The organism is Agarivorans sp. 1_MG-2023, assembly GCF_030548385.1.
GTDB lineage: Bacteria > Pseudomonadota > Gammaproteobacteria > Enterobacterales > Celerinatantimonadaceae > Agarivorans.
In genome coordinates this window covers 57,672-115,342 of sequence record NZ_JAUOSJ010000007.1, presented here as the reverse complement: position 1 = coordinate 115,342, position 57,671 = coordinate 57,672, and the positions used below count along the sequence as shown (strand labels likewise).

The window sequence follows — 57,671 nt, the reverse complement described above, 5'->3', positions numbered from 1 at the left end:
GTATTGGTCGCCACGGCCTAGGAACAAGGTATGCTCTTTATCGGCAAAGTCTTCTGCTAATTTCTCAATAATTTCTGAGGTCGCTAATACTTGCTCAACTTTAGCAGGCAATAACTTAAGCTCGGCAATCACTTCGGCTTCGCGCTCGGCAGTCACTCGACCTTGCAAACGGCCAATGCCCAAAGTGAGTAGCAATAACGCCACCAACTGGGTAGTGAAGGCTTTTGAAGAGGCTACGCCAATTTCTACGCCGGCTTTAGTCATAAAGGCTAAGTCTGACTCACGCACTAGCGATGAACCTGGTACGTTACAAATGGCCAAGCTAGACATGTAACCAAGCTCTTTAGCAATACGCAGCGCGGCAAGTGTATCAGCCGTTTCACCTGATTGAGACAAGGTAACAAACAAGCTATTTGGACGAACTACCGATTGGCGGTAACGGAACTCTGAAGCGATTTCTACGTTACAGGTTACGCCAGCCACCGCTTCTAACCAGTAGCGAGCAACCATGCCTGAGTTGTACGAAGTACCACAGGCAATAATTTGCACATGTTCTACTTTAGATAGCAGTTCAGCGCCATTGGCACCAAACTCTTCAATGTTTACGCCATTAGCAGACACACGTTGGTCTAAGGTTTGGCGAAGCGCACTTGGCTGTTCAAAAATCTCTTTTTCCATAAAGTGACGGAAACCGGCTTTGCCGCCTGCATCGTGCTCTACCGTAGACTCGGTAATTTCACGCTCTACTGGCTCACCGTTTAAGTCAAAGATTTCTGCGCCAGCGCGCGTCACTTCGGCTACGTCGCCTTCTTCTAAATAACTAAAGCGGCGAGTAACAGGCAACAAGGCCAGTTGGTCTGATGCAATAAAGGTTTCGCCAATACCGTGGCCAATCACTAGTGGGCTACCAGAACGAGCAACAACAATACGCTCAGGGTCGTTTTGATCTAGCACTACTGTACCGTAAGCACCTTCCAGTTGAGGTACTGCGCGTTGTACTGCTTCACGCAGTGAGCTAGCGGTTTTTAGTTCGTGGTGAACCAAGTGAACAATCACTTCGGTATCGGTTTGCGAGGTAAAGGTGTAACCCAAGCCACGTAGTTTTTCACGCAACTGGTCGTGGTTTTCAATAATACCGTTATGTACTACCGACAAAGTATCACTAGAGATGTGTGGGTGAGCATTTACTTCACTTGGCTCGCCGTGAGTCGCCCAACGGGTATGTGCAATACCAATGGCACCATTTACTTGAGATTCGCTTACTGCGTCAGATAACTCTTTCACTTTACCTAAACGACGCACACGTTGCAGTTCACCCGCAGCGTTAATTACCGCAACACCGGCAGAGTCATAGCCGCGGTATTCTAAACGGCGTAAGCCTTCTACTAAAATTTCAGCAATGTCACGTTGAGCTACTGCTCCTACAATTCCACACATAGTTCTTCTTTCCTTGTCGGTAAATTTATTTCGCTATAACCAGATTAACGCCTTGAGCACGAATTTGCTCGGCGATGGCTGGGTCTAACTGATTGTCTGTGACTAAAGTTGAAATTTTGGACCATGCCAACTCTAGATTATGAATTCTGCGGCCAATTTTATTGGATTCGGCCAATACCACGACTTCTCTTGCAACTTCTGCCATTACTTGGCTTAAACCCACCAGCTCATTAAAGGTAGTGGAACCACGCGCTACATCAATACCATCGGCACCAATAAACAATTGGTCGAAGTCGTAAGCGCGCAATACTTGCTCGGCCACTTGGCCTTGAAACGCCTCTGAATGGGTATCCCACGTGCCACCGGTCATCAAAAGGGTGGGCTCGTTTTCCAGCTCACGTAAGGCACCAGCGATGCTTAAAGAGTTAGTCATTACCACTAAACCTTCTTTGCCAGAGAGCTCCGGCAGTAAGGCGGCGGTAGTGCTGCCGCTGTCGATAATAATGCGATTATGGTCGCGTATTAAACCGGCAGCCGATTGCGCAATCGCTTGTTTTTGCTCTGAAACTTGTTCTTCATCGGGTTCGTTGATCAACTCTTTAGGAATAGGCACAGCCCCGCCATAACGCCTTAGCAACAAGCCATTTGCTTCTAAACTCGCTAAGTCCTTTCGAACCGTAACTTCTGATGTTTCAAAAGCATGAGCGAGCTCGTCAACCTTTACCTCACCGAGTTCGGCAAGCTTTTCTAAGATTAAGCGACGACGCTGTTGGGTGTTTCGTTTGATCATATTGCCAATGGTTAAGTTTCGAATCGAAACTTATTATAGTGAAGCGAAACTTAAGATCAAGGTCGAAATGTTAATGTTTTGATTTTTCTGCTTGCTTGGTCGGCGGGGCAAATAAAACACGCCAGCGTTGTTTAAATGACAAACCCGCTACGTTCACTTCTCTAAGCATTGTTCGCCACTCTTTAAAGGTGACGACCAGAGGATTGAAGCTATTGATTGGCTGAGTGATGCCGTATTCAACCGCTTGCTGTTCCTTCTCAAAACTGCCAAACAATTTGTCCCAAATAATAAAAACGCCGGCATAATTTTTATCAATATATTGCGGGTTGCGCCCATGATGCACCCGATGGTGTGACGGAGTATTAAATAGCCACTCCAACGGCCCTAAGCTTTTAATGGCTTGGGTATGCACAAAAAACTGTAAACCTAAATTAAGCAGCACCACAAAAATCACCCATTTGGGATCAAAGCCAATAATGACCAAAGGCAGCCAAAACAGCCACATACCGGCTAAGGGGTACATTAGGCTTTGCCTAAACGCGGTACTAAAATTCATATTCTCAGAACTGTGGTGCACCACGTGCGCAGCCCACATCCAACGTACTCTATGGCTAGCGCGATGAAACCAGTAGTAGCAAAAGTCTTGAGCCAGTACCAAAGCAACAAAACTCATTACGTTCATTTCTATTTCAAAGAGTCGCCAAGCAAATAGCATTAAATACAGTTGGCTAATCAACAAACCGGTAAGTAAATCGCTGAGCTGATGCATACCGGCTAACACAAAGTTGCACAGCACTTCTGTAGGTTTGTAACGGGCAGACTCCGCCAAGTGCTGGCGTTTATCCCCCCAATACCACTCTGCCACCATGCATAGAACAAACAGTGGCGCGAGCACCAACAACAAATATTCTGGGTGGCTAATAAGTGTATTAATGTCCATGGGTAACTCCTTATTTAGCTACCAGCGGGCAAAATGGTCTTCACTTAAACCCAGCACTTTATCTAGGTAAATTTGCTGACCCACTTGGTCAACAATCACGCCGCTAAAGTGCCCGATGTATTGGCGAAAGTTACTCTTGAGCAACCACAGGTTGAGCCGCTCTTGGCGGCAATTGAGCGGGCTGAAATGTAAATCAATGCGGCCATCTGCTGAGTAGATATGCCAATCTGTAGGTACTTGCTCGCTGCCACTGGCAGGCACTCTGGTGAACTCAAAATGAACCGGGCCTAGCAGCTGCTTTTGTCCGTCTATCCACAGTACATTTTCGTTAAAGCCGGTTTCGTTTACGCCTGCTGCGAGGTTCACCCCCAAACACACATCTTCCAATTGAGCCGATATGCTTGCCCAGCGCCAGCTAGTTTCACGGCGCATATACCCAGCCGAGAAATCGTAACCGGCCAGTGCATCACTTAAGTCTTGAGCTTCTCCATTGATGGTTAAATTGCCGCTAACGCGCAAGGCATTATGTTTTTGGGTGTATGTCCAACCGTTGTAAGCAGTGGGGCTACACATAGCCATAACTTGATCGGGGTGCTGACACACTAGGGCTAATTCAGCACTTAAAAATGGCGTTTCTACCGCCAACTGCCATTGGCCATTTTTGATAGTAATACTGAGAGTGTTTTTGCCATTAATGTAAGCGCGGCTGTTCATGCTACTGGGCTCGGTGCCATAAGCCAGTCCGCAGGGCTTTAACCAAGTCACTTCTTGCAAGGTTTGCGTAGCTATGTTGTACACATAACAAAAGCCACTGCCTAAATAGCGAATGTCGGCAATCGCAAAACCCAAAATGTAGTGGGCAGTTTTTACGCTAACAAATTGAAATTGCTTATAGTGAAAATGCTTCGCCCAGGCTGAAGCAGGTTTATCCATGCTGCTTAAGTATTGGAACTCTGCCAAACCAAGTTGCGCTACCGGCTGATTAAATTGACCAAATTGCACCTTACCCGAATCACTAATTAAGCAATGAGGCGCAGCTTTCGTTTCAATCTCTCTCAAGTTTTCTTTCAACACCGCACGCTCACCATTACAAATCATTAACATTTACTTAGCTAAGCAGATATTGAGTAAACATTCTAAAGTTGTTATTCAAGTCTGTGAGCGAGCTAGCAGCATCGGCGATGTTGTTCTGTTGCTTGCCCTAATTAATCTGCCAACAGTCAAAAATACAGAGCATTTATTCGCCAAACCCTCACAAGGCAGCCCAAAACACCAATAAATGTGACAATGAAAACACTTTCAACCTTTATTGTGATCTAGATCGTGTAAATTTTGTGGATCAAGTCACCTTTTGTATTCACAATCCAGCCAGATTTTTTAGCATCTAGTTTTACTAGGTAAACACCCTCCCAGCAGTAAGTCAGTTTATGAACACAAACAAACCTAAATTACGCTTTTGGCAAATCTGGAACATGAGTTTTGGATTTCTTGGTATTCAATTTGGTTTTGGTTTACAAAATGCCAACGTAAGCCGAATCTTTGAAACGCTTGGCGCTAGCATCGACCAAATCCCTATTCTTTGGTTAGCCGCTCCTGTTACCGGTTTACTCATTCAGCCAATTATTGGCTACATGAGTGACCGCACCTGGAATGGCTTAGGCCGCCGCCGTCCGTATTTCTTAGCGGGCGCGATTATGTCGTCGCTGGCCTTAATCATTATGCCTAACTCACCTTACCTGTGGATTGCCGCCGGTATGCTGTGGATTTTAGATGCGTCGATCAACATCTCTATGGAACCGTTTCGCGCATTAGTGGCTGATAACCTACCTAGCGAACAACGCACCCAAGGTTTTGCCGTTCAAACCTTCTTTATTGGTGTAGGTTCGGTTATCGCTTCGGCCATGCCTTACGTACTAGCCAACTGGTTTGGCATTGCAAATACAGCGCCAGAAGGAGTTATTCCGCCGTCGGTTAAAATCTCGTTCTACGCTGGTGCCGTAGTGTTTTTTGGTGCTGTTTTGTGGACAGTGCTAAAAACCAAGGAATACAGCCCAGAAGAAATGGAGCGTTTCGAATCAGCCGAGCCTGAGCAAGAAAGCGGAGATGGTTTTGCCGCGGTATGGGCCGATGTGAAAAAAATGCCTGCCACCATGCGCCAATTGGCCGTGGTACAGTTTTTCTCATGGTTTGCGTTGTTTGCTATGTGGATTTACACCACCTCTGCAGTAACCAGCAGTGTTTATGGCGCAACCGATACTTCTTCAGCCTTATACAATGAAGGTGCAGACTGGGTAGGTTTATGTTTTGCAATGTATAACGGTGTTAGCGCTTTAGCCGCCTTTGCCTTACCTTGGCTAGCTGCCCGTACTAGCCGCAAAGCAGTTCACGCTTTATGTTTAACTCTGGGCGGTGTAAGCCTTGCAGGCATGTACTTCATTAACGATCCTAAAATGCTAATGATTAACATGGTTGGGATTGGTTTTGCTTGGGCGAGTATTTTATGTATGCCATACGCTATTTTAGCCGGTTCGTTACCGAGCAAAAAAATGGGCTTTTTCATGGGTGTATTTAACTTCTTCATTGTTATCCCACAAATTCTAGCGGCCGGTATCTTAGGTTACTTTACCCGTGAATTCTTTGGTGGCGACTCAATGATGGCCTTAGTACTAGGTGGCGCATCTATGGTAGTAGCCGCGGTTGTTACCTTAAGTGTTACCGACCAAGATGACCCACAACTTGCCAACGACGACAGTAACGTAAATCAAGCGCAAACCGCTTAATTGACGCAACGGGCGAGGGTTATCTCTCGCCTGTTTTACTCTCTACGACTCCGCTTTAAGATCTAAACCCTGCCAGTAAACGTAACTATTGTTGAACCTTTACCATGAGGAATCAGCACATGAGTGACCATACCTTTAAAGTTGGAATGAACTGCATCTACGAGAATGGCGAAGCTGTTATCGATAAGTTAGATGAAGTTAATCGGGTAGCCCTAATTCGCGACCAACACACTGGCAACCTGCATACTCGACACACCTACGAGCTTTATCCAGACGATGCTCAGTTTCATAGTGACAGCGATACTTACTACTAAATTTAGCCGGTTCAAAAACTGAAAAGCCGAGCATTGCTCGGCTTTTTAATCTGAATAACGGGAAACTTATTCTGCATCCCACTCAAAGTCTGGGGCTTCATCTGGGTTGGCGCGATACTTTAGTTGCATGCCATGTAGGAAGTTACGCATAACTTGGTCTTTACACAAACGGTAATGTTTGTGGTCAGATTTGCGGAAAAATGCACTTAGCTCATGCTTGCTAAGTTGGAAACCGGTTAAGCCTAATACATCCAACATATCTTCTGCTTTTAGGTTTAAAGCAATTTTCAGCTTCATTAGCATAATGTTGTTGGTTAAGCGTTTTTCAGGCTCTGGTTGAGCACCTTCGCGCTTACCACGCTTGTCGTTGATTAAACCGTTTAAGAAAATGGCTAAGGTTTTATCGCTTAAATTTTTATAAGCCGAATCATCTTCTTTTTTTAACCAATCACTTACTTCTGCGCGGCTCACTTTCAAATCAGCTTGGGCGAAAATGGCAATCATCTTGTTATCGTTGAAGTTAAAGCAATAGCGAAGACGGCGAAGAATATCGTTATTAGTCATGCAAAAGTCCTGAGTCAAATAAAAGGGCAGTCATGCTGCCTTAAAAACCAGCAGGAGTTTACGCGATAGTGAATCAAGTAGATAGGCTAATTCCTGCTTATTTATTGAGCGTAGTCAAAGGCTAACACTTAAGCGAGTTAGTCTATAAATATGGCTTTACTATTAATGTTATCCGGTAGCGTTATATTATAACGCTCTAACTGACTACGACTGAATAAATAACGGCCTTTTTCTCCGGTTTTAGGCCCAAGACTATGCGGCACCACATCAGTGGTTAAAATGGTATGTGCTAGCTCTGCGGCTAGCCGCCCCTGCTCAAAACCAAATAGCACTAAACCACCTATGGCTTTATCTTTTCCTATGGAAAAATCCCAAAAACCAAAGGGTGGAACAGAGGTGTTTTTTGCCGACCACGTTATCACTTGCTCGGCAGGAACATGCTTATTCTTATCGTCTCTTAGTGTGTGATATAGGCCAAATACAACCGCATCAAAACCCTCTTCCTCTAGATTATTAATACTATATTGCCACTCACTCCAAGAGCTCATTAAGCGTAATTCAAGCTTTATCCCAGACACATTTACTTGGGTACTTCCGCTAAATGTTTCTCTTAATACCGTTTTGGAAGTGGTGCTATCGTCGAACAGTATTAACATCCGCTTAGGCGGCTCATTCATTAACGTACTCACCGTGGCCACGGTGCGCTTTATTAATGGCCGCTCTAACACTCCAGTAATGTTTTTCCGCTGGTGAACATGATAACTACGGGGATTATTGTTAATGCCTAAATACACCACTGGTAACTTGGTTTTTGCAAACCTTGGGCCTAGGTATTTAAGTGCGTTATCGTCACCGAGTATCACTAGATCAGGTTTTAGGTCTAGGTAATGCTGCCACGCCATTTCTCCGCGGCTGCGATGACGTGAACTGGGGATCCGTTTGGTATCCATTTGAAAGTAACTGAGTTGGTAGTCGTCGGCCAATACCGACTCTAAGCCTTGAATGTAGCTTTGGTCCCATGCGTATTCCTGATGATAGCTTTCAATCACCAAAATATGGGGCTTAGCCATTGTTACCAGCGGCAGTAGCAACAATAAACTAATAGTGAATAAACGGCTCAACTTTGTCACTAAGCATCTCATTAATAAGCACTAAGCCTAAGTATAGTCAATGCCAATCACTGCCACTGACTATTCATTTTCCAGTTTACAAGTGATCTCGCTGGTGGGCTTTATCTAAGTATAAAATAGGCCCTACAGGTACCACCCTAGTAGGGTTAACCATACCATGGCTTTGATAGTAATGGCGTTTGATATGTTCAAAATTGATGGTTTCAGCAATCCCTTCTATCTGGTAAAGCTCACGCATGTAAGCATCAATATTGGGGTAATCAACAATACGTTTTAAATTACATTTAAAATGCCCAACATAGACCGCATCAAAACGTATCAAGGTGGTGAATAAACGCCAATCAGCTTCGGTGAGTTGCTTGCCGGTTAAGTAACGCTGTTTAGCTAAGATCTGCTCAATAAAATCTAAGCTTTCGAATAAAGGATACAAGGCCTCTTCGTAAGCGTCTTGAGTAGTCGCAAAGCCTGCTCTGTATACACCATTGTTTACGCTGTGATAAATACGCTGGTTAAGCTCCTCAATCTCTGCACGCAGGGCTTGTGGGTAATAATCACCGGCTTTAGCGCCAACGTCATCAAAGGCTGAATTAAACATGCGAATAATGTCGGCAGACTCATTCGATACAATAGTTTGCAGCTGTTTGTCCCACAATACTGGAACCGTTACTCTACCGCTATAGTTGGCATCTGCTGCGGTATACACTTGGTGCATAAACTCCGCCTGATTAATCGGGTCACTCACCACTCCTTCGCCAGGGGCAAAAGTCCAGCCGTTCTCACCCATAAACCAATGCACCACCGAGTAATCAATCATCTGCTCAAGGCCTTTGAGTTTGCGAAAGATCATAGTGCGATTAGCCCATGGGCAAGCATGAGATACATACAAATGATAACGACCCGCTTCAGCCTTAAAACCCTCTTTACCACTAGGGCCAGCGCTACCATCGGCCGTTACCCAATTGCGAAATTGCGCTTCACTGCGTACAAAGCGCCCTTTGTTTTCTTTGGTTTCGTACCACTTATCTTGCCACTTGCCATCAACTAACAGACCCATTACTTACTCCTAAAATTGTTCGCGACTAAAATTTGTTGTTTTGAAAATCATCAAAGGCCTGCAGCACTTCTTCACGCGTATTCATTACAAATGGCCCGCCCCAAGCGATCGGTTGATTAATTGGCTCTCCGGTTACCATTAACACTCGGCTAGCCTGCTGGCTCTGCAAACTTAGCTCATCCCCTTCGCTAAGCACTCCAAGCTGGTAAGCCTTAATCGCTTGTTTGCTTTGGCCAATGGTCACCTCGCCTTCAATCACATAAACAAAACCATGGTGATGCGCTGGCAATACTAGGCTTAGGTCGGCACTTGCCACCAAGCTTATGTCTAAATAACTGGCCGCTGTTTGCTGGGTTTGCACCGCTCCCTTAATGCCGTTTGCCAACTCGCCTGCTACTACCCTTATTACGTTGCCTTGTTCGTCTTGGCTCACAGGAATTTGCTCAGCACTTAACTCTTGGTAACCCGGCGCCGACATTTTGTGCTCGGCAGCCAAGTTAACCCAAAGCTGAAAGCCCTTAAGTAAACCATTTTCTTGCTCTGGCATTTCTGAATGAATCACCCCACGCCCAGCATTCATCCATTGCACGCCACCCGCTTCAATCACACTCTCGTGGCCAGCATTGTCTTTGTGGCGCATTCGGCCATTAAGAATATAGGTTACCGTTTGAAAACCCCGGTGAGGGTGCTCGGGAAATCCCGCTAAATAGTCGTCAGGCTTATCCGATTCAAAACAATCCAGCATTAAAAAAGGATCTAAGTGCTGAAGCTGAGCGTTACCTAACATTCGCGTCAGTTTTACCCCTGCGCCGTCGCTAGTGGCTTGGCCAGCCACCACTTTCTCTAGCTGTCTCGAGTTCTGCATGTATCCTCCTAAGCGCTGCGGTTATCCAGTGAATATGCACCCGCGCCATGAGCGACGAGCAATAAAAAACCACCAGCGATAGCGACATTTTTCATCAACATAATCATTTGAATTTGGTCGTCAGGATTAAAGTGGAATAGCAATCCACTTACCACGCTAAAACCGGCTAACAAAAAAGCAATCGCACGGGTTTTCCAGCCCACTAAAATGGCTAACCCTCCCACTAACTCAAGCGCAATCACCAATGGTAATAACACCCCTGGTACTCCCATTGCCTCCATGTAAGCTTGGGTGCCGGCGTAGCCAGCAATTTTCCCGTAACCCGACACAATGAAAATTAAGGCCAGTAATAAACGGGCGGTTGGTTGGCTAAGTTGTTGTAGTGCGTTCATAAATTTATTCTCCAGATAATTTGGGCTTAAACCCAATGCTTGAGAACAGATTAGTGTTGTTTTAATAAGCAATAAACCGTGCAATTGGCAATTCATTGTTCCTATAATGGCAACAATACTTTGATACAAAATAAAAGAAGCGAGCCGTGGGCCAATTAGAAGAGATGCAAGTCTTTGTGAGGGTGGTTGAAGCGGGCAGTATTAGCCGTGCTGCAGAGCAATTAGGCGTGGCCAAGTCGGTGGTGAGTCGTCGATTAAGTGCCTTAGAGCAGCGGGTAGGCAGCAATTTAATGCAACGAACTACGCGCAGTTTAAGCCTAAGTGACAGCGGCCAGCAATTTTATCAACGTAGCTTAGTCATCCTTGATGAAGTTGCTCAACTTAACCAAGAGGCCAGCTGCCAAGAACACACTCTAAGTGGCAGTTTACATATTGCGGTGCCTTTATCCTTTGGTTTGGCTCACTTAAACAGCGCGTTTGATATCTTTATGCAGTTGCACCCGGGGGTGAAACTAAAAATTAGCTTAGCCGATAGCCAGCACGATTTAGTGGCAGAGGGCATTGATATCGCCTTGCGGATTGCTGAACTAAAAGACTCCAGCCTTAAAGCGCGCAAAATTACCCCGATCAACTTTGTATTAGTCGCTGCCCCGCATTACCTAAACAAACATGGCCGCCCTAAACATGCCCAAGATTTAGCTCAACATCAAATACTGCACTATAACCATCGTCCAGCCCCTAGTTGGCAACTAATAGACCAACAAGGCAAGCAACATAATGTTCATTATCAACCGCATATTAGTGCCAACAACGGTGATTTTTTAGGGGACTTAGCCATTGCTGGCCACGGTATTGCGCTTGCACCTAATTTTATTGCATGGAAAGCAATTGCCAAGGGAGAATTGGAGGTAGTGTTACCGCACTATAGTTTGCCCTCGCTGTTTGCATGGGCAGTCTATCCCAATACTCGCCATTTGCCGCAACGCAGCCGAGTAATGATAGATTTTCTCAGTGAACGCTTTGGTTTAAACCCTTATTGGGATCAGGCCTTAAACCAGCATTTAGCGTCGTTAAATGACGCCAAACAGTAAAGCCAATCTATTTACCCTTGGCTTTACAACCGCAATCACTTATCTATCAAAAAGCGCTGTATTCTATGTAGTTTTTATGATTACCTTGCAGCTCAATAATAAATGTCCCTGGTGAGCATTCAGCGTCATCAGCGGTCCATATAAATGCCGTAGTGTAACGACCTATTCGCGATACAAATTAGTTTTTTAACTGGTAAGGAAAGTGTTATGCCAATTGTTTTTGATTACTTCTTCACGGTGCAAGTTGCGCTACTGATTTTTGCATTATTCGTGCTTAAATCCTCGATTAAATTTGTACCTCAAAATGAAGCGTGGGTGATTGAGCGTTTCGGTAAATATCAGTCAAGCAAAGAAGCCGGATTAAACTTCCTCATTCCAATGATTGACCAAGTATCAGCTCGTCGCTCGCTAAAAGAGCAAGCTTACGATGTGCCTAGCCAAGCGGCGATTACTAAAGACAATATTTCATTGTCGGTAGACGGTGTATTGTACTTTCGCGTACTTGACCCATACAAAGCTACTTACGGCGTAGAAGACTACGTATTTGCGGTAACTCAACTAGCACAAACCACCATGCGTTCAGAAATTGGTAAAATTGAGCTAGATAAAACCTTTGAAGAGCGTGATGCGCTTAACGCCAAAATTGTTACCCAAATTAACGAAGCATCGGCTTCTTGGGGTGTAGCAGTATTACGTTACGAAATTAAAGATATTACGCCACCGGCTTCAATTATGGATTCAATGGAATCGCAAATGCGCGCCGAGCGTGAACGTCGTGCTAAAATTCTGGAATCAGAAGGTGAAAAAGCCGCTGCCATTAATATTGCAGAGGGTGAAAAACAAGCCCGCGTATTACAAGCAGAAGCAGAAAAACGTGAGCAAGTACTTAGCGCAGAAGGTGAAGCCGAAGCCATTATTGCTGTGGCTAATGCCCAAGCTAAAGCCATCACTACGGTGGGTGAGTCAGCAGCTACACCTGAAGGCCAAAAGGCGATTCAATTAGACCTGGCAACTAAAGCGATTGAAGCCAAACACGCCATTGCTAAAGAATCGAGTGTAGTATTGTTACCCGATAGCAGCACAGAAGCAGGCTCGCTAGTGGCTCAAGCTACCACCATCCTTAATACGCTAAATCGAGGCTAAACCATGGCTGAATTGTTTGCCAATCACATTCCGCAAATCTTAATTGCACTGGGCATTATTTTACTCACTGTTGAAGTAGTGATTATTGGTTTTGCCACGTTCATTTTGTTTTTTGTAGGCTTGTCGTTGGTAATCACTGGCTCACTGATTTGGTTAAACATACTGCCCGATACTTGGAATAGCATTTTGCTCGCCAATGCAGTGTTAAGCTCTTTGTTAGCTGGCGTATTGTGGAAACCAATGCGCAAGTTACAAAATAGCTCAGACGATAAACAAGTGAGTAGCGATTTTGATGGTCACCGTTTTTTCTGTCACCAAGAAATTGATAAGCGTGGTTTAAGCACTTACAAACACTCTGGCATTAGCTGGACCTTAAAGAGTGAACACACCATCGCAGCAGACACCGAAGTAGAAGTAGTGCGCGCAGAAGTGGGCACCTTTTGGGTGAAAACAGTCGACTAATAACCCTAGAGCCCAGCGTTAAACTGGGCTTCTATTTACGCCGCCACTAATGCAAAGCCCTATCGAGTGTGCTTAACTAGCTATAGTTTCTTTGCATATAGGTTTCCCCACATGTGGCAAGCGCTAAGTAAAATCTTGATCTTATCTTCTAGCTTTTGGTTAATTGCCTGTAGCAGCATGGTTCCCAACGACCCGCCTAAAGTAAACTTAGTCTCGGTAATCCCTACCTCTGGTGACAGCATGACACCGAGCTTTGATATTAACTTGCGAGTAGTAAACCCCAATAAACAAGCGCTAAGTTTAGCCGGCGCGGTCTACACCCTAGAGCTTAACGGCCACGAAGTAGTCACTGGCGCAACCAGCGATTTACCGGAAGTACCGGGTTACGGCGAAGCCAATTTTACCCTGCCAGCGCAAGCAAATTTAATCGCAACTTTCCGCCTACTAGGCTCTTTAGTGCAACTAAAAAGCCCCGAACTGGATTACAAAGTAGATGTAAAACTGGACATAGGAAGCTTATGGCCAGCGGTTAACTTAACCGAGAAAGGAACATTTAAGTTAGAAGACTTGGGCCAACAATTGAGCTCGAGTGTTCAATCACTTTAAGTGACTGAGTACCTCACGGAGTAAACCGTTCAATCCCAGCGCTCTGTTACTTTAATCAAGTGATAACCAAACTGCGTTTTTACTGGCCCTAATACTTGGTTTAACGGGCCAGAAAACACCGCTTTATCGAAACTTTTTACCATTTCACCTTTCACAAACTCGCCCAAATCGCCGCCGTCTTTGGCCGATGGACAACAAGAAAATCGCGCCGCCATGGCTTCAAAACTAGAACCCTTGTTGAGCTTTTCTACTATCTCATTGGCTTTCTTTTCTGAGCTAACAATAATGTGCTTGGCGCGCGCCTTTGCCTTTGCCATAAGTCCTCCGAAGTGATTTTGTGGAAGTTATACCGCGCCCCCAAAGTTTGGACTAGACTTTGAGCGATAAAAAACAAAAAACGTAAGTAAAAGCTTAATTAACTTATTAGCTCACATTATTCTCAGCCACATCCAATTAATATTTTAATAATATCAATTTGCTTTATTCATTAAATCAATAAGGTGTGAATGAACAAACATTCCAATTACTGGTCGTGGATACGTAATACCTTAATTATTGGCTCCTTGTCGGTGTTAGTGGCAGTGCAATGGTTACCCAGTAAAAAGCTGCAGCTCTATCCTCGAGCAGATATGATGCTGGATCTTTTTTCCGACAAAAACAGTGGCGGTAATTCTTACGCTTATTGGCTTACCAATAACCAAGAGTTGGTGTGTGACGTGGAAGATAGCGCCATTCCGGCCAAATACTGCGGAGTAAGCATTAAGTACCATTCTCAGGCAGAAGATGAGTCCGGCGATAGATACTTAGGTTTACGTAACATCGACCTTAGCGACTACGACAATATTAATGTCGACGTAGTGTTTGAAGGCCCAAGCACCGAGTTACGCTTTTTTATGCGCGGTACAGAAGCAACCAACGGCAACGATTTATCTAGCGCTAAATTTATGTTCACTTATTTTGAGCAAAAAGAGCTTCATCAAGTAGCCAGCGCCCAGCTTAGCCAGTTTTCTATTCCCGCTTGGTGGCTAAACCGCTTTTACCAATCGCGTGAAGACTTCCGGCTAGACTTTTCCTCGATTAAAGAAATCTCTTTTGATATCCCCTCAACAGCAGCAGACGGTTTGTATAAGATAGAGCTGTTCAAGGTAGAAGCGGAAGGTAAATGGATCAGTAACGAGAGCCTGTATGCCAGTATTATTTTCATCTGGTTAGCGTACTTTAGCGCTGAGTTTTGCCGTTATATTCTCCATCAAAAAAAGCGCTTAACCCAATCCATACACACCTTAGAACAAGATGTAGATGAGCTAAAACATAGCGCCAGTAACGATCAACTCACAGGTGTGCTTAATCGTCGTGGTTTACTAAATAGCATTGAAGAACATCCACTGACCGGCGAAAACCACTATTTGTTTGTTTTTGATATTGACCACTTTAAACAAATTAACGACCGCTATGGCCATAACAACGGCGATGAAGTATTACGCTTTTTTGCACGCCAACTTAGTTCGGCCATTCGTAGCCAAGATATTTTTGCTCGTTGGGGTGGAGAAGAGTTTGTATTGCTATCGCAACACCCACATGAAGTAGATGCCTTTAACTTTGCTGAACGTTTACGCGAACTGATTTATCAGCAGGATTTTTTACTGTCTAACCAAGGTAAGCAACAACACATAAAACTCAGCATGAGCATTGGTTTAACCCGAATAAATAAAGATGAAGTTTTTAATCATGCATTCAATCGAGCCGACGGGGCTTTGTATCAGGCCAAAGATAGCGGCCGAAATCGCTCTCAATTAGCCAGCTAAACTTGCCAGTTAATCGGCTGCTTGTTTTGCTGTGTTAATAGTTGATTAGTTTTAGAAAAGTGCCCACACCCCAGAAAACCACGATGTGCCGATAAGGGCGAGGGATGCACTGCACTTAATACATGGTGTTTGGTGGTATCAATAACCTTGCCTTTCTTTTGCGCATGCGCTCCCCACAACAAAAACACCACACCTTGGCATTGCTGGCTAATCTGCTTAATCACAGCATCGGTAAAGGTTTCCCAACCAAATTTAGCATGAGAATGAGCCTTAGCTTGTTCCACGGTTAACACGGTATTTAGTAGCAGTACGCCTTGATTAGCCCAAGCACTCAAGTTGCCATGCTGTGGAATCTCAAAACCAGAGATATCGGCGGCGAGCTCTTTGTAGATATTACGTAAAGACGGCGGGATTTTAAGGCCTTCGGCCACACTAAAACTCAAACCATGCGCTTGGCCTTTGCCGTGGTAAGGATCTTGGCCAAGAATGACCACCTTTAACTGCTCTAATTGGCAGGCATCAAAGGCAGCAAAGACTTGTGACTCGGGCGGGTAAATAACTTTACCCAATTCACGTTCAGCAGCTACTCGAGAAAGTAATTGCCGGTAGTATTCTTGCTGTTGCTCAGTCTCGAACAAGTGTTGCCAAGTTGCCACGTAATCACCAATGTTATCTCTAAAAATACCGGTTAATAATACCCTTTAGCCAAGACAAAACCTCAACTAATAACGCTCTGGCACAAAACTTTGTTCGTTAATCGGTACTCTCACATAATCTTTTTTGTCGATCGGCGGCAATACAATCTCGGCATGCTCTAAATCTTGGTAATCAATTTGCGATAAAAAGTGGCTAATACAATTTAGCCGCGCACTTTTTTTATTGTCTGAATTAACCACCCACCACGGCGAATGCTTGGTATCGGTATAAGCAAACATTTCATCCTTAGCTTGTGAATAAGCCACCCAGCGGGAGCGGGACTCTAAATCCATGGGGCTAAACTTCCAGCGTTTCATGGGGTTTTCTATACGCTCTAAAAACCGTTTCTCTTGTTCTTCATCGGAAACCGAAAACCAATACTTAATCAAAATAGTGCCAGAACGAATCAGCATTCGCTCAAATTCAGGGCAGGCACGCAAAAAATCTTGATGCTGTTGGTCGCTACAAAAGCCCATCACTTTCTCTACACCAGCTCGGTTATACCAAGAACGGTCAAACAGTACTATTTCACCCGCCGCCGGTAAATGTGCCACATAACGCTGAAAATACCATTGGCTTTTCTCGCGTTCGTTAGGGGCAGGTAAGGCTGCAATTCGGCAAACCCGAGGGTTAAGCTTTTCTGCAATCCGTTTAATCACGCCACCTTTACCCGCAGCATCACGCCCTTCAAAAATCACCACTACTTTCAGGCCTTCGGCAACCACCCATTGCTGCAATTTCACCAGCTCAGTCTGTAATTCTGCCAAGCGTTTTTCATAAGACTTCTTATCGATTTTAGCTGCCATAAACGAACTCACCTTTAATGTTGATAAGCAAGCACTAGCCGCCTGCCAAATAAAAACAAAAATGAATTAATACAATGAGTTAAATTTAGCAGCTACACAGCCATTTGCCACAAATCAAGCCACGAAAAACGCTTAGCAATACAAAAACAAACAGAATCATAGGATTAGCCGGCGATTTTCCAAGCGCGGGTACTTTAAAAAAAACCACAAAATGGTAACCTTAGGCGCCTTTATACATTCGTTAAGAATTCAACATGGCAATTACCGGCACTTTATACATCGTTTCAGCCCCTAGCGGCGCAGGTAAATCAAGCATGATCAATGCTTACCTTTCTCGCCACCGCGCTTATCCTGCTCAAGTGTCTGTATCTCATACCACGCGTGCTTCACGCCCCGGTGAAATTGATGGTAATCACTATCACTTTATTGACCACGCTGAATTTAAAAAGCTGATTAGCGAACAAGCATTTTTTGAATATGCTGAAGTATTTGGCAACTTTTATGGCACTTCTCGCCATACCATTGAAAAAACCTTGGCCGAAGGCATTGATGTATTCTTAGACATTGATTGGCAAGGTGCTCGCCAAGTGAAACAAATGATGCCAGAAGCGGTATCGGTGTTTATTTTACCGCCTAGCCGCGAAGAATTAGAGAATCGTTTACACATGCGCGGACAAGATAGCCCTGATGTTATCAAGAAGCGCATGGACGAAGCAGAAAGTGAAATGTCTCATTATAATGAGTACGATTACTTAATCATTAACAGTAATTTTGACGAAGCATTAAGTGAGCTTACCGCCATTATTACTGGACAAAGATTACAAACCCGTCAGCAAGCCGCTAAACACCGCGACCTGTTAGATGAACTTTTATCGAAATAATCACGTTAAATGCTAGCTAATCATCATAAGATCGGCTAGGATCTTGCGTCATTTTTAGTCAACGGAGCTGTGCATGGCACGAGTAACAGTAGAAGATGCAGTAGAACAAGTCGGCAACCGCTTTGATCTTGTCCTTATCGCCGCACGTCGCGCGCGTCAGATCGCAGTAGAAGGCAAAGACCCTCTAGTTGAAGTAGATAACGACAAACCAACCGTTATCGCTTTGCGTGAAATTGAAGAAGGTTTGATCACCACAGAAACAATGGATGCTCAAGACCGTCAGGAACGTCAGGAACGTGAAGCCGCCGAATTGGCAGCCGTTGCCGCTATCGCCGATAAACGCATCTAGTCCGTACCCGTCTATAAAATTACCGTGCTGGGTTTACTCTGCACGGTAAAACTCCCATAATTCCATTCAATCATATCTATTTCTGCGCTCCTCCGCTGATGAGGTAATGTTTGTACTTATTCGAAAGCCTGCGCGAAGTCGCCTCGAGTTACTTAAGCGAAGAACACGTAACGCTATTACGTGACGCCTATATATTGGGCAAAGATGCCCATGAAGGTCAGTTCCGCTCTAGCGGCGAACCTTATATTACTCACCCGCTGGCTGTTGCCCGCATTCTTGCTGAATTAAAGCTGGATCATCAAACACTTGCCGCCGCCGTGCTGCACGACACCATTGAAGATACGCCAGTAACTTACGAACAACTTCAAGAACAATTCGGTACCGAAATTGCCGACTTGGTAGAAGGTGTCAGTAAACTCGACAAAATTAAGTTTCGAGACAAAAAAGAAGCGCAGGTAGAAAACTTCCGTAAGATGATGATGGCGATGGTGCAAGACATCCGCGTCATCCTTATCAAACTTGCCGACCGCACCCATAACATGCGTACTTTAGGGTCATTGCGCCCAGATAAACGTCGTCGTATTGCGCGCGAAACGCTAGAGATTTACGCACCGATTGCCAACCGTTTAGGTATTCATAGCATTAAGAATGAGTTGGAAGAGCTTGGTTTTGAAGCGCTTTATCCAATGCGTTACCGCGTATTAAAAGAGTCGGTGAAAAATGCCCGCGGTAACCGCAAAGAGCTGATCAACGGCATTCATCAAGAGCTGCAAGGTCGCATTGAAGAAGCGGGCATTGAAGCCGATGTAAGTGGTCGCGAAAAAAACCTCTACAGCATTTACAAAAAAATGGTTAGCAAAGAGCTGCAATTCCATGAAGTTATGGATATTTATGCTTTTCGTATCATTGTAGACAGCCTAGACACCTGTTATCGGGCTTTAGGCTTAAGCCACAGCCTCTATAAGCCACGTCCAGGCCGTTTTAAAGATTATGTAGCCATTCCAAAGGCTAACGGCTACCAGAGCCTTCACACGTCGTTAGTTGGGCCGCATGGTGTGCCAGTGGAAGTACAAATTCGTACTGAACACATGGACCAAATGGCTGACAAAGGTGTGGCCGCTCACTGGTCTTATAAACAAACTGACGAAAGCTCAAGCACCACCGCGCAAATCCGCGCTCAACGCTGGATGCAAAGCTTGTTAGAGCTGCAGCAAAGTGCCGGCTCTTCTTTCGAATTTATTGAGAACGTTAAAACCGATTTATTCCCTGATGAGATCTACGTTTTCACACCTGAAGGCAAGATTATTGAATTGCCTACTGGCGCAACCCCGGTAGATTTTGCCTACGCGGTGCATACCGACGTTGGCCACGCCTGTGTTGGCGCGCGGGTAAACCGCCATCCGTTCCCATTAAGTAAAGCACTGAGCAACGGCCAAACCATTGAAGTAATTACCGCTCCGGGCGCTCGCCCAAATGCGGCATGGTTAAACTTTGTGGTAACCGGTAAGGCGCGCGGTAAAATCCGCCAATTACTGAAAAACCAACGCCGTGAAGAATCGGTAAACCTAGGCCGTCGCTTACTAAACCATGCCCTAGGCAGCGTAAAGTTAGACAAGATAAACCCTGAATCTTTAGAACAAGTATTAAAAGATTTAAAAGCTGAGTCGCTAAATGACTTACTGGCAGAAATTGGCTTAGGCAACGCCATGAGCATTGTGGTAGCTCGCCGCCTGTTGGGCAACACCGATGAACTAAGCCACCAGAGCAAAGGCAAAATTGCCATTCAAGGCGCCGAAGGTTTACTGCTTACCTACGGCAATTGTTGTCGCCCAATCCCTGGCGACCCAGTAGTAGCCCACATTAGCCAAGGCAAAGGCTTAGTAGTGCATTTAGAAGCCTGTAAAAACATTAGTGGTTACCAAAAAGAACCTGATCGCTACATCAACGTTGATTGGTCGAAAGATGCTGCAGCTGAAGCTGAATACAAAACTGAAATGCGCATCGACATGGTAAACCACCAAGGTATTTTGGCCAGTTTAACCAATGTAGTGGCCTCCACTGGCGCCAACATTGTAAACATTGTTACCGAAGAAAAAGAGGGGCGGGTTTATACCGTTGACTTACTGGTAACCACGCATAGCCGAATTCATCTTGCCGATATCATGCGTAAAATTAGGGTAATGCCTGAGGTATTACGCGTAGTGCGCTTAAGAAACAAGTAACGAGAACACCATGACACCAGAACGCTATCAACGCATTCGCGCAATGTTAGATGCCCGCCAGACCGATTTAACCATCTGTATGGAGAATGTGCATAAACCCCACAACCTATCGGCGATTGTGCGTACCTGTGACGCAGTAGGGGTAGACCACGTACACGCGGTATGGGAAAACTACCAAGACGAATTGCGCCGCGGCACTGCCACTGGTAGCCAAAACTGGGTTAACGTACATAACCACGAAAACATTGACGATGCGGTGGCTCAAATGCGTAACAGTGGCATGCAAATTCTTGCCACCAACTTGTCTGAAAGCGCCGTGGATTTTCGCGAAATAGACTATACCAAGCCTACCGCCATTTTAATGGGCCAAGAGAAATACGGCATTTCTGATAAAGCCTTAAGCTTGGCCGACCAAGATATTATTGTGCCAATGGTGGGCATGGTTCAGTCGCTAAATGTATCGGTAGCCAGCGCCCTCATTTTGTATGAAGCACAGCGCCAACGCGAAAATGCCAAGATGTATCAAGGCCCAAGTTCAGTACCCGCAGAAGAGCAAAACCGAATTATGTTTGAAGGCGGTCACCCGATTTTTGCAGAAGCTTGCCGACGCAAAGGGTTGCCGATTCCGCAAATTGATGATGAAGGCCAAATTATCGCTAATGATGCTTGGTGGGCTAAAATGCAAATGAGCAAAGAGGCTTGGGATCACTTAGATGATGAGTAAATGATACAAATTAGAGTTATTACTTTAATTTGATTTTAAACTTGTTAGTAAATTGATCTAAATTAAGCCCAAAACATCAACCTTATCTGAACATAGTTGCACTTAAATCGAGAAGTGAAACTATGTTCAGTAAAATAAAAATACCCCATCTATTTCTACTTAGTTCAGCGCTAGTGCTACTGGTAGTGTGTATTCAATCATGGACCAATACCCAAACACTTAAGCAAACACTCTACCAAAGCTACGAAACTCAACTTAGCACCAACTTAGATTTAGCCACCAGCCTAGTATCACACTACCAACAGCAGCAAAACACCCTGGGACGCGAAGAAGCCCAACAGCAAGCGCTAGCAGCGCTGGCAAAACTGCGTTACCAAGGCAATGAATACTTCTGGGTGAATGACTTAGACCTGAAACTATTAATGCACCCAATTCGCCCTGCCAGCATTGGCCGAGATATGAGCCAAGTGCGTGATGCCAAGGGTTTAGCTCACTGGCAAGCGATGCGCGATACAGTGAGAAGCAGTGGCGAAGGCGCAGTTGAATACAACTTTTTACACCCGCAAACGCAAGTGATGCACGCTAAGCTGTCTTATGTAAAACAAGTTAATGATTGGAACTGGATCATTGGCACCGGCGTATACATTGACCGAATCGAAGACGAACTTAACAGTGTGTACTTATTCACCTTACTACGCCTTGTGTGCGCTTTTGGTCTATTTGGCATAGTGGGAGTGTTAATCAGCCGCAGTCTAAAGCGACAAATGACCCAATTAACCAGCGCCATTGACCACCTAGCGGCGGGTAACTATAACCATTCCATTCATATTGAAGGCAATAATGAGTTATCAGAGATTGGTATAAAACTAGAAAGCCTACGCCAACAAACCCAAGGTTTACTGCAAGATGTAAAAGCCTCTAGCGACAACTTACTGGATGCCAATACTGAGCTAGCCTCAGCCACTCATACCACTCGCCAAAATACTCAAACCCAATTTGGCGAAATCGACCAAATTGCGTCCGCCATGACTGAAATGAACAGTTCGGTGGAAGAGGTCGCCAGTAATAGTGCCGAGACGGCTCAAGTCTCCAAACAAACTGTAGAGCTTGCTCAAACAAGCTTAAAGCAACAACTCAACACCGTGCAGCAACTTAACCAACTTTCGCAGCAAATGGCCTCAGCCAAACCTGCAGTAGAAGAGTTACGTGAGTGCAGCCAAAATATAGGCTCAGTGATTGATGTGATTAATGCTATATCTGAACAAACCAACTTGTTAGCGCTTAATGCCGCTATTGAGGCCGCTCGAGCGGGTGAACAAGGGCGTGGTTTTGCCGTAGTCGCAGATGAGGTGCGTAACTTAGCCTCACGTACTCAACAATCAACCGAAGAAATCATGCAAACCATTGGGCAGTTGCAGCAAGTATCGGAAACAGTTGAAACAGAGATTGTTGGCACCACCAATGGCTTAGCGCAGCAGGCCGAGCAAGCTCAGAAGAATATTCAGCAAATTGAACAAATTGAGCAAATGGTGTCTGGGTTAGAGCAACGCAACCAACACAATGCAGTGGCGACCGAACAACAGCGCCAGGCCACCGATGAAATAGCACAAAATATTGTTGTATTGCGCGACGGTAGCGAAGCAAATGCGGGAGCGGCGCAGCAAAGCCAACAGGTGCATAGTCACTTAAGTGGTGTTGCAGAGGCTCTGAGTTTACACCTCAAAAACCTCCGTTTTAGCTAAACTAACTATTCGGCTGGAGGAGCGTCGTCTTCTCTAGCCTTAGCATATTTAAACTCGTAATCATCGGCAAACGGCGAGTTGTAGCCCCACACGATGGGTTCACCAACTTGTTTGTCTACCCAGATAAATGGCGTGACTAAGAATCGTGGCGCTTCTAAACGGATGCCGTTCTCTTCAGCTTTGTATAAAGAGCTATTGGTGTCGCACCTTACCGTTAGCATCACCAAAATGATGATGAATAACCCTTTCCAAAAACCGTTCATAGTTCTCCCTAACTGTTCTTATTTAGTGCACCAAAGTGTGCTATTCAGCTTTTAACTGCCAAAGTGGCGCTAAAGCATGGTGTAATTGAGCCACTTGCTGGGCTTTTTCTTGCTCACTGTAAGGCTTAGCGGGTAATTTTCCCCATATAGGCTGCGGCCAAAGCGGGTCATTATGATAACGAACTACGTGATGAACATGCAGCTGTGGCACCATATTACCTAAGGCAGCCAAGTTAAGCTTATCTCCCTTATAAAGTTTGATAAGCGCTTCACTCAAGCGTTTAGATTCTCGCCAAAACTGCGCCTGTTGGCAACTATCTAATTGATATATATCACCAATATCATCTTGCATTGGCACTAAAACCAACCATGGAAATTGGCTATCGTTAATCAGCAATACTCGAGACAACTCAAAATCGCCGAGCCAAATACCGTCTTTTTGCAGTTGGGGGTGTAAAACAAACTCACTCATGTGGCAATCCTAATGGTGAAACTAAACAGCGTTCAATGACAGTTACTATACAGTGGTCTGCGTTTCGCTTATCAAAAAAAATGCTAGAATGGCGCCAACCATAATTTAAGCTGATTTAAATCTCAATAACTACCGGCCCTAGGCTATCTATAGAGCTATATCGATCACTATGTTACGTTTTTTGCCTACACCTTTTTTAACATTGCTTTCAGCAAGTTTAGCCATTATCAATACCGCCTTAGTGGGCTCATTGATTATTGTTTGTGGCCTTATCAAACTGCTACTGCCTAAGCCGCTATACCCAATGATAGGAAAAGCCACCAACCAACTAATGTGGTGTTGGAGTGAAATAAACCGTGGAATTTTTCGGCTAGTAAACAACACAGAGTTTGTTATTGAAGATAACAGCCAACTGAACAAAAACAGCTGGTATTTGATGATATGCAACCATCAAAGCTGGGCCGACATTGTGTTGTTATGCATGCTTTTTGGTTCACGTATTCCCATGCCTAAGTTCTTCTTAAAACAACAGCTTTTGTATGTACCCTTTGTGGGCTTGGCTTGTTGGGCGCTAGATATGCCATTTATGCGCCGCTACTCACGCCAGCACTTGCTTAAGCACCCAGAGAAGCGCGGTAAGGACTTAGCCTCTACTCAACGTTCTTGTGAAAAGTTTAAAAACAGTCCCACCACTGTGATTAACTTTGTCGAGGGCACGCGATTTACTCAAGGCAAACAACAAAATCACAGTACTTATCAGCATCTATTACCTCCCAAAGCATTGGGCATTGCTTACACGCTTTCCGCTTTAGGCGAACAATTTGACCAGATTATTGATGTTACTTTGGCCTATCCAGGCACTACCGAGCAACACCCGCCCTTTAAGGCTTTGTTGGCAGGCCGGCTAGATAAAGTGGTGATAAAAATAGACACCATTAGCATTGGCAACGAATTACGGGGCGACTACCTGCAAGACAAACACTTCAAACGCCAATTTAAACTGTGGCTAGATGACACATGGCAAAACAAAGATCAGTATCTACAATCCGTACTAAAAAACTAACTGCCGCCAATTTGCAGCCATGACAGCCTGATTTTACTGCTATTTTTATAGGAGTGAACTGTTAGGGAGAGACAACTTGCGTATCATCTTGTTGTTCTTGTGCTGCTTTATTAATGCTAGCTGGGCTGAAGATTATAGCCCTTGGCTTAATGAGTTTCGTCCATCCAGCCTCAGCCAACAACAACAAATTGAAGAGCTTGCTTGGTTTAAACAAGCCGCCAAACCCTTTCAAGGTATAACTATTCGCGCCATCTCCGAGCGTATCAATACTCACTGGTATGAGGCCACCGTGATTGCCCCACTGTTTTACCAACTCACTGGCATTAAAGTGATTCACGAACTTAGCAGCGAAGACGATGTGGTAAAAAAGCTGCAAAGCCAAATGGATTTAGGCATTAACTATTACGATATATATGTCAGTGATAGCGATTTAATTGGTGGTCATTTTCGCTCAAACAAAGTTCTCAGCTTAAGTGAATTTATGCGTGAACAAGGTAAACAAGTCACCCTGCCCAGCCTAGATGTGAATGACTTTATTGGCTTAGCTTTTACCACTAGTCCTTATAACGAAATACTGCAGCTACCCGACCAGCAATTTGCCAATCTATATTGGTATCGCCAAGATTGGTTCGCACGCCCAGAACTGCAGCAACAGTTTAAAGCCATTTATGGCTACCCGCTTGCGGTACCAGTGAATTGGTCGGCTTATGAAGACATCGCAGAGTTTTTTAGCAAGCACGTAAAACAGATTGACGGCCATAAAGTGTATGGCCATATGGACTACGGTAAACGCGACCCTTCATTAGGCTGGCGCATTTCTGATGCTTGGTTATCTATGGCGGGTATGGGTGATGTAGGCTTGCCTAACGGCCTTCCTGTTGATGAATGGGGAATTCGCCGTCATGGTTGCCGCCCAGTAGGAGCCAGCGTTAAACGCGGTGGCGCACTGGATTCGCCAGCAGCCATTTACGCAATACAAAAATACGTAGATTGGCTAGTGCGCTACGCTCCACCAGAAGCACAAAAAATGACCTTTAGTGAAGCCGGTGCAGAAATCGCTAAAGGCCATATTGCCCAACAAATTTTTTGGTATACCGCCTTTACTGCCGATTTAAGTCACCCAGACTTATCCATTACCGACGACAATGGCAAACCCTTATGGAGAGTGGCACCTTCACCACGCGGCGCTTACTGGCAGCCGGGCATGAAATCAGGCTACCAAGACGTAGGCGCATGGACCTTACTCAAATCTACTCCGCTAAAACGCCAGCAAGCAGCGTGGTTATACGCCCAGTTCAACGTGGCCAAAACGGTATCTTTACGTAAAACCATGGTAGGGCTAACTCCTATTCGTGAAAGCGATATTATGTCTCCAGAGTTTACTCAGCGATCCGAGGAGTTAGGGGGCTTAGTTGAGTTTTATCAAAGTAACGCGCGTAACGAATGGACCCCAACCGGGCTTAATGTGCCCAATTATCCCGCATTATCGGCTTTATGGTGGCAATACATAGGCCGCGCCAGTGACCAAAAGGAAGATGTAAGTAAAATCATGCAAGAGTTAGCCAAAAGCATGGATGCAGCGCTCGCTAAAATAGGCCATGAAACCAGAGGCGCTTGTAGCCCTAAGCTAATCTCAAGCCAAAACGAAGCCTTATGGCTAGCCCACCCTGGCTCACCAAAACCCAAATTGGAAAATGAAAAACCGCCTGGCAAAACCCTCGCTTACTCGGAGTTGATTAAACAATGGCAACCCTAGTTAAGTTGTTGGTAACCAGCCTATTGCTCTCCAGTCAAATGCTTAGAGCCAGCGACTTAGTATTTAATACTTATATCGATCCACCTTATGTCTCTCAAGGCGATGAAGGCGTCACAGGCATCAGCATCGATATTCTTAAACTACTAAGACAACATAGCCAACTAAACATAGAGCTGCACTTACTGCCGCTTAAACGCGCTTACGCGGTAGCCTTGGATTCCGCAAACCAATGTGTATTTGCTATTGAACGAACGCAATCTAGAGAGAGTTCTTTTATTTGGATAAGCCCAATGTTTATTAGTCGCTATGCTATTTACCAGCGTAAGTTGCATGCTAAACACTTAGCCAGTCTTGATGATTTAACTAAGCTACGCATTGGCAGCTATTCTGGCAGCGGTGTAGGTGAATACCTCACTAGCTTTTCAATTACGGTTGATTTGGCTAAAACCAACTTAAACAGTGCCAAAAAACTTACCCGCCACCGCACCGGTGCTTGGGCCAGCGACATTCTGTCTGCGGCCTATATTCGCCAACAGTTTGATTTAGACATCTCACCGAAAAAGTACCATTTTTATAGCGCGTTGCGGGCCATAGCGTGCAACAAAAACAGTGACTTAGGGGTATTAGACAAGCTGCAAAAAAGCCTTAATCAACTACAAAAAAGCGGCCAAATAGGTCAAGTATTAAGTCAATATGAACAGCAATATCAGGTAGATTTAGGTTTATAACACCCATAAAAAAAGCAGCCACATAAGGCTGCTTTATTAGCTATATCAAGTGAACTTAACCTTTAAGGTTAGCCAAGTAGCTAACTAATTCATTTAGCTCTTCAATTGATTTAACTGAACCGGTATTTACTTGATACTTACCGTTAACAACTAATGCAGGCACACCGCGAATTTTATAGTTAATGGTATTCTTTTCCATTTGCGAAACCATGCCGTTAACCACAAAGCTATTCGCTGCACTATCAAACTTCTTGCCGTCTACGCCGTTCGCAACAAAGATACTGCGCAAGTCGTCGCGACTAGTAAAGTTTTGGCGTTTGTTATGAATTGAATCGAAGATAGCATGGCTAATCGCTGGCTCTACTTCTAGCATTTCAGCTGCCGCAAAAGCACGAACCATTTCTTCACCCATTGAACCACCAATAAAGCTTACGTGATTCTTTTTGAAAGCGACGCCTTCAGGCAAAGACTTTTTAATACTCTCAGCCACTGGCTCAAATTTAAAACAGTGTGGACAGTAGTACGAGAAAAACTCGATAACTTCTGGTTTAGCAGTAGCCGTTTGTTTAATTACGTCGTAATGCGTGCCTTCTTTAAAATCAGCCGCCATTGCCATTGGTAATGCGAGCATTGCCATTAAACCAATCAGTAACTTTTTCATCACCCTGTATTTCCTTCCAGTGAATTCATAAAAAACCGAGCATAATGATAAGCATTCGCTCGGTCAATCGCAGACTATCGCCTTGACACTAATTTACGTATTCCAAGATCCCATTTCAAACATTACTTTGGTATCTGATTCACGATGAATAAGTTCAGCATAATGCTGTTCAATTTGGCTACGTCTAATTTTTAAGGTGGGAGTGAGCAAGGCGTTATCGACATTCCAATCTTCTTCCACCACCATAACGTGCGACAGCTTAGCATGGCTTTCGAGGTGTTCGTTGACCTTATTTAAGGTTCGGTTAAGGCTAGCTTCAATTTGTGCTTGTGAATGCTGCTTCATTTCTGCCGCTAACACTACTAAAGCACAAGGTTGAGTCATTGCACTGCCCACCACGCACACTTGTTCCACCATGGAATTTTCCGACACGCTCTGTTCAATAGGAACTGGGGCAACGTATTTTCCTTTCGCGGTTTTAAAGCTTTCTTTTAAACGACCAATAATTTTTACATAACCATCGTCGTCCAGTGTGCCTTTATCACCGGTATGCAGCCAGCCATCCACAATTGATTCTTCAGTAAGATCGGCGTGTTTATAATACCCCTGCATCATGCCGTTGCCTCTCGCGAGGATCTCTCCCTGCTCAGAGATTTTAATCTCTACGCCCGGCCCAGCTTTGCCAATGGTGCCTATTTTATCGCTGCGGAACGGTACATTAAGCGTGCCGTAAGCCAGGTTCTCGGTCATCCCCCAAGCTTCAGAAACATTCAAACCAATCGACTGATACCAACGCAGCAATGAAGGCGCAACCGGGGCACTGCCACAGCCTAAAATTCGCGCTTTGTTTAATCCCAAGGCTTTTTTAATTTTGCGTTTAATCAAGCCTGATACCAAAGGAATAGCCAGCAGTAACTTAAGTTTTTTGGGTGGCAGTTTTTCAAATACACCTTGCTGGAAGCGAGCCCACAAACGCGGCACCGAAATAAACAAAGTAGGTTGTACACTGCGCAAGTTGTCGGGGAAAGTGTCTAAAGACTCGACAAAAGACACGCTAAATTGGCCATTAAAGATGCTGGTACCTTGAATGTACACTCGCTCAGTAATGTGCGCCAAAGGCAGGTAAGACATTACTCGGTCTTCGCTAGAGGCTTCTAATACCTCAATCAGTTGTTCACTGGCGAAACGGTAAGCAGCAAAGCTGATTTCCGCCCCTTTGGGGTCACCGGTACTGCCCGAGGTATAGATGATAGTCATAATGTCATCTTTATCCCACAGGTGATTTTTTTCAATCACTGGTAGGTCATTTAACCAATCTTGCCACTGAATATGGCAAGGCATGGTGGGGTAAGGCATCGCTACGGTTTTTAAACCAATCGGCACTGCAGAGGCTTGTTTACCCCACTCATCTAACTTACCCACAAACAGCAATTTTGCTTCACTGTGTTTAAGTACAAAGGAAATGGTATCGACACTGGCGGTAGAATAAATAGGGATACTGATGCAGCCAGCCATGATAATGGCCAGATCAGCAATAAACCACTCGGCACTGTTTTTAGCCAGAATGGCCACCTTGTCACCGGGCTCTAAGCCCTCAGAAACAAGGCCTTGAGCAATTTGCCCAGCTTCTCGGGCCACCATGGCCCACGTTTTCTCGTGATATACGCCATCAATAGGCTGACGGAGGTAGACGCGCTGTGGATCCTGCTTTTGCCAATGCATCATTGCATCAACGGGGGTGACAAAATTTGTCATTCACAACCTCGTTACAAGTTATTCACCTTTTATATCAATCCTATACGGCTAGCGGCAGGATGCCAGCACAATTCGAAAATATGCGAGAGTAATGTGAACAAACACTCTGTTTAAGGCCAATTTTTGAAAGGGTTTTGGCTTAATTGAGAGTTGTAGTATTGAGTTTGTCCCGTCACCTCTTGGCCAAGCCAACTGGGCTTTTCAAAGCATTCTTGCTCACTCCCAAGCTCTACCTCAGCCACCACTAAACCGTGGTTGTCGCCAGCAAATACATCCACTTCAAAAATGTGCTGAGCCACGGAGACTAAGTAGCGCACTTTATCAATGGCGCCCGGCTCGCACAGCGTTAACAGTTGCTCTGCTTCAGCCAGCGGAATGTCTTTTTCCCACTCGTAACGGCTTAAACCCGATTCATTGCTGGCACCTTTTATCGTAAGAAAACCTTGCTGGCCGCGAATACGTACCCGCACAGTGCGCTGTTTATTACTATTTAAGTAAGCTTGCACAATGCGCGTATGTGAGCTGGCTTGAGCAATAAAATCATCACTGTTTACCAGAAATTTTCTTTCAATTTCAACACTCATAAGCGCTCCTAGTAAGCGGGTGTTAAAGATAAAGGCGGTTGCTGCAAAGCGGATAACTGCTCTTTAAGTGCCAGTATCTGATCTTCCCAGTAACGCTGCGAGTTAAACCAAGGAAATGCGCGTTGAAAAGCGGCATCTTGCCAGCGACGCGCTAACCAACCCATATAGTGAATCATGCGCATAGCGCGCAGCGGTTCAATAAGGCTTAACTGGCTCATATCAAACTCACAAAAGGCTTCGTAGCCCTCTAGCAAAACTTCTAGCTGTAAACGGCGCTCGTTATCATCACCTGCTAACATCATCCATAAATCTTGAACCGCTGGGCCATTACGGGCGTCATCTAAATCCACCAGCATCGGGCCATCTCGCCACAAAATATTGCTGGGGTGGCAGTCGCCATGCAGGCGAATAATAGATTTAGGTTGGTAAGCTGCTTTAGCGGCCTCGGCCACTTGCTCGGCAATGGTAAAAAACGGCAGGGTTAAACCTTCAGGCAACCAATCCCGCAAAAATTCTAGCGGCTGGTCGAGCATTTCTTCGGTATTAATCGATAAGCGGTGCTCAAATAATGTTGTGCCTACCTTTTGGTGCATCCGTCCTAGGTATTGGCCAACTCGCTCAATTTGGTCAAGGTTATCTACCTCAAAGCCACGCCCACCAACACTAGGGAAAATAGTAAATAACCAACCCTGATATTCAAACAAGGTGCGGCCATTAACCACCAGCGGTGCAACAATCGGCACATCCACTTCAGCCATTGATAAGCTAAATTGGTGCTCTTCAATAATTTGCGCTTTGCTCCAGCGTTCCGGGCGGTAAAACTTCACCACATAACGCAGATCATCTTCCGCTTTAAACTGATAAACCCGGTTTTCGTAAGAGTTTAAGGCAAGTAAACCGCTACTGGGGAAGATCCCCTGAGATTCAATAGCATCGAGGATTAAATCGGGATGCAGTTCAGCAAATAGAAAGGCGCTCATGGCATGACTTCAACAAGAGATTATCGGCGCAGTGTAGCAGTAAAAGGGGTTGTCAGCGACTAAGCGCTTAGTTGGTTAAATGCTTGAACCACGATGTAAATACAACTTGCCCACGCTACCGCCATCACTAGCGATCGTAATGTGGCTAAGCCGTAAACATATACCACCGGATGCACTAAGCGAGTGGCTAAAAATAACAACGCAGGGATTTGAATAAGCTGAAAATCGAGGCCAGCGAGTTGGGCAATCAGTAAGCTACCGGCGAAGAGGATAATAGCCTCCCAAGCATTTTGCTGGGCGGCATAAATCCGTTGACCAAAACTGTTTAACTGAGCGGCTTGTTGGCGCGGATTAAGGTTATCAACCCGCCCCAATTGACGTTTTCGTACCACCGAGCCATATGCTGCCAATAGATAAGGCAGCACCAGCAAGATGGCAAAACAAGCCAATACCAATTGCATACTGCTTAGCCACCACTAATAAAGCGGCTAGCTTGAATAAACTGGTCGTCACCGCTTTCTAGTACAAACTCAATATCAACAATCGAACGTTTAAACAGGTAAGGGTCACTGGCTAGCGTAATAGGCACACTAAACACCTCACCACCTGGCACCGTAACAATTTGCTGGCCAATCCACTCTACCTCTTCAAAACCACGCACACTTAAATGGAATTCACGTGCATTAGAAGATTTGTTAATCACTTTCAGGGTGTAAGAGTTTTCCACTAGGCCTTCGGAGTTTTCGGTATACAAGGCGCCTCGGTCACGCAATACATCTAACTGCATGGGTTTAACACTTAACAGGGTAAAGACAAAAGCCACCAACATGAGGGTGAGTACAACGCCATAACCAATTAGCTTGGGCCGCAAAATATCTGTTTTTTGCCCAGCTAAGTTATGCTCGGTGGTATAACGAATCAGCCCTTTTGGATAATTCATCTTCTCCATGGTTTGGTCACAAGCATCGATACAAGCACCACAGTTAATACACTCGTACTGCAAACCTTCGCGAATATCGATACCCGCAGGGCACACCTGCACACACAAGTCACAATCAACACAGTCACCTAAACCCAAGGCTTTAGGGTCGGCACTGCGCTTACGTGGGCCACGGCTTTCTCCACGCTCGGTGTCGTAAGCCACAATAAAGGTGTCTTTATCAAACATGGCAGACTGGAAGCGTGCATAGGGGCACATGTGAGTACACACAATGGTACGCATCCAACCAGCATTTGCGTATGTAGCCACGGTGAAGAAAATCACTGAGAAGTTAACGGCACTGCTGGCATTAAGCGTGAAGAAATCCCTCCACAACTCTGTAACCGGCACAAAGTAGGCAGCAAACGACAAGGCGGTAAATACCGACACCGCTATCCACGCGCTATGCTTGGCGGTTTTTCGCCATATTTTATTGAAGTTCCAACTAGACTGATCGAGCCGCTTCCGTTTGTTGGCACTACCCTCAATTTTTTCTTCAAACCAAATAAAAATAAAGGTCCATACCGTTTGCGGGCACAAGTAACCACACCACACACGGCCTAAAAAGGTGGTAATAAAAAACAAGGCAAAGGCGGCAATAATGAAGAACCACGCCAACAAGAGTAAGTCTTGCGGCCACAAGGTTAAGCTAAAGAAGTGATATTGGCGCGCGCCCATATCCAACAAAATAGCTTGGCGATCCCCGTAAGGAATAAACGGTACAATCACAAAGGCGGCGATAAACACCCAGCCCATGTATTTACGCAAACGCTGAAATACGCCTTTTTGCTCGCGCACATAAATTTGTTCTTGGGGATTATATCGATCAACCGGCGCGCGCTTTTTAGCGGCTTTGGGTTTTGGGCTCACATCTTTTACAGGAATTCGTTCACTCATCACTCAATCCTTTTGAGGGAGGCACTGGTGGAACTGATGCCTTTGCTTAAGCAAAACGGGCAATTGAGAAACAATTGCCGCTTAAGACATTACACTTTTACGCCGCGTGCTTTAAGTAAAGCAGTTTTAAAATCATCCTCACAATCTTTAGCGATGCCAGGAATCATGTCTTCTTTACCAATGGTTAGCATTTTTAATTGGTAAATCAGCACGTCGTCGGTAAGTTCACTCATTGGTTTGTCAAAACCAGCTTGGTCGGCGATTTGAGTGATAATTTCCACTAAGTTTAACTCCGGTTGTTGTTTCCAAACCGGCGTGAGTAAATCGATTAATTCTTCAATACGATGTAACTGCATACTCATTATACTTCTCCACGGGCGGCCACTACAGCTTGGTTTCTGCCTAGCTGCTTGGCTCTATATAGGGCCTTGTCGGCCTTGTCTACGATCTCTTTGGTACTTTGCTGGGCTACCGGAATTAAACACGACACACCAATACTCACGGTAACATAGCTGGCTGCGGCCGAATATTCGTGGCGTAGCTGCGCCTCGGCCAATAGTGTTCTTACTCTTGCGGCAACTTGCAATGCGCCTTTGGTATCGGTGTTGGGCAATACCATTACAAATTCTTCGCCACCATAACGTGCCACTATGTCATCTTCGCGCTGTAACGCTTCGGTGAACAAGTTCGCCACCATAGTTAAGCATTGGTCGCCAGCAACGTGCCCGTAATGATCGTTATAAGGCTTAAAGAAATCAACATCGATCAGCAATAAACTCAAAGAAGTATTGGCTCGACTACTCAAACGCCAGTGCAACGATAAGGTTTGCTCAAACACGGCACGATTATACAAACCGGTTAGCGAATCGCGCTCACTTTGGCGGCGCATTATAGCGTGGCTGTCTTCCAGCTCTAAGGCCTTAACGCGGTTAAGCGCCCCTTCGGAAAAGTTGTCTTTAACTAAGGTTTCAGCGCGGCGCAATACAATGTTGAGTTGCGCCCAGCACACCAGCAGCACTAAAAAGGCCACCAGTTCAGTTTTTTCACCGCCTACCACACTCACTAACAAGGCCAATAAAATGGGGATGCTAAAACCATTAAAGCTACGAATACTAAGTAAATTTGGCACTACCACTAAAGATAACAGGGCGCCCACCAGCACCACTAATAATAGCCGTTCCGCACCTACCAACTCGGGCATGAACAATAAAATGCCCACTCCCCACAATACTCCGCTACTGGTAGCGAGGCTAAAGTAGCGGGTTAACTGGGAAGACGGTTGTGCATCAGAGGAAAAGTCTGTTTGATAACGGGCAAAAAAGTAAAATGCCGCCGACAGTACCAGCATAAACACTAACCACAACATATGAGAATTAGACTGATAATGCGGCGTAAACAAGCCCCACCAAATCAGGCTATACACTGCGGTCATTATTGCCACCAGCCGCCCATTGTTGAGCAAATAGCGGGCGTTTTCAGTGTTTACTTGTAGCTGCACATTGCGCAAAAACAGAACCCTTACAAGGAGTGGCGAATAATTTGTGTGCATTGTAGCAATAACTAGAACAACGAGAACAGAAAAACCCTCGCTCGCACCTGCTTAAAACACGCGGCGAGATCACAAAACTTTGATGGTAATTTCAGTTAGTAATTACTTTAATGCCTAGCTTGCTGGTTGTTCCGTAAATGTCTTTTTTATCAGAAAAAATAGCGCAAACCTCACAACAAACAACTAAAAGGGAATAGCCCTCAAAAACTCAGTCTCACATGTTTAGTGCTACAAGTTAAAAGCAGCGAATTTAGGGTAGTTCCTTACATATGGGCATTGTTAAATCTCCACAAGGCAAGTTAATCAACCAGCCGTTGCCTGCCAAAAAATGTTGTAGTTAGGCACATTCACCACAAATCCATCAAACTTAGCTAAAATAAATCGCAGGCTTGATAACAATATTGATCTGATTGCTTGCGTCCTTTTTCCCAGAAAGGGTAAAGTGCTACCCGCAAGTATATTGGTCAATAATCTTGCAACTCGGTCAACTAGGTAAAGCATCTAAGGAACAAGGTCAATGCTGGACAATATTAATCCAACTACTACACAGGCTTGGAAAGCGTTACAAGCACATTTCGAAACACAAAAAGAGGTTCAACTTAGCGAGCTATTCGCCGCTGACTCAGACCGCTTCAACCGTTTCTCTGTATCGTTTAACGAGCAAATCTTGCTAGATTACTCGAAAAACTTCATCACCGAAGACACCATGCAACAATTGTTTGCCCTAGCGAAAGAAACCAAGCTAGACAGCGCAATTAAAGCCATGTTCTCGGGCGATAAAATCAACCAAACTGAAGGTCGCGCCGTATTGCACACCGCACTACGTAACCGCAGTAATACCCCAGTAATGGTAGACGGCGAAGACGTAATGCCAGGTGTAAACGCGGTGCTAGAGAAGATGAAAGGCTTCTGCGCAAAAATTCACTCTGGCGAGTGGAAAGGTTACACCGGTAAATCAATTACCAGCATTGTAAACATTGGTATTGGTGGTTCAGATCTTGGCCCAGTAATGATTACCGAAGCGCTAGGTGCCTACAAACTAGAGCACATTACTACGCACTTTGTATCAAACGTAGACGGCACTCACATTGCTGAAACACTTAAGCAAGTAGACCCAGAAACCACATTGTTCTTGGTTGCCTCTAAAACCTTTACCACCCAAGAAACCATGACTAACGCCCACAGCGCGCGTGATTGGTTCTTAGCAGCCGCTAGCGACGAAGCTCATGTAGCTAAGCACTTCGCAGCCCTATCTACCAACGGTAAAGCAGTAGCAGAGTTCGGTATTGATACCGACAACATGTTTGAGTTTTGGGATTGGGTAGGCGGTCGTTACTCTTCTTGGTCGGCAATTGGTCTTTCAGTAGCGCTAACGGTTGGTTTCGATAACTTCATTGAGTTGTTAGATGGCGCACACGCCATGGACAAGCACTTTGCAGAAACCGAACTAGAGCAAAACTTGCCAGTTATCTTGGCCTTGCTAGGTATTTGGTACAACAACTTCTACGGTGCAGAAAGCGTATCTATTCTACCTTACGACCAATACATGCACCGTTTTGCTGCTTACTTCCAGCAAGGCGACATGGAGTCTAACGGTAAAAATGTAGACCGCAACGGCAACCCTGTAGATTACCAAACTGGCCCAATTATTTGGGGCGAACCTGGTACCAACGGCCAGCACGCGTTCTACCAGCTAATTCACCAAGGAACTAAACTGATCCCTTGTGACTTTATTGCACCAGCGCAAACCTACAACCCGTTGTCTGATCACCACTCGAAGCTAATGTCTAACTTCTTCGCCCAAACTGAAGCCTTGGCTTTTGGTAAGTCGCGCGAAACCGTAGAAGCAGAGTTAGTAGCTGCGGGTAAATCAGCCGCCGAAGTAGCAGAACTAGCACCGTTTAAAGTATTCACCGGTAACAAACCAACCAACTCAATCTTGGTTAAGAAAATTACCCCGTACTCTTTAGGTGCCATGGTAGCGATGTACGAACACAAAATCTTCGTACAAGGCGTAATCTGGAACATCTTTAGTTTCGACCAATGGGGCGTAGAATTAGGTAAGCAGCTAGCTAACCAAATTTTACCAGAGCTAAAAGACGGCGAATCAGTAGATAGCCACGACAGCTCAACCAATGGTTTGATTAACGCCTTTAAAGCCTGGAAATAAACCTCCGCTTTATATAACGCGTTAAATGCAAAGAGCTGGCCTAGGCCAGCTTTTTTTGTTTCACGAACTTCTAAGCGAAAAAACCTCTAAGACCTTATCTTTTTACACCCGCATCAATTCTTTCTTTTTAGCTTCAAATTCAGCGTCTGATATCACCCCTTTTTCTTTCAGTGAATGAAGTTTTTCAATTTCATCAGCCACACTACTGAATGAAGGAGCTTGCTTTACCGGTACGATAAAACACCAAATTAAGGCAATTAACCAACCGACTCCCCACAGCAATCCACCTAGTACATTAACAAGAATGATCGCTATTTTATAAGGGTGACTTTTGCGTATAGCAATGATTGTTGGAAGAAAAGCTAAAGGAAGGAATATAATTGTATCATTATGCCCTTAATGCCCTTAATGCCCTTAATGCCCTTAATGCCCTTAATGCCCTTAATGCCCTTAATGCCCTTAATGCCCAGAGCTAAGCTCAAGGCGTTATTGATGTCTATCAAAAAATATGCTTTTCTCATTTAAAATCCAATACACACAATATCCGATATAATGTATTGTATATCTCGTGTTCAAGAGTCGCTAAATTCAACACTCTTGTCTCAAAAAAAAACCGCCGAAGGCGGTTTAAAAATTAACTGTTATGGCGCCAACCTAACAAGTTAAAGAAAGCGCAGGAACCCAAAGGGCCTGCGTTTTTTCTATAACAAGTATAACAGTCAACAAAAGGCTAAAGCCTTGAGAGACATTACTCATATAGTAAGTCCTAATTTTTCCGGTTTTTATCGGATTTGTAGCTTTTAGCTACAGCTCAAATATTTAAGCCTCCTCGTGTTGCCGGTATCCCACAAGTATTTGTGCTATATGATAAAACTCCCTTGTTTTTCATCATATTGTGGCTAACAATTGTAAATACCACTAGATGTAGTAGTCGAGTAATTTTATTCATAAATCAAATACATATGATTAAGATCAAGTGGACTTAAGAAAGGTGTTTCGTTTGCTCATAAATCCCCCAGTAATCACAAAAAATTAATGAGCCTTTCCAATTGATTAAAACCTCTGAGATCAACGACAATTGACTCTAGAGATTACAAATTTGAGGCTTCCTATTCTGTCTAACCAACATTTACACAGCCCCAAAAAATACAATCAGACACATTAATTAAATGTTTGGCGCACCGTTTCCCCTGCTTTTATCTCACGAATTACTTTAGCCGGATTTCCACCCACCAATACGCCTGCGGGCACATCTTTAGTTACTACCGCGCCAGCAGCCACAACGGATCCGTTGCCAACCGTTACGCCTGCAAGAATAACGGTGTGGCCACCGATCCACACATCATCACCAATGGTAATAGGCGCGGGGTAATCGATGACCTCTCGCTCGCCTTGTTGATTCATGTAAGTTTTGCGTAGTTCGGGATCTAAGGCGTGATTAATCGAGAATAAACTAACATTGGGCGCAATCATCACCCGATCACCAATAGTAATTTTGCCAGAATTAACCAAAGTTAAATTGGTATTAATGAATACGTCGTCGCCAATAAATACCGTATCGCCATAATCCACGGTAAGTGGTGGGCATACCTCAATATTGCTGCCCACTTTTGCAAATAACTCACGCACCAAGGTTTCGCGCAGTTCGACTTCGTCGGGTGCTGTTAAATTAAACTTGTGGGTAATTAGCCTGGTAGCTAAACGGCGCTCGCCCAAGTCTTTATCCCAGCGATTAAAACTAAGGCCGGCCATCATTCGCTCAAATTGGCTTTGCATTGTTGCTCCCATTATTCATTTGGCTATTTAGCCACTGTGCTAGCAAAGCAGAGGCTTGTCTATTAGCTGGCTAACATTAACCACTATTCACAAATGGCCGAATAAACAACGTAAGCAGCAAGCTGCTAAATTAGCGAACTTGTTGCGCTTTGTGCTAAGTTAAGAAAATCACTCTCTATCCAATAAAAATTTAATACAGCTCTTAAAAATGGATTTTGTAAGGAACATAAATGGAATTAAACAATGTTATTAACAGTAGAAATAACTGCTTCAACCTGATAAGAATGGTAGCTGCTAGCTTAGTTATCTTTAGTCATAGCTTCGCACTTTCAACTGGTTTACGCAATAGTGAGCCAGTGACTCAATATCTCGGTGTATCATTAGGCTATATTGCCGTAGACATTTTTTTTCTTACTAGTGGGCTTCTGGTTTGCAAAAGCCTATTAACTACTAACTCCATTAAGTATTTTATTGTAGCAAGATGTCTACGAATATATCCAGCGTTACTAGTATCTGTATTATTTTGCTGCTGTATAGGAATAGTGGTAACCGATTTACACACGCTGAATTTCTTAACCCATTCAGAAACGCTACAATTTGTAGTTTACAACTCTTCTATTATTCTGACCGATGCTCAGTATTTACCTAGTGTATTTTTAGACGCACCATTAGACAGGAGCGTAAATGGCTCTTTATGGACCCTGCCATGGGAACTACGGATGTATTTTTTACTAATACTACTAGGTGGCGCTTATTTTTTTACTAGAAAACTTGCTATAGATGTCTCATGGTTGCCATTCGCTACAATAACTATAGCCATATTTAGCACCTCATTCTTACTCTACTCTCATCTAAACGATGTTAAACCACATTGGTTTTATACTAAATTCTTCAGATTTTCGAGCGCTTTTTTCATTGGTGGTAGTTTATATATTATAAGAAATAGAATTAGTTTAACCTATCCACTGATGCTTACGGCTTCTGCTATTCTAGCGAGTAGTTTTTTGATTTTAAACACACAGTACTCTTTCGTTGTTTATATTTTATTTACCCCCTACCTTATTCTATGCGCAGCTTACTTACCAAATGGGAAAATACTAAATTACAATAAATTAGGAGACTATTCTTATGGTATGTACATCTATGCTTGGCCAATTCAACAATGCATAGCTATCAGCATTCCAGGTATTAAACCATTTGAAATGTTTATTTTGGCGTTTGTTGGAACTCTAATGCTGGCATATTGCTCTTGGAATTATATAGAAAAGCCTGCGTTAAGGATAAAAAGTAATCTGAGTATCAAGGGTAATATAACTCGTTGAATAAAAAACTAGGACAAGGTTTTTTACTGACCGCCAATAGTTACGATCGCCAAGGCCGCGCTTGCATTCAATTGTGGCTGGCCAGCGACAATGGGCCAATCCGCCTAGAGGTAAATGACCAGCAGCCGGTATTTTTTGTATTAAGCGAAGAACTCCCACAAGTACAAGACGTACTAGGGAATGCACTGGCAAAACATCAGCAGCTTGAGTTAAACACCTTTCAGCATCAAGCCATCAGCGCCTGTTATTTTGCCAGCATAGACGAGCACTACAACGCAGCGCAGCAACTTAGACAGGCCGGTTTACACTGTTTTGAAAGCGACATAAAACTGCATGAACGCTTTCTTACCGAGCGTTTTTGTTATGGCAGCATGGCCTTTGCCGGCGAGCAAAGCACTAATCCGCAATACCCGGCAGTGCAACAGGCCAAAATCAAAACGGCCCAATATACGCCTACGCTGTCGGTATTATCGCTAGACATAGAATGCAGCGAAAAAGGCCAGCTCTATTCCATTGGTTTATATAGCGATAACTACCAACGGGTTTTGATGATCGGCCCCGAGCAAGCCGCCGATACGCCCATCACATGGTTAGCCAACGAATATGCTCTGCTAAAGCAGCTAGAACTTGAATTTCAAAGCATTGACCCGGACATCATAATTGGTTGGAATGTCATCAATTTTGATTTTAGATTGCTGGTTAAACGTGCTGCCTTACATGGCTTAAAACTGGCGATTGGCCGTGAGCAAGGAGCTGCCCGCTGGCGCGAGCGCAGCGATAATGAGCATACTGGCTTTATAAGTATTCCTGGGCGCGTGGTGGTGGACGGTATCGATTCGCTAAAGTCGGCTACCTACCAATTTGATAGTTTTAGCCTAGAGAATGTTGCCCAGCAGCTATTAAATCGTGGCAAGTTGGTGGATGAAGTACACGACCGTATGGCCGAAATTAACCACAACTTCGCCCATAACAAACCGCAATTAGCGGCTTACAACCTCGAAGACTGCAAACTGGTATTAGATATTTTTAAACACACCCAGATTTTGGAATATTTGTGTTTGCGCAGCCAGCTCACCGGCTTGATGTTAGACAGAAGCGGTGGCTCGGTGGCCGCCTTTACCAATGTGTATTTACCTAAACTGCATCGCGCCGGTTATATAGCGCCCAATTTAACCCGCGACTTTGTGGCCGATAGCCCCGGCGGCTATGTAATGAACTCTAAACCGGGTTTGTACAAAAATGTGTTGGTATTGGATTTTAAGAGCCTGTACCCCTCTATCATTCGTACTTTTAAAATTGACCCATTAGGGCTTATTGAAGGCCTAGCTAAGCCAGATACTGCCATTGAGGGCTTTAGAGGCGGTGTATTTAGTCGCGACAAGCATTTCTTGCCAGAGATAATTAATCAGCTGTGGTTACAGCGCGATCAAGCTAAAGCCGATAAAGACAGCGCCCGCTCGCAAGCAATTAAAATTTTAATGAACAGTTTTTATGGGGTACTGGGTTCGACCGGTTGCCGTTTTCACGATCCGCGCTTAGCCAGCTCAATTACCATGCGCGGCCACCAGCTGATGCAAGAAACCGCTGATTGGATCATCAAGCAAGGTCATGAGGTGATTTACGGCGATACCGATTCTACCTTTGTGTGGCTAAACCAAGAAGTGAATCCAGAGCAAGCCAAACAAATTGGCCAACAACTGGCGGAGGGCATAAATCAATATTGGCAGCAAAAATTGGTCAATGAGATGCAACTAGACAGCCATTTGGAAATTGAGTTTGAAACCCATTTTTCGCGATTCTTAATGCCCACCATTCGTGGCTCGGAAACCGGTAGCAAGAAACGCTACGCCGGTTTAACTGCGCAAAACCAAATGGTAATTAAAGGCCTAGAAACAGTGCGTTCTGATTGGACCGAAATGGCTAAGATATTTCAAACCGGCCTGTTAGAGCGTTTGTTTGCAGATCAAGATCCGCGACAGTTTATATTAGACACCGTGGAACAGCTAATGGCGGGAGATTTCGATCAGCAGCTCATTTACCGAAAACGACTACGCCGCAAGCTAGCCGAATATGTAAAAAATGTACCGCCTCAAGTGCGAGCAGCGCGCCTAGCCGATGAACATAACAAAGCCTTAGGCAAAGCACTGCAATATCAAAACAAGGGTAGCATTGCTTATTGGATGACCATAAATGGCCCCGAACCCATTACTAACCGTATTAACCAAATTGATTATCAGCACTACTTAGATAAACAATTGCAGCCAATTGCCGATGGAATTTTACCTTTTATTAACTTAGATTTTGAGCAAATCACCAGCGCTCAATTAGGCTTGTTTTAAATCGCTTGTTTTTACTCATGCGATATTGCCTGCATTGACTTCCATGGTGCAACTTACCATCAGCAATAAGGTAACCGATGCTAGTATCGTTCGCAGCAGCATGGTCCTTTGATAGAGCGCTTTATTTAGTTTCTGAGTATTCACAGTAATATTGTTCCGTTTGCTTATCACCTAACTATTCACTGCGATAACAGTGAGCAAATAATCGTTCTCATTCACATCAGTAGTGCCGCTCACTTCGATGAACCTAACAACCTTGCTAGTTCCATGGTTTAAGTGGCGTAAGTTAACCCAGCAATGCGCTGAATTCAGGCCGATATTATGAAATGAACAAATAACAAAAACTGACTAATTACGAATACAACAAGAATTTGTTATCTCAGCATAAAAATCCAACCTGAGTCACTTTTATCAAACAAATATCCGTAAGCTATTAAAAAAGTGAAACTTTCCGTTAATACTGCTCTCAAATCATTTGATAGCAAATAAACAAACATTCACAAGGACGGAGGCAAAGAGGAACAGAAAATGGCGTTTTTATCGATTGGTGTGCGGGTTTTATTATTGGTGTTGATGTTGGGTAGCGTGTTTAGCTATTCACACGCTTCCCACCCATCTTGGGCTAAGCATTGCCCAGCCCTTATTACAGATAAAGCTGCTTAGCAGACATCCTCAATACGTTTTTCTATTTGCGGGTTAGCCACAAATATCATTACCGAGCGCGCTGCGACTTTAACCGAACCGGTTTCGAGCATAGGTGCTGTTTTAAAGTCATACACATCTTCTGGCGATTTTGCGGAAGTATTTACCAGCATAAACCAATGCCCTTCAATGCTTGGAACTTCAAACTCTAGCTCTTCCCAGTAGGAGTTAAACACCATATACATGCGATCTTTGCTATATGGGTCTAACATGGTCATGGCAACAGAGTGACTATTCTCAGACCAATCTGGTTGACCTTGTTTTACCCCATGCCACTCAATATTGGCATCGTGAATCACATCTGACAGGCTTAAGTGAATTTTCTCTTCCAGCACATCGTCGTAACGGCGCAGCTTAATCAGCTCTCGCACAAAACGCAGTAGCTCTGGATTTTTGTCCACTAGGGTCCAATCAAACCATGAGGTTTCGTTATCTTGGCAATAAGCGTTGTTATTACCACCTTGAGTACGCTTAACTTCGTCGCCCATGGTAATCATTGGTGTACCTAGCGACAGCAGCAAGGTAACAAAGAAGTTCTTCATTTGCTGTTCGCGTAAGTCATTCACTTTAGGGTTTAAGGTTGGCCCTTCTACGCCGTAGTTATAACTAATGTTGTGGTTATCACCGTCACGATTGTTTTCGCCATTTTCAAGATTGTGTTTGTCGTTATAACTGACTAAATCATTAAGGGTGAAACCATCGTGAGCGGTCACCAAGTTAACCGAGCGCTGTGGCGAGTGGTTTTCTTTGTAGTAAATGTCTGGGCTACCTAATAAACGCGAAGCAAATTTACCCACCACGCCAGAGTCGCTACGGAAGAACGAACGTACGTCGTCGCGGAATTTACCATTCCACTCATTCCAACGGTCGCCAACAAACTCACCGACTTGATACAAACCTGCGGCATCCCACGCTTCGGCAATAATTTTAGTGCCGGCGAGAGAAGGATCTGAATCGATTGACCATAGCAATGGCGGCTCTTTCATTACATGACCTTTGGAGTCACGCGCCAGTACCGAGGCTAAATCGAAACGGAAGCCGTCTACATGCATTTCATTAACCCAAAAACGCAGTGCGTCTCGAATCATCCGGCGCATTACCGAGTGGTTAGCATTACAAGTATTGCCGCAGCCAGAATAGTTGCTATACCAACGTTTCTCATTCTCTAACATGTAGTAGGTGTCGTTTTGCAAACCCTTCATGCTTAGGGTAGGTCCGTCGTGTCCACCTTCTGCAGTGTGGTTAAATACCACATCCAAAATCACCTCAATGCCGGCTTTATGTAGCTCACGCACCATGGTTCTAAATTCGTTAAAGGCGCCACAAACACTTTTATCTGAGCTGTAAGCGTTATGCGGCGAGAAGAAGTTAATTGGGCTGTAGCCCCAATAGTTGTTCTTGCCTAGGGGTGCATCTTGTAAATCGAACTGCTGCACTGGCATCAGTTCAATGGCGGTAACTCCAAGCTCTTTAAGATAAGGGATTTTTTCAATTACCCCGGCATAAGTACCCCGTTTATGCTCTGGCACCCCCGAAGATGGATGCTTAGTAAAACCCGCTACGTGCAATTCGTAAATCACCGTATCTTGCAGCGAGCGCTTAATAGGATGCGTGCCTTGCCAGTCAAAGCCACGCGAATCTACCACTGCGCCTTTAATACACTGGTTGGTATTAACGTGACCATGGCGTGCAGCCACTTGGCGTAGGTAGTTATCGGGGAAATGAGTAATTTTAGCGTAGGGGTCGAGCAGGACTTTACTTGGGTCAAAACGCAAACCGCGCTCTGGCTCCCAAGGGCCGTCTATTTGATAGCCGTATAAGGTGCCAACTTCTAGATCTTCGACAAAGATATGCCAATAGTGATCTGTACGATTTAAGTTTGCATCTAAAGAGATTTCGGCAAAAGGTTTACGAGAGTTCACTTCTTTAAATAAAAAAAGCCTTACTCCCGTAGCACTTTTAGAGAAAATACTAAAATTTACGCCCTTACCTTGGTAAGTCGCGCCGAGTGGAAATGACACACCCGCTTGAGTTTTTAAGGTCATATACTGTGCTGTCTTATTTTATGCTGAATAACTGAGATGGAGAACCTATTCGTTGGCTCTTTGAATATAGTCTATCAGTATCAGACGATTACACAGTAAATATATTAAGGCTTAATGACTAAAGTTTGGCCGAAATTGAGTGCGAACGTCCGCTAGCTTGTCGCTTTCTACGGCAATGTTGCGAACCCATTTGATCTAGCTCACTCAACTCATCAGGCAGCATTAAAGAAAGCAATTGCTCAAGTTTATCTTGATCGGCAACGACATTAGCAATGGTTTGGCTGGTTTTGGTTCTGAACATGGTTTACCCCTTAAATTTGATACCTATTAAGGGGTATGCAGCTACAGTGCCAAGGCAATATTAAACTTTTAAAAACCTTATTATTCAGACAGTTGCTGTCTAGCCTTGATCGGGTTTGCGTACATTGCGTACAACTGAGATCGGACCTCTGCACTAACATCGCGAGACTTCGCCTCAAAATAGCGCTTAGCGTTAGCCAATTCGTTAGCAGGAATACCTTCAGGAATCGCATCACCCAGGGCTATCCAGTTGGTAGGCATCAGTTGGTAATTACCAATAATCGCTTTATCTAAGGCTTCGGCTACTTCTTTGGCTGACTCATATTCACCACTTAGCGGCTCAGCAAAGTGCACATGTACCTGGCCTTTTTGACCCACAATGCCTCGCGAAATGCTGTAAATGTCTTCATGCTCTTGTTTTTGATATTCGCCATGTTCATTCTGCTCTACCAATTCATTGGCTTTGGCTAAGTCGCAAGGGTCAAACTCATAAGAAATAGACACAGGCACAATGTTTAACTGGCTAATGTATTCAGCAAAGCTTTGCTCTTTAGGTTTATTCAGCGCCAACATTGAAATAAGTGCCGAGTTGGTAATATCTAAACCGTCTTTAGCGCGGCCTTCACGCTGAGCAATCCAAATGTGGTCACCGGTTTCATTCAAAGTATGTTGAATGTATGCAGACAACTCTTTTAGGTTTGCCAACTTCTCTCGTTTAGCACTGGCCGAACGTTTAACAATAAAGCTACGGTTTAAACGCATCATATCCGCCACCCAAGGTTTGGTTAGCAGATTGTCACCAATCGCAATTTGCACGGTGTCTTGGCCGTTGTTATGCAAAATGTAGTTTACAAAAGCGGGATCTAAAGCAATGTCGCGGTGGTTAGAAATAAACAAATGCGGTTTGCTTAAATCGAGGTGGTCTAAACCGCTAGAGCTTAATTGCGAGGTGGTTGTTTTCACCATGTGAGCCATGTAACGCTCTACCATTACTTGGAAGTCGTAAACTTTGGTCACATTTCTTACTTTAAACTTAAGCACTTGGCGCAAGGCAAATGAAGTTAGCGCTAAAAAGGCTCCACGGGCGCGTGGAAAGCGAAACTTAATCAGTGTAGAGGTAAATTCAGGGTCATTAATTAGACGTTTAAGCGTGCTTTTTACTTCAGAATCTTGGTAAGGGCGAATACTGTCAAACTGAGACATAACTTCTCTCGCAATTTAGGAAGGCGCAATTTACCGTTTTCCGCTCTTAAAAACAACAATAGCGATTAAAAAATGAACAGTTAATGGTAGTTTTTCATGCTAAAGCTGGATTCTTTCGCTAAAGCAGCTAGCCAAGTATACTGGGCGCAAGACCTTAAAGCCTGATGTTAATGGAACAACAACGCCAACAATTGCTTGATGCCCCCATCACGCCTCTTATCATTAAAAAAGCCAGCCCCAGTTTTGTGGGCATTTTTGCGATCATTTTCTTTAACCTTGTTGATACCTTTTTTGTGGCTATGTTAGGCACCGATCAACTCGCAGGTGTGTCTTTCACCTTTCCTATTACCTTTGCGATAACCAGTATTGCCATGGGTTTAGGCATTGGCTTGTCGTCTCACGTTGGCAGGCTATTGGGCGCTCAGCAGCAACAGCAAGCAGCTCGCTTAACCAGCCACGGATTACTATTCAGTTTATTGCTAATAATACTCATCGCCAGCCTAGGCTATGTAAGCATATTTCCCCTTTTTAGCAATTTGGGCGCTGAATTACCGGTAATGCCTTATATCGAGCAATATATGCAGATTTGGTACTTTTCGGTGCCCTTGCTGGTGGTTCCCATGGTGGGAAATGCCGCTATTCGCGCCAGTGGTGACAGCAAAACCCCCAGTATGGTGATGTTGGTAGCGGGCATTGTGAATGGCGTACTCGATCCCATTCTTATTTTTGGTTGGGGGCCGATTCCCGCAATGGGTGTGCAAGGCGCTGCGTTAGCCACGGCAATTGCTTGGGCACTGACCTTTTTAGTGGCGATTTACTTACTAAAATTTAAACTTAAGTTGCTGCGCTTTGAATTATGCTCGTGGCAACAATTGCTTAGTTCTTGGCAAAAACTGTTAAGCATTGCGCTACCCGCAGTGTTTTCGCAACTACTCACACCAATAGCAACTACCGTTACTTTAGTAATACTGGCCAGTGCTGGCACCGCGACGGTGGCGGCTTATGGTTTTGCAACTCGGGTTGAGGCCTTATTGTTTATTGGAGTAATGGCCATCAATTCAGTGATCCCTATGTTAGTGGGGCAAAATGTAGGCGCAGGCCAAGCAGCGCGTGCACAATATATTGTGCATCACGCTATTCGTTTGGCGGTTGTTTGGCAGCTACTACTGGCAGTATTAATGTACTTACTAGCCCCAGTTATCAGCCAAAGTTTAAACCACGATGCAGAGGTGGCTGAGCTGAGCCAATACTATCTGCAGCTGGTGCCATTTTGTTACGGCATGATGGCAGTACCTTTGTTATTGGCACAAACTCTTAATGCGCTGGGTAAACCCTTGCTGGCGATGGCCATTAACTTAATTCGCTTATTTGGTTTTATGTTACCGGCTATCTACTTAGGCGCACTAATGGGAAGCAGTAAATTGATTTTCTTGGCAATTATTATTGCCCATACCCTAGCGGGTTTAAGCAGTTTACTGGTGCTTAGCTATTTAATGAAGCAAGCAAATTGGTGGGACACTAAGCAATAAAAAAAGGGCGATACCGAAGTATCGCCCTTTTTTAGTAGTCATATCGCTCAAATCCGTGAACGGGTAATTGCTCCCTGCAATCCTTTTTGACTTTTTTACACCAATCCTTAGTGTTTCCTCTTCCCAATTCCTTTGGGCTATCCTTTAGCCGTCTATGGCATAAGCATTCATCCTAAACGCTTGCTCTCTCCATCCTGGAGGTGTCCTTTACTTCATCCTGAAGCTGTTTGGTACTTTGCTTTCTAGCACGCCTGTGCTGACATCCTTAACTCATCTACCTTGATAAGTCTGCTCATCCTGAGCCGTGCTTCCTTTGTACCTTGGCATCTTGCCCTGACTCTTCCTAAGCCTTGGCTCGTCCTGATGGTTAGTACTTTACCGCTTTGACTGACGAATCCCAGTAGCCCCAAAGTTTATTTTTACTTTTTCTCGTTCAAGAAAAGCCCATAAAGCACCAAGCAACTGAAAAATAACAAATATTTTAAATATCGAAAGTAAAAGCAGTGATATTTCTGAGCTTAGGTAGGGCAGATCTCTCACACCAAGGCTAGCGAATAAAGTAAAGCTGATACTGGCTTATAAAAGATAAAAAGTTACCAGCACCTATGCAAACCAACTAAAAAACTATTTGAACAATAAATGGCCTAGGAAAGCAGTAGAGGAGAAGTGAAATATTTAGCCTTAAGCAAAGAAAAAGGCGATACCGAAGTATCGCCTTTAAAGTAGTCATATCGCTCTATTTCCCTGAACGTTAATTGCTCCCTGCAATCCTTTTTGACTTTTTTACACTAATCCTTAGCGTTTCCTCTTCCCAATTCCTTTGGGCTTTCCTTTAGCCTTCTATGGCATAAGCATTCATCCTAAACGCTTGCTCGCTCCGTCCTGGAGGTGTCCTGATACTTCATCCTGAAGCTGTTGGTATTTCGCCCTCTAGCACTCCTGTGCTGACATCCTAAACTCATCTACCTTGATAAGCCGCTCATCCTGAGCCTTGCGTCCTATATACCTTGGCGTCCTGCCTAATTCTTCCTGAATCCTTGCTCTTCCTGATGATTAGTACTTTACCGTAGTCACTATAAAAGCCTAGCCACCCCAAAATAAAAAACACCAAACAAAACTATTACTTAAGGGGTAAAAAAAGCTAAGTATTTGAAATATAAATACAAGCTAGATTACTTGCTGACAAACAAAAGGATTTATCCCGATAATAGAATGGTCGATCTCTCACACAGCTAAAGGAGGATCACCAGACAAGCATCTAACAGAAACAAACAAATAAGTGATTAAAACCACCATAAAGACAAAAATGCAGTTTAATAATCTATTTAACAAGATTAAGCATATTTAAAGAGGTACAAAATAATAACTAACAGCACAAACAAAAAACCCAGCACTTGGCTGGGTCTTAGAAAAAGGTCGGGGCGACACTTACGTGTCGCCCCTAGTAGTCATATCGCTCAAGTCCGTGAACGGGTAGTTGCTCCCTGCAATCCTTTTTGACTGTGTTACTACGTCCTGTAGTTATCCTTTTCTCAAATCCATTGAGCTGTCCTTTAGCCTTCTATGGCATAACCGGTCTTCCATACCAGTTGCACGTCTCCTTCCTAGGAGGTGTCCCTTTACTACATCCTGTAGTTGTCCTTTTTAGCTCCTGCTACGTTTCTCTTCCTGATAAACGTCAGTGCCTCCGTGCACAAACAACTATACGGAAACTAATTTTTAGAAAAAGCCGATAAACAAAAAAACTTTCAATTTTTTACTTACAAAAACTGACAACAACACTAAACCATTGTTTTTTATGATTAATTATTTTAAAACTTTGTAAGCTTTACTGCTGTTAACGCACAAGCTTGTGAGAGATATCGCACACAGCTTGTAGTTAATAAGTAATTACTGACGGTTTTTGGCAAGCTTAGGCAGCGATAAATGATAACGAATAGCCACTAAACGAATGATAAGCGCGGTAAAAATGCAGGCGCTGGTGGCAAGTGTGGCGGAAAACTCTAAAAATAATGCCGCCACCCAGACCAAACCGCCAACAATACAAGCAGTGGCGTACACTTCTCTTTGTAATACTAAGGGAACTTGATTAGCCAGCACGTCACGGATCATTCCTCCACCACAAGCAGTAATAACCCCCATGGTAACGGCCACAATCATTGGCGCGCCATATTGCAGGGCTTTTTCTGCACCAATCGCCATGAATACCGCCATTCCAATAGCATCGGCCACTGGTAGTAACCAACGAGGCGGTGTTGGAAAGTTATTGAGCAATAATACCGAGCTTAAGCTGGCAATGAGAATAACCCAAAGGTACAAGCCATTTTCTACCCAAAATACTGGGCTGGCACCTAACGCCATATCCCGAATGGTGCCTCCGCCAATGGCAGTAACGCAGGCCAAAACTAAAGCACCAAATAAATCCATTTTTCTGCGGCTAGCAACGAGTACCCCAGAGATAGCAAATACTGCAGTGCCAAAAAGGTCGAGACTAAATAGGATGGTGTTGCCCAAAATGGATTCCTCAAAAAATTCGGCTGCAATTAGACAACAAGTCATGCTAACAATATAAGATACAGATCAAACAAAGCCGAACCCTGGCGAGCTCGGCTTATACCCTATGGCGATGGGCTTAATCGTAAATGGTTGGTATCGCTTGGCGTTTATGCTGCGTACGCTGATAAATGGCGATCAGCTTCTGTTCTACTTCAGCCTCTACCGCTCTACCTTCTAAAAAGTCATCAATTTGATCGTATGTTACACCTAGCGCCACTTCGTCTGGCAATTGTGGGCGGTCTTCTTCTAAATCTGCGGTGGGTGCTTTGCCAATCAACGGCTCTGGAGCCCCTAAGTAAGCTGCCACCTGACGAACTTGGCGCTTATTCAAACCAAAGATAGGTGCAATATCACAGGCTCCGTCGCCATGTTTAGTATAAAAACCGGTAAGATTCTCTGCCGAATGATCGGTACCAATCACCAAGCCACCCGTAAGACCGGCAATTTCGTACTGTGCCACCATTCGCATTCTGGCTTTTACATTGCCCTTGGCAAAATCTACCGCTGCTTGGTTTGGCATCGTTAAACCTGCAGCGAGTAAGCTTTCACTGGCACTTTGGTGTAAACCCTCGGTGCCGGCTTTAATGTTGGTAGTAACAACGTGAGAAGGTTTGATAAAGCTTAAAGCAAGCTGCGCATCGGCTTCGTCTTTTTGCTCTCCAAACGGCAAACGCATAGCGATAAAGCGATAATCTTGGCTATTAGTGTCTTTATTTAACTGTTCAACCGCTAGTTGAGCCAAACGCCCTGTGGTGGTTGAATCTACACCACCACTAATCCCGAGTATTAAGGTTTTTACTTTTGCTTGTTGTAAACGCTCTTTAATAAACTCGATTCGGCGTTTCACTTCATATTCTGGATCGATTTCTGGCAGTACTTTCATTTCTGCCAAGATTGCTTGTTTCATCTTCTTCCCCACACGAATAGTATCCCTAAAGGGCAATGTACTTGAGAGATAAAAAAAAACAAGAGACAAGCCGATTTACATATAATTAAAACAGTAACAGCGGATTTAAACAGACATCTCACTCTTTTTAAGGATAAGCAACATGTTAAGACGCACTAAAATTGTCACCACCTTAGGCCCCGCCACCGACAAAGACGACGTACTTGAGCAATTAATTTTAAATGGCGCAAACATGGTGCGCCTAAACTTTTCCCACGGCACCGCAGAAGACCATTTAGCCCGCGCCAAACAAGTTCGCGAAATAGCGGCGAAACATAAAGTTCATGTGGCTATATTGGGTGACCTACAAGGTCCCAAAATTAGGGTATCTACTTTTAAAGATGGCAAAGTAAACCTTAACCTAGGTGACCAGTTTGTATTAGACAGTGAGCTAGGCAAAGGTCTAGGTGATGAAAAGCAAGTTGGCCTAGATTACAAACATCTACCAAACGACGTAGAGCCCGGCGATACCTTGTTACTTGATGATGGTCGTATCCAACTAAAAGTAACTGCCGTACAAAATAGCCAGGTAACCACTGAAGTAACCATTGGTGGCATTTTGTCTAACAACAAAGGCATTAACAAACTGGGTGGAGGCTTATCTGCTGCGGCACTTACCGACAAAGATAAAGCTGATATTCTAACCGCTGCAAAAATTGAAGTTGATTACTTAGCCGTTTCCTTCCCCAATAGTGGCGAAGACATGCACTATGCAAGACGGCTTACTCAACAAGCTGGCTTGGCCACAAAGCTAGTAGCCAAAGTAGAGCGCGCAGAAACCGTTGCAACAGAAGAAGCAATGATCGACATTATTAAAGCCTCAGACGCAGTAATGGTAGCGCGTGGCGATTTAGGTGTTGAGATTGGCGATGCCGAGCTCGTTGGCGTTCAGAAAACCTTAATTCGTTTAACCCGCAAATATAACCGAGCAGTGATTACCGCCACGCAAATGATGGAATCGATGATTAGCGCACCCATGCCAACCCGCGCTGAAGTCATGGATGTCGCCAACGCGGTACTCGACGGTACCGACGCGGTCATGCTTTCAGGTGAAACGGCCGCTGGTGAATACCCAATTGAAACCGTGCAAGCCATGGCAACCGTATGTTTAGGCGCAGAAAAGCAGCGCAGCATAAACGTATCTAAATACCGAATTAACGAGGTGTTTGAAAGCATTTCTGAAACAGTAGCCATGAGCACCATGTTTGCCGCTAACCATATGAAGGGCATGAAAGCGATTATCGCCTTAACGGAATCTGGCAGCACACCGCTGCTTATGTCGCGTTTAAGTAGTGGTTTACCGATTTTCTCTTTATCACGCCATGCCAAAACGCTCAGCCGCTGTGCGCTTTATCGCGGGGTTTACCCAATTCATTTTGATGAAAGCAGCGAAGATATTATTTCGGTTTCACACACCGCGATAGCTTTGTTAAAAGAGCAGGGTTATTTAAATAAAGGGGATTTAGTCATACTGACTCACGGTGATGTGTTTGACCAAACCGGCCATACCAACACCAGTAAAATTTTAAAAGTAAGCTAAAGGTATTGGCTTAACTTGCTCGGACTCACCGGGCAAGTTAATGCTGACGTAACAAAGTGGGCCCGCGTGCACCTTCAACCGGGCGATTAACCGACAACTTACGACCTTTCTTTATACCGGTTTGAAAATCAGGGGTTAACTGGCCCATTGAGGCTTTAATTTTAGCTTTAAAGGTTTCGCGGTCTAACTTCTCAAACATTTCATCTAAGTAGTCATCCATATGCTCGTTGCGACCATCGGTAACTAAGTCAGGAAGTTTTTCTAGCGCACCTTCTAACCATCCGGCAGTAAATGAGGCCACTCTGCGAGCAAGTGTTACGTTGTCGGTACCCGAACCCGCAAAACTATTGCGAAACGACCCAACTTGCTGGTTCATTTCTCGGTAAACAATATCAAAAGCAAAAGCGGCAAATACTGCGCGTTCAGCTAAACCTACAAACTCAGCGCGTTTTAAGCCTTTGTGATTAATCAATACCGCTTCAACACCAAAGCGGCCATTAATACCGCGAATAATACGCAGGATGTTTTCACCGACATTGGCAGGCAGTAAGGTTTGGGTAGAGGTTTTGCCCATTTGAATCAGCTCAATATCAGCTTGATCTAAACCGTGTTTAAGCATTAAACGGTGGGCCATACGAATAGCTTGGGCGGCCTCATGTACATTTGAGGAGTTACCCAATTCTAAACACTTGGCAATTTTTTCTAGGGCACGTTGACGACTCACGAAACGGCTATAACCTCTGCTCAAAAATGAAGCGCTATTTTACTTATTTTAGCCAAATTTTCCAGCTATTCACGCAGCAACATAGCAGACCAAAACAAAAGGGCTTGGTAACAATCACCAAGCCCCTCGTCTAATCCCTTAAAAAGGAACGATAAGTACTATTTTTCGATTTGAGCAGCCTCTGCGGTGGCAGGGTAAAAATGCACATCGCGCTGCGGGAATGGAATAGAAATACCATCGTTGTCGAAGCGCATTTTAACTTCTCGAGTAATATCCCAATACACATCCCAGTAATCGTCGGTTTTAACCCAAGGTCGCACGATAAAATCGACCGATGATTCGTTAAGTACGTGTAACTTCACCATTGGTTCTGGCTCTGGTAGCACCATTGGGTGTTTATCTAACAACTCTTTAAGTACCGCTTCTGTTTTTTCAATATCGTCGGAGTACCCAATACCAAAAACTAAATCTACACGGCGTAGCTTTTGAGCCGTCACGTTTTTAATCACGTCTCCCCAAATTTTACTGTTAGGTATAACCAAGGTTTGATTATCAATAGTCAAAATGGTGGTTGATACCAAATTCATGCTTTTAACCTTACCAAATACACCACCTCCTACTTCAACCATGTCACCTACATCGTAAGGGCGATAGATTAAAATCATCAATCCAGCAGCAAAGTTACCAAGAGTATCTTGCAGGGCAAAACCGATAATGAAACCGGCCACACCTAAACCCGCCAAGATAGGAGCCAGCGAAATGCCCACCTGGGCTAGCGCGAACAAGATACCTATAATAATCACAATCCGTGCTACTGAAGAAATGATCATATCTTTCATTAAAGACGATAAATTCAGCTTTGATGAATCTAAGCTCTTGGTCATTAACTTACGCACTAAGCGCGATAGCGAGCGGAACAAATAGTAAATAGCCACCAGCAAAATGAGTTTAAAGATCCACTCACCACCATGCTCTACGAAATACTCGGTTAAGCGGTCAACCCAACGTTTAGCGATGCCACTAAGAATATTCACATCCAATACGTCAGTAGTAATTTGCCCGCCTAGCTTAAGTAAGGTTTGCTGATAGAACGAAGCATCGAAACCCAATTGAGTGAGTAAATCGACAGTAAGTTTAAAACTAACCCCAGCAACCGCGAGCTGCTCGGTAACCACCGCTAATTGGTCTTTTAGGCTCTGGTCGTCGGGGGTAATTTTAATTAGCTTGCCTAACTCTTCGCGCTTTTTACCCACCAAGCCCACCATGCCTGAGAACGACTCTGCACGCGTGTATAGGTGGTCAACGGTATATTGTTTCTCGCTTTCAACATCAAAGCCTAGTGCTTGCTGATTAATAATTTGTTGAACCATGGCGGAATAAATTAAATCAGCACTTGATAGGTGTTCTATATAAAGCTGAAACGCTTTAATGCTATCTGCTTCTTCTTTGGCATAGTCTTCGTTAAATTGCTTTTGTTGCTTCTCAATACCGCTAACCAAATCTTGATTGTTTTGATTAATGATTTGCTCAACTTCAGCCAACACTTGCTTATCCGCTAGCCCTAGCGCATTTTGCTCGATCAAATATTGAGATAATTGATTAATGGTTTCAAAAGCATGCAGGTGTCGTTCTAACAAGCGATGTGAAATAGCGGCTTGTTCAATGGTGGAGACGGTATCTTGATTGGCTCTAATACGTTCAATTCGCTCTTGCTGGCGCTGATATTTATCTAGTAATAGAGAAGCTTGATCGCTCCCTGATTCTTGAGCGTAAATCGTATGTACTGGGGATGCGAGCAGTGCAACACCCAATACAATCGCACTCCAATAGCGCATTAGTTCCTTTAACATCTTCTTCTCCAGCAAATCTATTAGCTTCAAAGCCAAACCACAGTGTTAATTAAAACACTCAAACAAAGTACAACTGTAAGCTAATAATAGAGACTTGTTAGTATTTTACTATCAGATTTAAGCGCTTATACTAACAAATAGCTCACATTGATAGTGACTAAGGTAGAAGTAGCCCTAATGAGAAGCTATTTCAAGCTCGTTACAAGGACAGTATATGAAAACCAAGCAGTGGCTATGCCTCGCCGCGTTAACAACAATGGTTAACGCCCCCCTTAATGCTGGAGAATGGGTGATAAAAGCCGGTGGTTTTTGGGCTCAAACCGATTCTTCTATGACCACAAAGACACTATTAGATAGAGATTTAACTCTTGATTTTGAAGATACTTTTAATCTAGAAGAAGAACAATTTCTTCCATTTGCCCAAATAGGTTACCAATTTAACGACCGCCACCATGTTTTTGCAGACTGGAGAAGACTGCATCGCTCTGCGCAAACCAAAGCTGTAGGTGCTATAGAATCGCTTCCAAATTTTCCTGAATATGGCATTGCAGCAGGAGCAAGTATAAATACTCGAATGGATATAGATGTACTGCGTGCGGGCTATGGTTATTCTTTTTATAAAACCGAACGCGTGGAGATAGGCGGCTCACTGGGTTTACACGTAATGTTCATAGAAATGGGTTTTAGCGGAGAAATAGCGGGGTGTGTTGAAAACAACGGCCAATTGATTTGTGAGAGTACCAGCACAAGTGGCGAGGTAGTAGATGAATCAATAACCGCTCCTTTACCGGATATAGGATTTTGGGCAAGTTATGAATTTGCTGATGATTGGACAATTGCAGCCCATTCAGAGGTATTTTACATAAGCCTTGATAATGTTAGTGGGTACTTAACAGACCTCAACGCTACGATATCTTACGCCATTTCGCCAAACTGGGATGCTGAGATAGGTTATAACTATTACCAAGTAGGTGCAGATTGGGACGAAACCTCTCTTAAGTACAAATACCAAGGCCCTATGTTTAACGTGGCTTATAAGTTCTAAAAAACTGGCCACAAACCTTTAGTTTGTGGCCAAACTATTTATATCAGTGACGCAATACCGTATTGCTTACCGTAGTTCTCTACTACAAAGTCGATATCTTTATCGCCCCTGCCTGACAAGTTAATCAAAATTGTTCCTTTAGCACCTTGCTTGGCGAGGTTAATCGCATGAGCAACCGCATGGGCCGATTCAATAGCTGGAATAATCCCTTCTAGTCGCGACAACTCAAAAAAAGCATCTATCGCTTCTTTGTCGCTTACCACCCCATATTGCACGCGGCCGAGGTCTTTCAGGTAAGCATGTTGTGGGCCTACGGCTGGGTAATCTAAACCACTGGCTACCGAGTAAACTTTCTCTGGTTCACCTTTATCATCTTTAAGCATATAGGAGTGAAATCCATGCATTGTTCCTGGTTCACCTTTGGTTAGGGTTGCAGCATGCTCGCCCACTTCATCTAAGCTTCGGCCAGCAGGCTCGCAACCATGCATGGCCACGTTACTGTCTTCTAGAAAGGCGCTGAACAAGCCCATAGAATTTGAACCGCCGCCTACACAAGCCACCAAATGGTCTGGCAGTTGGCCTTTCATATCTTGAAACTGCTGACGCGCTTCAATACCAATAATCGATTGAAAATCGCGAACCATCATTGGGAATGGGTGAGGACCAACCACCGAGCCAATAGCATATAACTGAGTATGCGGATCAGCCATATAAGCCTGGAAAGCACTATCTACCGCTTCTTTAAGGGTTTTTCGGCCATGAGTTGCAGGAATAACATTAGCGCCGAGGATACGCATTCTCACCACATTAGGGTGCTCTTTTGCAATATCCACTTCCCCCATATGAATATCACACTCTAAGCCTAATAGCGCAGCCGCCGTAGCCAACGCTACACCATGTTGGCCAGCTCCAGTTTCGGCAATGACTTTGGTTTTTCCCATTTTCTTAGCGAGCAGTACTTCGCCCAAGCAATGGTTAATTTTATGGGCTCCAGTATGGTTTAGATCTTCTCGTTTAAGATAAATGTCACAACCATAGGTTTGAGAAAGGTGTTGAGCATGGAAAATAGGGCTAGGGCGGCCAACATAATCTTGATACAAACGGGTTAATTCAGCTACAAACTCAGGATCTTGACGAATCTCTT

The 57,671-nt window shown here is 44.3% G+C and carries 54 protein-coding genes (2 of these 54 cut by a window edge); 22 read left to right on the top strand and 32 right to left on the bottom strand.

The genetic code is table 11. The features are described 5' to 3' along the window. The 4 genes from glmS to Q4592_RS12020 all read right to left on the bottom strand — a co-directional run. Nucleotides 1–1,437: the 5' portion of a glutamine--fructose-6-phosphate transaminase (isomerizing) gene (gene glmS / locus Q4592_RS12035; protein WP_303513259.1), read on the bottom strand. The gene continues 399 nt to the left of window position 1, outside the view; the window shows 1,437 of its 1,836 coding nt (coding positions 1–1,437); its start codon is at nt 1,435–1,437; the stop codon falls past the left edge of the window. 25 nt (nt 1,438–1,462) lie between these two features. Beyond that, complete coding sequence (locus Q4592_RS12030) at nt 1,463–2,227, bottom strand: DeoR/GlpR family DNA-binding transcription regulator (RefSeq protein ID WP_303513257.1); 765 nt, start codon at nt 2,225–2,227, stop codon at nt 1,463–1,465. 70 nt (nt 2,228–2,297) lie between these two features. Further along, a complete protein-coding gene (locus tag Q4592_RS12025) occupies nt 2,298–3,167 on the bottom strand; it encodes a sterol desaturase family protein (RefSeq protein ID WP_303513255.1) in 870 nt (289 codons plus the stop codon). Between the two features lie 18 nt (nt 3,168–3,185). Continuing rightward, entirely contained in the window at nt 3,186–4,226 is a 1,041-nt protein-coding gene (locus Q4592_RS12020; protein WP_303513621.1) for a DUF2804 domain-containing protein, read from the bottom strand. 368 nt (nt 4,227–4,594) lie between these two features. Between Q4592_RS12020 and Q4592_RS12015 the strand changes: the two genes are divergently transcribed. Both Q4592_RS12015 and Q4592_RS12010 read left to right on the top strand, forming a co-directional pair. Beyond that, nucleotides 4,595–5,947 (top strand): MFS transporter, encoded by a 1,353-nt coding sequence (locus tag Q4592_RS12015; RefSeq protein ID WP_303513253.1) that lies wholly within the window; start codon nt 4,595–4,597, stop codon nt 5,945–5,947. A gap of 119 nt (nt 5,948–6,066) precedes the next feature. Further along, nucleotides 6,067–6,261: a hypothetical protein gene (locus Q4592_RS12010; protein WP_137673476.1), complete on the top strand. Its 195-nt coding sequence runs from the start codon at nt 6,067–6,069 to the stop codon at nt 6,259–6,261. A gap of 66 nt (nt 6,262–6,327) precedes the next feature. On the opposite strand, the gene Q4592_RS12005 is transcribed toward Q4592_RS12010, so the two are convergent. From Q4592_RS12005 to Q4592_RS11985, 5 genes are all read right to left on the bottom strand, one after another. Beyond that, nucleotides 6,328–6,825 carry a DUF1456 family protein gene (locus tag Q4592_RS12005; protein WP_137673477.1) on the bottom strand — a complete coding sequence of 166 codons (498 nt, stop codon included), beginning with the start codon at nt 6,823–6,825 and terminating at the stop codon, nt 6,328–6,330. A 137-nt stretch (nt 6,826–6,962) separates the two neighbouring features. Beyond that, the gene (locus Q4592_RS12000) at nt 6,963–7,955 is read right to left on the bottom strand and encodes an ABC transporter substrate-binding protein (RefSeq protein WP_303513248.1); all 993 of its coding nucleotides are present in this window, start codon (nt 7,953–7,955) and stop codon (nt 6,963–6,965) included. A gap of 76 nt (nt 7,956–8,031) precedes the next feature. Further along, on the bottom strand, nt 8,032–9,009 hold the full coding sequence (locus tag Q4592_RS11995; protein ID WP_303513245.1) for a glutathione S-transferase family protein: 978 nt from the start codon (nt 9,007–9,009) through the stop codon (nt 8,032–8,034). A 25-nt stretch (nt 9,010–9,034) separates the two neighbouring features. Next, complete coding sequence (locus Q4592_RS11990; protein ID WP_303513242.1) at nt 9,035–9,874, bottom strand: pirin family protein; 840 nt, start codon at nt 9,872–9,874, stop codon at nt 9,035–9,037. A gap of 8 nt (nt 9,875–9,882) precedes the next feature. Further along, on the bottom strand, nt 9,883–10,266 hold the full coding sequence (locus Q4592_RS11985) for a DoxX family protein (RefSeq protein WP_303513240.1): 384 nt from the start codon (nt 10,264–10,266) through the stop codon (nt 9,883–9,885). Nucleotides 10,267–10,412: 146 nt separating this feature from the next. On the opposite strand from Q4592_RS11985, the gene Q4592_RS11980 reads away from it, so the two are divergent. The 4 genes from Q4592_RS11980 (at nt 10,413) to Q4592_RS11965 (ending at nt 13,568) form a co-directional block, all read left to right on the top strand. Continuing rightward, nucleotides 10,413–11,357 (top strand): LysR family transcriptional regulator, encoded by a 945-nt coding sequence (locus Q4592_RS11980; protein ID WP_303513237.1) that lies wholly within the window; start codon nt 10,413–10,415, stop codon nt 11,355–11,357. Between the two features lie 207 nt (nt 11,358–11,564). Continuing rightward, nucleotides 11,565–12,500, top strand: coding sequence for an SPFH domain-containing protein (locus tag Q4592_RS11975; RefSeq protein ID WP_137673483.1), 936 nt, complete (start codon nt 11,565–11,567; stop codon nt 12,498–12,500). 3 nt (nt 12,501–12,503) lie between these two features. Next, on the top strand, nt 12,504–12,962 hold the full coding sequence (locus Q4592_RS11970; protein WP_303513234.1) for an NfeD family protein: 459 nt from the start codon (nt 12,504–12,506) through the stop codon (nt 12,960–12,962). 111 nt (nt 12,963–13,073) lie between these two features. Beyond that, nucleotides 13,074–13,568 carry an LEA type 2 family protein gene (locus tag Q4592_RS11965; RefSeq protein WP_303513233.1) on the top strand — a complete coding sequence of 165 codons (495 nt, stop codon included), beginning with the start codon at nt 13,074–13,076 and terminating at the stop codon, nt 13,566–13,568. A gap of 29 nt (nt 13,569–13,597) precedes the next feature. On the opposite strand, the gene Q4592_RS11960 is transcribed toward Q4592_RS11965, so the two are convergent. Continuing rightward, nucleotides 13,598–13,885: a peptidylprolyl isomerase gene (locus Q4592_RS11960; RefSeq protein WP_303513232.1), complete on the bottom strand. Its 288-nt coding sequence runs from the start codon at nt 13,883–13,885 to the stop codon at nt 13,598–13,600. A 189-nt stretch (nt 13,886–14,074) separates the two neighbouring features. On the opposite strand from Q4592_RS11960, the gene Q4592_RS11955 reads away from it, so the two are divergent. Next, nucleotides 14,075–15,373 carry a GGDEF domain-containing protein gene (locus tag Q4592_RS11955; protein WP_303513229.1) on the top strand — a complete coding sequence of 433 codons (1,299 nt, stop codon included), beginning with the start codon at nt 14,075–14,077 and terminating at the stop codon, nt 15,371–15,373. Here the strand turns inward: Q4592_RS11955 and ung are convergent. Further along, on the bottom strand, nt 15,370–16,029 hold the full coding sequence (ung, locus tag Q4592_RS11950; RefSeq protein ID WP_303513228.1) for a uracil-DNA glycosylase: 660 nt from the start codon (nt 16,027–16,029) through the stop codon (nt 15,370–15,372). The genes Q4592_RS11955 and ung overlap by 4 nt on opposite strands. 66 nt (nt 16,030–16,095) lie before the next feature. Continuing rightward, nucleotides 16,096–16,875, bottom strand: coding sequence for a polyphosphate kinase 2 (gene ppk2, locus Q4592_RS11945; RefSeq protein ID WP_303513227.1), 780 nt, complete (start codon nt 16,873–16,875; stop codon nt 16,096–16,098). A gap of 254 nt (nt 16,876–17,129) precedes the next feature. On the opposite strand from ppk2, the gene gmk reads away from it, so the two are divergent. The 5 genes from gmk (at nt 17,130) to Q4592_RS11920 (ending at nt 22,793) form a co-directional block, all read left to right on the top strand. Beyond that, nucleotides 17,130–17,756, top strand: coding sequence for a guanylate kinase (gmk, locus tag Q4592_RS11940; RefSeq protein WP_303513225.1), 627 nt, complete (start codon nt 17,130–17,132; stop codon nt 17,754–17,756). A gap of 73 nt (nt 17,757–17,829) precedes the next feature. After that, nucleotides 17,830–18,105: a DNA-directed RNA polymerase subunit omega gene (rpoZ, locus tag Q4592_RS11935; RefSeq protein ID WP_137673491.1), complete on the top strand. Its 276-nt coding sequence runs from the start codon at nt 17,830–17,832 to the stop codon at nt 18,103–18,105. 110 nt (nt 18,106–18,215) lie between these two features. Further along, on the top strand, nt 18,216–20,327 hold the full coding sequence (gene spoT, locus Q4592_RS11930) for a bifunctional GTP diphosphokinase/guanosine-3',5'-bis pyrophosphate 3'-pyrophosphohydrolase (RefSeq protein ID WP_303513221.1): 2,112 nt from the start codon (nt 18,216–18,218) through the stop codon (nt 20,325–20,327). 10 nt (nt 20,328–20,337) lie between these two features. Next, nucleotides 20,338–21,051, top strand: a complete 714-nt coding sequence (trmH, locus tag Q4592_RS11925; RefSeq protein ID WP_303513220.1) for a tRNA (guanosine(18)-2'-O)-methyltransferase TrmH — start codon at nt 20,338–20,340, stop codon at nt 21,049–21,051. Between the two features lie 122 nt (nt 21,052–21,173). Then, nucleotides 21,174–22,793: a methyl-accepting chemotaxis protein gene (locus tag Q4592_RS11920; protein WP_303513218.1), complete on the top strand. Its 1,620-nt coding sequence runs from the start codon at nt 21,174–21,176 to the stop codon at nt 22,791–22,793. A 5-nt stretch (nt 22,794–22,798) separates the two neighbouring features. Here the strand turns inward: Q4592_RS11920 and Q4592_RS11915 are convergent, their stop codons facing one another. Then, nucleotides 22,799–23,056 carry a hypothetical protein gene (locus tag Q4592_RS11915; RefSeq protein WP_303513216.1) on the bottom strand — a complete coding sequence of 86 codons (258 nt, stop codon included), beginning with the start codon at nt 23,054–23,056 and terminating at the stop codon, nt 22,799–22,801. Nucleotides 23,057–23,096: 40 nt separating this feature from the next. Continuing rightward, nucleotides 23,097–23,528, bottom strand: a complete 432-nt coding sequence (locus tag Q4592_RS11910; protein WP_137673496.1) for an HIT domain-containing protein — start codon at nt 23,526–23,528, stop codon at nt 23,097–23,099. Between the two features lie 169 nt (nt 23,529–23,697). Here Q4592_RS11910 and Q4592_RS11905 point away from each other — a divergent pair, with 169 nt between their 5' ends. The 3 genes from Q4592_RS11905 to Q4592_RS11895 all read left to right on the top strand — a co-directional run bounded on the left by Q4592_RS11905 (nt 23,698) and on the right by Q4592_RS11895 (nt 27,075). Then, on the top strand, nt 23,698–24,591 hold the full coding sequence (locus tag Q4592_RS11905; RefSeq protein ID WP_303513212.1) for an acyltransferase: 894 nt from the start codon (nt 23,698–23,700) through the stop codon (nt 24,589–24,591). An 82-nt stretch (nt 24,592–24,673) separates the two neighbouring features. Beyond that, nucleotides 24,674–26,347 (top strand): ABC transporter substrate-binding protein, encoded by a 1,674-nt coding sequence (locus Q4592_RS11900; protein WP_303513619.1) that lies wholly within the window; start codon nt 24,674–24,676, stop codon nt 26,345–26,347. Then, on the top strand, nt 26,335–27,075 hold the full coding sequence (locus Q4592_RS11895) for an ABC transporter substrate-binding protein (protein ID WP_303513211.1): 741 nt from the start codon (nt 26,335–26,337) through the stop codon (nt 27,073–27,075). The genes Q4592_RS11900 and Q4592_RS11895 overlap by 13 nt, the downstream gene beginning before the upstream one ends. Nucleotides 27,076–27,130: 55 nt before the next feature. On the opposite strand, the gene Q4592_RS11890 is transcribed toward Q4592_RS11895, so the two are convergent. From Q4592_RS11890 to Q4592_RS11855, 8 genes are all read right to left on the bottom strand, one after another. Next, nucleotides 27,131–27,736, bottom strand: a complete 606-nt coding sequence (locus Q4592_RS11890; RefSeq protein WP_303513210.1) for a thiol:disulfide interchange protein DsbA/DsbL — start codon at nt 27,734–27,736, stop codon at nt 27,131–27,133. 93 nt (nt 27,737–27,829) lie between these two features. Next, entirely contained in the window at nt 27,830–29,491 is a 1,662-nt protein-coding gene (locus Q4592_RS11885) for an AMP-binding protein (RefSeq protein ID WP_303513208.1), read from the bottom strand. A gap of 110 nt (nt 29,492–29,601) precedes the next feature. Continuing rightward, nucleotides 29,602–30,075 (bottom strand): CYTH domain-containing protein, encoded by a 474-nt coding sequence (locus Q4592_RS11880; RefSeq protein WP_303513206.1) that lies wholly within the window; start codon nt 30,073–30,075, stop codon nt 29,602–29,604. 8 nt (nt 30,076–30,083) lie between these two features. Then, complete coding sequence (locus tag Q4592_RS11875) at nt 30,084–31,055, bottom strand: serine/threonine protein kinase (RefSeq protein WP_303513204.1); 972 nt, start codon at nt 31,053–31,055, stop codon at nt 30,084–30,086. Between the two features lie 59 nt (nt 31,056–31,114). After that, on the bottom strand, nt 31,115–31,516 hold the full coding sequence (locus Q4592_RS11870; RefSeq protein ID WP_303513203.1) for an MAPEG family protein: 402 nt from the start codon (nt 31,514–31,516) through the stop codon (nt 31,115–31,117). 5 nt (nt 31,517–31,521) lie between these two features. Next, nucleotides 31,522–32,931, bottom strand: coding sequence for a cytochrome c oxidase accessory protein CcoG (ccoG, locus tag Q4592_RS11865; protein ID WP_303513200.1), 1,410 nt, complete (start codon nt 32,929–32,931; stop codon nt 31,522–31,524). Between the two features lie 89 nt (nt 32,932–33,020). Continuing rightward, nucleotides 33,021–33,293: a YihD family protein gene (locus tag Q4592_RS11860; RefSeq protein ID WP_368411619.1), complete on the bottom strand. Its 273-nt coding sequence runs from the start codon at nt 33,291–33,293 to the stop codon at nt 33,021–33,023. Beyond that, nucleotides 33,293–34,429, bottom strand: a complete 1,137-nt coding sequence (locus Q4592_RS11855) for a GGDEF domain-containing protein (RefSeq protein ID WP_303513617.1) — start codon at nt 34,427–34,429, stop codon at nt 33,293–33,295. The genes Q4592_RS11860 and Q4592_RS11855 overlap by 1 nt, the downstream gene beginning before the upstream one ends. A gap of 568 nt (nt 34,430–34,997) precedes the next feature. On the opposite strand from Q4592_RS11855, the gene pgi reads away from it, so the two are divergent. Then, nucleotides 34,998–36,650 carry a glucose-6-phosphate isomerase gene (gene pgi / locus Q4592_RS11850; protein WP_303513197.1) on the top strand — a complete coding sequence of 551 codons (1,653 nt, stop codon included), beginning with the start codon at nt 34,998–35,000 and terminating at the stop codon, nt 36,648–36,650. 102 nt (nt 36,651–36,752) lie between these two features. On the opposite strand, the gene Q4592_RS11845 is transcribed toward pgi, so the two are convergent. Both Q4592_RS11845 and Q4592_RS11840 read right to left on the bottom strand, forming a co-directional pair. Next, nucleotides 36,753–36,998 carry an SHOCT domain-containing protein gene (locus Q4592_RS11845; RefSeq protein WP_303513614.1) on the bottom strand — a complete coding sequence of 82 codons (246 nt, stop codon included), beginning with the start codon at nt 36,996–36,998 and terminating at the stop codon, nt 36,753–36,755. A gap of 813 nt (nt 36,999–37,811) precedes the next feature. Further along, nucleotides 37,812–38,426: a sugar O-acetyltransferase gene (locus tag Q4592_RS11840; RefSeq protein ID WP_303513196.1), complete on the bottom strand. Its 615-nt coding sequence runs from the start codon at nt 38,424–38,426 to the stop codon at nt 37,812–37,814. A gap of 230 nt (nt 38,427–38,656) precedes the next feature. Here Q4592_RS11840 and Q4592_RS11835 point away from each other — a divergent pair, with 230 nt between their 5' ends. The 3 genes from Q4592_RS11835 (at nt 38,657) to Q4592_RS11825 (ending at nt 42,750) form a co-directional block, all read left to right on the top strand. Then, on the top strand, nt 38,657–39,748 hold the full coding sequence (locus Q4592_RS11835) for an acyltransferase (protein WP_303513193.1): 1,092 nt from the start codon (nt 38,657–38,659) through the stop codon (nt 39,746–39,748). Next, the gene (locus Q4592_RS11830) at nt 39,745–42,087 is read left to right on the top strand and encodes a DNA polymerase II (RefSeq protein ID WP_303513190.1); all 2,343 of its coding nucleotides are present in this window, start codon (nt 39,745–39,747) and stop codon (nt 42,085–42,087) included. The genes Q4592_RS11835 and Q4592_RS11830 overlap by 4 nt, the downstream gene beginning before the upstream one ends. Before the next feature lie 528 nt (nt 42,088–42,615). Next, on the top strand, nt 42,616–42,750 hold the full coding sequence (locus Q4592_RS11825) for a hypothetical protein (protein WP_255437875.1): 135 nt from the start codon (nt 42,616–42,618) through the stop codon (nt 42,748–42,750). Here Q4592_RS11825 and glgX read toward each other — a convergent pair. The 3 genes from glgX to Q4592_RS11810 form a co-directional block, all read right to left on the bottom strand. Beyond that, nucleotides 42,747–44,834, bottom strand: a complete 2,088-nt coding sequence (gene glgX, locus Q4592_RS11820; RefSeq protein WP_303513186.1) for a glycogen debranching protein GlgX — start codon at nt 44,832–44,834, stop codon at nt 42,747–42,749. The two genes, Q4592_RS11825 and glgX, sit on opposite strands and share 4 nt — an antisense overlap. 118 nt (nt 44,835–44,952) lie before the next feature. Then, the gene (locus tag Q4592_RS11815; RefSeq protein ID WP_303513183.1) at nt 44,953–45,135 is read right to left on the bottom strand and encodes a hypothetical protein; all 183 of its coding nucleotides are present in this window, start codon (nt 45,133–45,135) and stop codon (nt 44,953–44,955) included. Between the two features lie 80 nt (nt 45,136–45,215). Next, on the bottom strand, nt 45,216–46,337 hold the full coding sequence (locus tag Q4592_RS11810) for a 1-acyl-sn-glycerol-3-phosphate acyltransferase (protein WP_303513180.1): 1,122 nt from the start codon (nt 46,335–46,337) through the stop codon (nt 45,216–45,218). A gap of 170 nt (nt 46,338–46,507) precedes the next feature. Between Q4592_RS11810 and Q4592_RS11805 the strand changes: the two genes are divergently transcribed. Further along, nucleotides 46,508–47,866 carry an MATE family efflux transporter gene (locus tag Q4592_RS11805; RefSeq protein ID WP_303513178.1) on the top strand — a complete coding sequence of 453 codons (1,359 nt, stop codon included), beginning with the start codon at nt 46,508–46,510 and terminating at the stop codon, nt 47,864–47,866. 1,890 nt (nt 47,867–49,756) lie between these two features. Here the strand turns inward: Q4592_RS11805 and Q4592_RS11800 are convergent. Further along, a complete protein-coding gene (locus tag Q4592_RS11800) occupies nt 49,757–50,380 on the bottom strand; it encodes a trimeric intracellular cation channel family protein (protein WP_303513175.1) in 624 nt (207 codons plus the stop codon). Between the two features lie 118 nt (nt 50,381–50,498). Further along, nucleotides 50,499–51,329, bottom strand: a complete 831-nt coding sequence (nadE, locus tag Q4592_RS11795) for an ammonia-dependent NAD(+) synthetase (RefSeq protein ID WP_303513173.1) — start codon at nt 51,327–51,329, stop codon at nt 50,499–50,501. A 142-nt stretch (nt 51,330–51,471) separates the two neighbouring features. Between nadE and pyk the strand changes: the two genes are divergently transcribed. After that, nucleotides 51,472–52,908 (top strand): pyruvate kinase, encoded by a 1,437-nt coding sequence (pyk, locus tag Q4592_RS11790; RefSeq protein ID WP_303513170.1) that lies wholly within the window; start codon nt 51,472–51,474, stop codon nt 52,906–52,908. A gap of 37 nt (nt 52,909–52,945) precedes the next feature. On the opposite strand, the gene Q4592_RS11785 is transcribed toward pyk, so the two are convergent. Next, the gene (locus Q4592_RS11785; protein ID WP_137673517.1) at nt 52,946–53,632 is read right to left on the bottom strand and encodes a DUF2786 domain-containing protein; all 687 of its coding nucleotides are present in this window, start codon (nt 53,630–53,632) and stop codon (nt 52,946–52,948) included. 158 nt (nt 53,633–53,790) lie between these two features. After that, nucleotides 53,791–55,482, bottom strand: coding sequence for a mechanosensitive ion channel family protein (locus tag Q4592_RS11780; protein WP_303513166.1), 1,692 nt, complete (start codon nt 55,480–55,482; stop codon nt 53,791–53,793). 214 nt (nt 55,483–55,696) lie between these two features. On the opposite strand from Q4592_RS11780, the gene Q4592_RS11775 reads away from it, so the two are divergent. Then, a complete protein-coding gene (locus tag Q4592_RS11775; RefSeq protein ID WP_303513164.1) occupies nt 55,697–56,527 on the top strand; it encodes a hypothetical protein in 831 nt (276 codons plus the stop codon). A 38-nt stretch (nt 56,528–56,565) separates the two neighbouring features. Here Q4592_RS11775 and trpB read toward each other — a convergent pair whose 3' ends face one another. After that, a protein-coding gene (trpB, locus tag Q4592_RS11770) for a tryptophan synthase subunit beta (RefSeq protein ID WP_303513162.1) crosses the window boundary here: on the bottom strand, nt 56,566–57,671 show its 3' portion. It continues 118 nt past the right edge of the window; only the last 1,106 of its 1,224 coding nucleotides appear in the window; its start codon lies beyond the right edge, outside the window; the stop codon is at nt 56,566–56,568.

Excerpts from the sequence above, each read along its gene's own strand:
- Q4592_RS12030 (WP_303513257.1), bottom strand. The coding sequence starts at position 2,227 with ATGATCAAACGAAACACCCAACAGCGTCGTCGCTTAATCTTAGAAAAG.
- Q4592_RS12025 (WP_303513255.1), bottom strand. The coding sequence starts at position 3,167 with ATGGACATTAATACACTTATTAGCCACCCAGAATATTTGTTGTTGGTG.
- Q4592_RS12015 (WP_303513253.1), top strand. The coding sequence starts at position 4,595 with ATGAACACAAACAAACCTAAATTACGCTTTTGGCAAATCTGGAACATG.
- Q4592_RS12010 (WP_137673476.1), top strand. The coding sequence starts at position 6,067 with ATGAGTGACCATACCTTTAAAGTTGGAATGAACTGCATCTACGAGAAT.
- Q4592_RS12005 (WP_137673477.1), bottom strand. The coding sequence starts at position 6,825 with ATGACTAATAACGATATTCTTCGCCGTCTTCGCTATTGCTTTAACTTC.
- Q4592_RS11995 (WP_303513245.1), bottom strand. The coding sequence starts at position 9,009 with ATGGGTCTGTTAGTTGATGGCAAGTGGCAAGATAAGTGGTACGAAACC.
- Q4592_RS11990 (WP_303513242.1), bottom strand. The coding sequence starts at position 9,874 with ATGCAGAACTCGAGACAGCTAGAGAAAGTGGTGGCTGGCCAAGCCACT.
- Q4592_RS11985 (WP_303513240.1), bottom strand. The coding sequence starts at position 10,266 with ATGAACGCACTACAACAACTTAGCCAACCAACCGCCCGTTTATTACTG.
- Q4592_RS11975 (WP_137673483.1), top strand. The coding sequence starts at position 11,565 with ATGCCAATTGTTTTTGATTACTTCTTCACGGTGCAAGTTGCGCTACTG.
- Q4592_RS11970 (WP_303513234.1), top strand. The coding sequence starts at position 12,504 with ATGGCTGAATTGTTTGCCAATCACATTCCGCAAATCTTAATTGCACTG.
- Q4592_RS11965 (WP_303513233.1), top strand. The coding sequence starts at position 13,074 with ATGTGGCAAGCGCTAAGTAAAATCTTGATCTTATCTTCTAGCTTTTGG.
- Q4592_RS11960 (WP_303513232.1), bottom strand. The coding sequence starts at position 13,885 with ATGGCAAAGGCAAAGGCGCGCGCCAAGCACATTATTGTTAGCTCAGAA.
- Q4592_RS11955 (WP_303513229.1), top strand. The coding sequence starts at position 14,075 with ATGAACAAACATTCCAATTACTGGTCGTGGATACGTAATACCTTAATT.
- ppk2 (WP_303513227.1), bottom strand. The coding sequence starts at position 16,875 with ATGGCAGCTAAAATCGATAAGAAGTCTTATGAAAAACGCTTGGCAGAA.
- gmk (WP_303513225.1), top strand. The coding sequence starts at position 17,130 with ATGGCAATTACCGGCACTTTATACATCGTTTCAGCCCCTAGCGGCGCA.
- rpoZ (WP_137673491.1), top strand. The coding sequence starts at position 17,830 with ATGGCACGAGTAACAGTAGAAGATGCAGTAGAACAAGTCGGCAACCGC.
- trmH (WP_303513220.1), top strand. The coding sequence starts at position 20,338 with ATGACACCAGAACGCTATCAACGCATTCGCGCAATGTTAGATGCCCGC.
- Q4592_RS11920 (WP_303513218.1), top strand. The coding sequence starts at position 21,174 with ATGTTCAGTAAAATAAAAATACCCCATCTATTTCTACTTAGTTCAGCG.
- Q4592_RS11915 (WP_303513216.1), bottom strand. The coding sequence starts at position 23,056 with ATGAACGGTTTTTGGAAAGGGTTATTCATCATCATTTTGGTGATGCTA.
- Q4592_RS11910 (WP_137673496.1), bottom strand. The coding sequence starts at position 23,528 with ATGAGTGAGTTTGTTTTACACCCCCAACTGCAAAAAGACGGTATTTGG.
- Q4592_RS11905 (WP_303513212.1), top strand. The coding sequence starts at position 23,698 with ATGTTACGTTTTTTGCCTACACCTTTTTTAACATTGCTTTCAGCAAGT.
- Q4592_RS11895 (WP_303513211.1), top strand. The coding sequence starts at position 26,335 with ATGGCAACCCTAGTTAAGTTGTTGGTAACCAGCCTATTGCTCTCCAGT.
- Q4592_RS11890 (WP_303513210.1), bottom strand. The coding sequence starts at position 27,736 with ATGAAAAAGTTACTGATTGGTTTAATGGCAATGCTCGCATTACCAATG.
- Q4592_RS11885 (WP_303513208.1), bottom strand. The coding sequence starts at position 29,491 with ATGACAAATTTTGTCACCCCCGTTGATGCAATGATGCATTGGCAAAAG.
- Q4592_RS11880 (WP_303513206.1), bottom strand. The coding sequence starts at position 30,075 with ATGAGTGTTGAAATTGAAAGAAAATTTCTGGTAAACAGTGATGATTTT.
- Q4592_RS11875 (WP_303513204.1), bottom strand. The coding sequence starts at position 31,055 with ATGAGCGCCTTTCTATTTGCTGAACTGCATCCCGATTTAATCCTCGAT.
- Q4592_RS11870 (WP_303513203.1), bottom strand. The coding sequence starts at position 31,516 with ATGCAATTGGTATTGGCTTGTTTTGCCATCTTGCTGGTGCTGCCTTAT.
- ccoG (WP_303513200.1), bottom strand. The coding sequence starts at position 32,931 with ATGAGTGAACGAATTCCTGTAAAAGATGTGAGCCCAAAACCCAAAGCC.
- Q4592_RS11860 (WP_368411619.1), bottom strand. The coding sequence starts at position 33,293 with ATGAGTATGCAGTTACATCGTATTGAAGAATTAATCGATTTACTCACG.
- pgi (WP_303513197.1), top strand. The coding sequence starts at position 34,998 with ATGCTGGACAATATTAATCCAACTACTACACAGGCTTGGAAAGCGTTA.
- Q4592_RS11840 (WP_303513196.1), bottom strand. The coding sequence starts at position 38,426 with ATGCAAAGCCAATTTGAGCGAATGATGGCCGGCCTTAGTTTTAATCGC.
- Q4592_RS11835 (WP_303513193.1), top strand. The coding sequence starts at position 38,657 with ATGGAATTAAACAATGTTATTAACAGTAGAAATAACTGCTTCAACCTG.
- Q4592_RS11825 (WP_255437875.1), top strand. The coding sequence starts at position 42,616 with ATGGCGTTTTTATCGATTGGTGTGCGGGTTTTATTATTGGTGTTGATG.
- glgX (WP_303513186.1), bottom strand. The coding sequence starts at position 44,834 with ATGACCTTAAAAACTCAAGCGGGTGTGTCATTTCCACTCGGCGCGACT.
- Q4592_RS11815 (WP_303513183.1), bottom strand. The coding sequence starts at position 45,135 with ATGTTCAGAACCAAAACCAGCCAAACCATTGCTAATGTCGTTGCCGAT.
- Q4592_RS11810 (WP_303513180.1), bottom strand. The coding sequence starts at position 46,337 with ATGTCTCAGTTTGACAGTATTCGCCCTTACCAAGATTCTGAAGTAAAA.
- Q4592_RS11805 (WP_303513178.1), top strand. The coding sequence starts at position 46,508 with ATGGAACAACAACGCCAACAATTGCTTGATGCCCCCATCACGCCTCTT.
- nadE (WP_303513173.1), bottom strand. The coding sequence starts at position 51,329 with ATGAAACAAGCAATCTTGGCAGAAATGAAAGTACTGCCAGAAATCGAT.
- pyk (WP_303513170.1), top strand. The coding sequence starts at position 51,472 with ATGTTAAGACGCACTAAAATTGTCACCACCTTAGGCCCCGCCACCGAC.
- Q4592_RS11780 (WP_303513166.1), bottom strand. The coding sequence starts at position 55,482 with ATGTTAAAGGAACTAATGCGCTATTGGAGTGCGATTGTATTGGGTGTT.
- Q4592_RS11775 (WP_303513164.1), top strand. The coding sequence starts at position 55,697 with ATGAAAACCAAGCAGTGGCTATGCCTCGCCGCGTTAACAACAATGGTT.